The sequence below is a fragment of the Algibacter sp. genome (assembly GCF_029245835.1).
Lineage (GTDB): Bacteria > Bacteroidota > Bacteroidia > Flavobacteriales > Flavobacteriaceae > Algibacter_B.
The window spans coordinates 1-50,104 of record NZ_JAQWOO010000036.1; the positions used below are offsets into that span (position 1 = coordinate 1).

General features: G+C 31.7%; 46 protein-coding genes. 31 read left to right on the forward strand and 15 right to left on the reverse strand.

Going from position 1 to position 50,104, the window contains the following annotated elements:
* Positions 1 to 153 precede the first annotated feature (153 nt).
* Positions 154 to 936, reverse strand: coding sequence for a S1/P1 nuclease (locus tag P8K68_RS06200; RefSeq protein WP_300248821.1), 783 nt, complete (start codon positions 934 to 936; stop codon positions 154 to 156).
* A 246-nt stretch (positions 937 to 1,182) separates the two neighbouring features.
* On the opposite strand from P8K68_RS06200, the gene P8K68_RS06205 reads away from it, so the two are divergent.
* The 4 genes from P8K68_RS06205 to P8K68_RS06220 all read left to right on the forward strand — a co-directional run bounded on the left by P8K68_RS06205 (position 1,183) and on the right by P8K68_RS06220 (position 3,624).
* Entirely contained in the window at positions 1,183 to 1,758 is a 576-nt protein-coding gene (locus P8K68_RS06205) for an RNA polymerase sigma factor (RefSeq protein WP_300248822.1), read from the forward strand.
* The gene (locus P8K68_RS06210) at positions 1,758 to 1,937 is read left to right on the forward strand and encodes a hypothetical protein (RefSeq protein WP_300248823.1); all 180 of its coding nucleotides are present in this window, start codon (positions 1,758 to 1,760) and stop codon (positions 1,935 to 1,937) included. The genes P8K68_RS06205 and P8K68_RS06210 overlap by 1 nt, the downstream gene beginning before the upstream one ends.
* Before the next feature lie 47 nt (positions 1,938 to 1,984).
* Positions 1,985 to 2,812 (forward strand): mechanosensitive ion channel domain-containing protein, encoded by an 828-nt coding sequence (locus tag P8K68_RS06215; RefSeq protein WP_300248824.1) that lies wholly within the window; start codon positions 1,985 to 1,987, stop codon positions 2,810 to 2,812.
* Positions 2,813 to 3,108: 296 nt separating this feature from the next.
* Positions 3,109 to 3,624 (forward strand): hypothetical protein, encoded by a 516-nt coding sequence (locus P8K68_RS06220; protein ID WP_300248825.1) that lies wholly within the window; start codon positions 3,109 to 3,111, stop codon positions 3,622 to 3,624.
* Positions 3,625 to 3,872: 248 nt separating this feature from the next.
* Here the strand turns inward: P8K68_RS06220 and P8K68_RS06225 are convergent, their stop codons facing one another.
* Entirely contained in the window at positions 3,873 to 5,228 is a 1,356-nt protein-coding gene (locus tag P8K68_RS06225; protein WP_300248826.1) for a DEAD/DEAH box helicase, read from the reverse strand.
* A gap of 126 nt (positions 5,229 to 5,354) precedes the next feature.
* Complete coding sequence (locus tag P8K68_RS06230; RefSeq protein ID WP_300248827.1) at positions 5,355 to 6,245, reverse strand: aldose 1-epimerase family protein; 891 nt, start codon at positions 6,243 to 6,245, stop codon at positions 5,355 to 5,357.
* Between the two features lie 79 nt (positions 6,246 to 6,324).
* Here P8K68_RS06230 and pabB point away from each other — a divergent pair, with 79 nt between their 5' ends.
* The gene (gene pabB, locus P8K68_RS06235) at positions 6,325 to 7,629 is read left to right on the forward strand and encodes an aminodeoxychorismate synthase component I (RefSeq protein WP_300248828.1); all 1,305 of its coding nucleotides are present in this window, start codon (positions 6,325 to 6,327) and stop codon (positions 7,627 to 7,629) included.
* On the opposite strand, the gene P8K68_RS06240 is transcribed toward pabB, so the two are convergent.
* On the reverse strand, positions 7,626 to 8,318 hold the full coding sequence (locus tag P8K68_RS06240) for a hypothetical protein (RefSeq protein ID WP_300248829.1): 693 nt from the start codon (positions 8,316 to 8,318) through the stop codon (positions 7,626 to 7,628). The genes pabB and P8K68_RS06240 overlap by 4 nt on opposite strands.
* Before the next feature lie 112 nt (positions 8,319 to 8,430).
* Between P8K68_RS06240 and tilS the strand changes: the two genes are divergently transcribed.
* Genes tilS through P8K68_RS06255 form a run of 3 tightly spaced genes read left to right on the forward strand, consistent with a single transcriptional unit; the run spans position 8,431 to position 12,377 of the window.
* A complete protein-coding gene (gene tilS / locus P8K68_RS06245; protein WP_300248830.1) occupies positions 8,431 to 9,741 on the forward strand; it encodes a tRNA lysidine(34) synthetase TilS in 1,311 nt (436 codons plus the stop codon).
* 1 nt (position 9,742) lies between these two features.
* On the forward strand, positions 9,743 to 11,377 hold the full coding sequence (gene ade, locus P8K68_RS06250) for an adenine deaminase (protein WP_300248831.1): 1,635 nt from the start codon (positions 9,743 to 9,745) through the stop codon (positions 11,375 to 11,377).
* A 40-nt stretch (positions 11,378 to 11,417) separates the two neighbouring features.
* Positions 11,418 to 12,377: an alpha/beta fold hydrolase gene (locus P8K68_RS06255; protein WP_300248832.1), complete on the forward strand. Its 960-nt coding sequence runs from the start codon at positions 11,418 to 11,420 to the stop codon at positions 12,375 to 12,377.
* 197 nt (positions 12,378 to 12,574) lie between these two features.
* Here the strand turns inward: P8K68_RS06255 and P8K68_RS06260 are convergent, their stop codons facing one another.
* On the reverse strand, positions 12,575 to 12,763 hold the full coding sequence (locus tag P8K68_RS06260; protein ID WP_300248833.1) for a hypothetical protein: 189 nt from the start codon (positions 12,761 to 12,763) through the stop codon (positions 12,575 to 12,577).
* A gap of 297 nt (positions 12,764 to 13,060) precedes the next feature.
* Here P8K68_RS06260 and P8K68_RS06265 point away from each other — a divergent pair, with 297 nt between their 5' ends.
* The 23 genes from P8K68_RS06265 to P8K68_RS06375 all read left to right on the forward strand — a co-directional run bounded on the left by P8K68_RS06265 (position 13,061) and on the right by P8K68_RS06375 (position 42,285).
* Entirely contained in the window at positions 13,061 to 15,355 is a 2,295-nt protein-coding gene (locus tag P8K68_RS06265) for an FdhF/YdeP family oxidoreductase (protein ID WP_300248834.1), read from the forward strand.
* A 157-nt stretch (positions 15,356 to 15,512) separates the two neighbouring features.
* Positions 15,513 to 18,026: a nitrite reductase large subunit NirB gene (nirB, locus tag P8K68_RS06270; RefSeq protein WP_300248835.1), complete on the forward strand. Its 2,514-nt coding sequence runs from the start codon at positions 15,513 to 15,515 to the stop codon at positions 18,024 to 18,026.
* 260 nt (positions 18,027 to 18,286) lie between these two features.
* A complete protein-coding gene (gene nirD, locus P8K68_RS06275; RefSeq protein WP_300248836.1) occupies positions 18,287 to 18,664 on the forward strand; it encodes a nitrite reductase small subunit NirD in 378 nt (125 codons plus the stop codon).
* A gap of 18 nt (positions 18,665 to 18,682) precedes the next feature.
* Positions 18,683 to 19,267: a DUF4202 domain-containing protein gene (locus P8K68_RS06280; protein WP_300248837.1), complete on the forward strand. Its 585-nt coding sequence runs from the start codon at positions 18,683 to 18,685 to the stop codon at positions 19,265 to 19,267.
* 10 nt (positions 19,268 to 19,277) lie between these two features.
* On the forward strand, positions 19,278 to 21,092 hold the full coding sequence (locus tag P8K68_RS06285; protein WP_300248838.1) for an ATP-binding protein: 1,815 nt from the start codon (positions 19,278 to 19,280) through the stop codon (positions 21,090 to 21,092).
* Positions 21,093 to 21,176: 84 nt separating this feature from the next.
* Entirely contained in the window at positions 21,177 to 21,392 is a 216-nt protein-coding gene (locus tag P8K68_RS06290) for a zinc-ribbon domain-containing protein (RefSeq protein WP_300248839.1), read from the forward strand.
* Positions 21,393 to 21,399: 7 nt separating this feature from the next.
* Positions 21,400 to 22,248: a putative zinc-binding metallopeptidase gene (locus tag P8K68_RS06295; RefSeq protein ID WP_300248840.1), complete on the forward strand. Its 849-nt coding sequence runs from the start codon at positions 21,400 to 21,402 to the stop codon at positions 22,246 to 22,248.
* Between the two features lie 15 nt (positions 22,249 to 22,263).
* On the forward strand, positions 22,264 to 22,644 hold the full coding sequence (locus P8K68_RS06300; protein ID WP_300248841.1) for a RidA family protein: 381 nt from the start codon (positions 22,264 to 22,266) through the stop codon (positions 22,642 to 22,644).
* Positions 22,645 to 22,779: 135 nt separating this feature from the next.
* On the forward strand, positions 22,780 to 23,445 hold the full coding sequence (locus P8K68_RS06305) for a response regulator transcription factor (RefSeq protein ID WP_300248842.1): 666 nt from the start codon (positions 22,780 to 22,782) through the stop codon (positions 23,443 to 23,445).
* 364 nt (positions 23,446 to 23,809) lie between these two features.
* Positions 23,810 to 27,331 (forward strand): nitrate reductase, encoded by a 3,522-nt coding sequence (locus P8K68_RS06310; RefSeq protein ID WP_300248843.1) that lies wholly within the window; start codon positions 23,810 to 23,812, stop codon positions 27,329 to 27,331.
* A 92-nt stretch (positions 27,332 to 27,423) separates the two neighbouring features.
* Positions 27,424 to 28,857 (forward strand): rubredoxin, encoded by a 1,434-nt coding sequence (locus P8K68_RS06315; RefSeq protein WP_300248844.1) that lies wholly within the window; start codon positions 27,424 to 27,426, stop codon positions 28,855 to 28,857.
* Positions 28,858 to 29,251: 394 nt separating this feature from the next.
* Positions 29,252 to 29,728, forward strand: a complete 477-nt coding sequence (locus P8K68_RS06320) for a glycosyltransferase (RefSeq protein ID WP_300248845.1) — start codon at positions 29,252 to 29,254, stop codon at positions 29,726 to 29,728.
* A gap of 263 nt (positions 29,729 to 29,991) precedes the next feature.
* On the forward strand, positions 29,992 to 33,594 hold the full coding sequence (locus P8K68_RS06325) for a PKD domain-containing protein (RefSeq protein WP_300248846.1): 3,603 nt from the start codon (positions 29,992 to 29,994) through the stop codon (positions 33,592 to 33,594).
* A 263-nt stretch (positions 33,595 to 33,857) separates the two neighbouring features.
* Complete coding sequence (locus P8K68_RS06330) at positions 33,858 to 34,568, forward strand: alpha/beta fold hydrolase (RefSeq protein ID WP_300248847.1); 711 nt, start codon at positions 33,858 to 33,860, stop codon at positions 34,566 to 34,568.
* Between the two features lie 37 nt (positions 34,569 to 34,605).
* Complete coding sequence (locus P8K68_RS06335) at positions 34,606 to 35,289, forward strand: methyltransferase domain-containing protein (RefSeq protein ID WP_300248848.1); 684 nt, start codon at positions 34,606 to 34,608, stop codon at positions 35,287 to 35,289.
* Positions 35,290 to 35,342: 53 nt separating this feature from the next.
* Complete coding sequence (locus tag P8K68_RS06340; RefSeq protein WP_300248849.1) at positions 35,343 to 35,999, forward strand: acetyltransferase; 657 nt, start codon at positions 35,343 to 35,345, stop codon at positions 35,997 to 35,999.
* 234 nt (positions 36,000 to 36,233) lie between these two features.
* Complete coding sequence (locus P8K68_RS06345) at positions 36,234 to 37,019, forward strand: DUF3050 domain-containing protein (RefSeq protein WP_300248850.1); 786 nt, start codon at positions 36,234 to 36,236, stop codon at positions 37,017 to 37,019.
* Between the two features lie 16 nt (positions 37,020 to 37,035).
* Complete coding sequence (locus tag P8K68_RS06350; RefSeq protein ID WP_300248851.1) at positions 37,036 to 37,449, forward strand: response regulator; 414 nt, start codon at positions 37,036 to 37,038, stop codon at positions 37,447 to 37,449.
* Positions 37,449 to 37,988 (forward strand): heme NO-binding domain-containing protein, encoded by a 540-nt coding sequence (locus P8K68_RS06355; RefSeq protein WP_300248852.1) that lies wholly within the window; start codon positions 37,449 to 37,451, stop codon positions 37,986 to 37,988. The genes P8K68_RS06350 and P8K68_RS06355 overlap by 1 nt, the downstream gene beginning before the upstream one ends.
* The gene (locus P8K68_RS06360) at positions 37,988 to 40,474 is read left to right on the forward strand and encodes a PAS domain S-box protein (RefSeq protein WP_300248853.1); all 2,487 of its coding nucleotides are present in this window, start codon (positions 37,988 to 37,990) and stop codon (positions 40,472 to 40,474) included. Before P8K68_RS06355 ends, P8K68_RS06360 begins: the two co-directional genes overlap by 1 nt.
* Positions 40,474 to 40,791, forward strand: coding sequence for an Hpt domain-containing protein (locus tag P8K68_RS06365; protein ID WP_300248854.1), 318 nt, complete (start codon positions 40,474 to 40,476; stop codon positions 40,789 to 40,791). The genes P8K68_RS06360 and P8K68_RS06365 overlap by 1 nt, the downstream gene beginning before the upstream one ends.
* Positions 40,792 to 40,799: 8 nt before the next feature.
* Complete coding sequence (locus P8K68_RS06370; protein WP_300248855.1) at positions 40,800 to 41,537, forward strand: LytTR family DNA-binding domain-containing protein; 738 nt, start codon at positions 40,800 to 40,802, stop codon at positions 41,535 to 41,537.
* Between the two features lie 391 nt (positions 41,538 to 41,928).
* Positions 41,929 to 42,285 (forward strand): hypothetical protein, encoded by a 357-nt coding sequence (locus tag P8K68_RS06375; protein WP_300248856.1) that lies wholly within the window; start codon positions 41,929 to 41,931, stop codon positions 42,283 to 42,285.
* A 175-nt stretch (positions 42,286 to 42,460) separates the two neighbouring features.
* On the opposite strand, the gene moaA is transcribed toward P8K68_RS06375, so the two are convergent.
* The 10 genes from moaA to P8K68_RS06425 form a co-directional block, all read right to left on the reverse strand.
* Positions 42,461 to 43,468, reverse strand: a complete 1,008-nt coding sequence (moaA, locus tag P8K68_RS06380) for a GTP 3',8-cyclase MoaA (RefSeq protein ID WP_300248857.1) — start codon at positions 43,466 to 43,468, stop codon at positions 42,461 to 42,463.
* Positions 43,468 to 44,379 (reverse strand): bifunctional molybdenum cofactor biosynthesis protein MoaC/MoaB, encoded by a 912-nt coding sequence (gene moaCB, locus P8K68_RS06385; protein WP_300248858.1) that lies wholly within the window; start codon positions 44,377 to 44,379, stop codon positions 43,468 to 43,470. Before moaCB ends, moaA begins: the two co-directional genes overlap by 1 nt.
* A gap of 74 nt (positions 44,380 to 44,453) precedes the next feature.
* Positions 44,454 to 44,897, reverse strand: a complete 444-nt coding sequence (locus P8K68_RS06390) for a molybdenum cofactor biosynthesis protein MoaE (protein WP_300248859.1) — start codon at positions 44,895 to 44,897, stop codon at positions 44,454 to 44,456.
* Positions 44,887 to 45,972: a molybdopterin-synthase adenylyltransferase MoeB gene (moeB, locus tag P8K68_RS06395; protein ID WP_300248860.1), complete on the reverse strand. Its 1,086-nt coding sequence runs from the start codon at positions 45,970 to 45,972 to the stop codon at positions 44,887 to 44,889. Before moeB ends, P8K68_RS06390 begins: the two co-directional genes overlap by 11 nt.
* A 120-nt stretch (positions 45,973 to 46,092) precedes the next feature.
* A complete protein-coding gene (locus P8K68_RS06400; protein WP_300248861.1) occupies positions 46,093 to 46,326 on the reverse strand; it encodes a MoaD/ThiS family protein in 234 nt (77 codons plus the stop codon).
* A complete protein-coding gene (locus P8K68_RS06405) occupies positions 46,310 to 46,894 on the reverse strand; it encodes a molybdenum cofactor guanylyltransferase (RefSeq protein WP_300248862.1) in 585 nt (194 codons plus the stop codon). Before P8K68_RS06405 ends, P8K68_RS06400 begins: the two co-directional genes overlap by 17 nt.
* 1 nt (position 46,895) lies before the next feature.
* Positions 46,896 to 47,636, reverse strand: a complete 741-nt coding sequence (locus P8K68_RS06410) for a sulfite exporter TauE/SafE family protein (protein WP_300248863.1) — start codon at positions 47,634 to 47,636, stop codon at positions 46,896 to 46,898.
* Complete coding sequence (locus P8K68_RS06415; protein ID WP_300248864.1) at positions 47,637 to 47,975, reverse strand: LysR family transcriptional regulator; 339 nt, start codon at positions 47,973 to 47,975, stop codon at positions 47,637 to 47,639. It lies immediately after the preceding gene.
* Between the two features lie 9 nt (positions 47,976 to 47,984).
* Positions 47,985 to 49,163: a molybdopterin molybdotransferase MoeA gene (locus P8K68_RS06420; RefSeq protein ID WP_300248865.1), complete on the reverse strand. Its 1,179-nt coding sequence runs from the start codon at positions 49,161 to 49,163 to the stop codon at positions 47,985 to 47,987.
* Between the two features lie 91 nt (positions 49,164 to 49,254).
* Complete coding sequence (locus P8K68_RS06425; RefSeq protein WP_300248866.1) at positions 49,255 to 49,914, reverse strand: Crp/Fnr family transcriptional regulator; 660 nt, start codon at positions 49,912 to 49,914, stop codon at positions 49,255 to 49,257.
* Between the last annotated feature and the right edge of the window lie 190 nt (positions 49,915 to 50,104).

A 50,104-nucleotide genomic window follows, 5' to 3' on the forward strand; every position in this document is an offset into this window, starting at 1 on the left:
TGAGTTTGGCGATATAGAAATCGCTTTGCTCTATTTTAACAACATTATTATTTACTATTAAAACAAAGAGCGTCAAAATAAAACCTAAATGACCAAAAATAAAAAGATCGCCTAAATTGTTTTTAGACGACCTCTTTTTATCCTAAGTTTACCCTACAATAAATCATTTAAAACTTTAGCCAATCGAATTCCGGCAATTTGTAATTGACTTCTAGCTGTTTTTAAATGATTATAAGAATAGCGATACCTTAAGTTCTCATCTACATCAGCAGAACCATATACCTGTTTTGTTAATTCATGTGTCTCATTAACCCAATCAATCACCGACCCTTCTTGAATTAATTTCACTTCTTTTTTAGTCAAAACATCTGCATTTTCAGCTAATTCATTATAACTCATATTAAAGCTTTCAATCATCTCAGTATCCCAAACCCTGTGTAGGTTAGAGTCTTCATAATGCCACTGAACTTTAAAGTCATTTCCACCTCTATCATCCTCTAAGCCAATATGCATAGGTTGGTGTAAATCGCCAATCAAATGAATTAGAAGTTTTAAGTAAAAGGCCTTGTCTTTATCTGAAGCATTTTTATCAACTATAATCTTTTTACAGTAAGCAATTCCTGTAACTAAATCACCATTACTATTCTTTTTAGAATTCTCGTAGTTTTCATTCAATGGCATATTAATGTAGTGCCATGTATAAAACTCATTATAACGTCTATCAGATTTTATCTCATCTGCAAATGTAGAAACAAAGGCTAGCGATTTTCTTTTTAATAAGCGCTTAACTTCTCGCTTAGCTTTACCTTTTAAGTAGTCATCGGCAATTTTTCCAACAACGCGATGTCCTGTTTGTCCCCAAAAAATATCTTCAGCATAACTTTTTAAGGGTAAAATAAAAAAAGCAGTGATAAGACAGATGTATATTGATTTCATAAACTTAATATTTATGCTAATTTATGAATATCACATTTAAAAACCTTATTTAAAAAAAGCGTTAACAAAAATTTAATTTAAATCATTGTGACCTCAAAAAGAACCGTTTGCGTAATAAATGCGTAAGTATTATGTAGACACTTTTAAGTCGCTCCAGATTTTTTTACATTTTTTTGTAGAATTAAGTGACCCATAGAAAAACAATGTGTCTTAAACGTTAAACAAACTAAATAGCGAAAGCTAAATTTGAAAACTCTTAACAACATTAGCAAACAGTCAGACGAAGACCTAGTAGAAGCAATTGTGAAAACAAACAATACATTGCTCTTCGAGACTCTATACGATAGGTATGCAGGACTAGTTTATAATAAATGTTTTGGTTTTGCAAAAGATGGTGACGAAGCAAAAGATTTAACACAAGATGTATTTTTAAAGCTTTTTGTTAAATTGGCTAGTTTTAAAGGGAAATCGAAATTTTCAACATGGTTATATGCATTTACTTATAATCATTGTGTAAATTATGTAACTCGAAATACGGCTAAGAAGTTTGAAAAGCAATCAGTTGATTATAAAGACATAGAAAACCTTTCAGAGGAAGAGGAGGATGATAATAGCTTCTTAAGCATGAAAGTTGATAAATTAAAATTAGCATTAGAGCTTATTTCTCCTGAAGAGAAGATGATTTTATTATTAAAGTACCAAGATTTCTTAACGATAAAAGAAATTGGAAGTGCCTTAGATATTGGAGAAAGCGCAGTTAAAATGAGAATTAAACGTGCTAAAGACAAGCTTGTAATAGTGTATAACGAAAACCAAAATTAGTGGATAATCCATTTAAACATATAAACCAGCCGCTTAAAGAAGTTCCAGAGGAGCTTAAGTCGAAGGTTATGAGTGATATTGCTATGGCAAAACTCATAATGGATTTAGCAGCACTGTTTTCATATAATATTGGTAATGTTATAGAAACCGTTATGAGAAGTAGAAAACCAAATAATTAGTATATTAAAAAACCAACATAACCAACCCTAACAAAAATATATTAACAATGGAAAAAGCAACAGAATGGAAGGATATAGCCATGGAATCTTTAATAAATATGTGGTTAGAAATTTCTAAAATATTTCCTAATATCATAGGAACCATTTTAGTGTTATTTATAGGCTGGCTTTTAACTAAGCTCATAGTCAAAATAATTAAAAAAGCATTAAAACTAGCAAAAGCTAATAAGTTAGATGATGCTATAAATGAAATAGAAATTGTTGAAGGTAAAAACCTGAAATTTGATACTATAAAAGTAGTATCAAATTTTGTAAAATGGGTGATGTATATCATGCTATTAATAATGGCATCAGATATTATGAATTTAACTATGATTTCTGAGCAGATTAGTAACCTTTTAGGTTATTTACCTCAATTATTTGCTGCTTTAGTCATATTTACAATTGGACTAATTTTAGCAAATCTTATTAAAAAAGGTTTAAAATCATTTTTTGAATCTATGGATTTATCTGGAGCCAAAATAATAAGCCAAGTTGTATTTTTTATCATATTGATTTTTGTTTCTATTACAGCATTAAACCAAGCCGGAATTGATACTGAAATTATTACAAGTAATTTAACTATGATTCTAGCAGCATTTTTACTGGCCTTTGCTTTAGCTCTTGGTTTTGGAGCTCAGAAAGTAGTAGGTGATTTGTTAAGAACATTTTATACAAGAAAAACATACGAGATAGGCCAGAAAATAGAATTTAATAACATTAAAGGCGAAGTTGAATCTATAGATGGTATCACAGTAACAATAAAAACAAAAGAAGGAAAATTAATAGTGCCAATTAAAGATATTGTAGAGAGTCAAGTAAGTTTGCAGGATTAACTTTAAGTTAGGGTTAAAATTTGGTTGGTTACTTTTCTGTAAACTAAAAAGCTCTCTGCATACTATAATCCCTTTCATTAATTTGAAAGGGATTTTTTTTAGAATGTATCTAGAATTTATTTTAACCTGCTTTAAGTCAAACTAAATATCTCATTTTCATTTGTTTGAAGAGAGGTTTTTTTTTTTTTTTTGAATTTTTATTGCATGCACATATTAGAAAAAAAGTAATTTTCATGCTTAAACCTTTAACTAAAATTGAAGTCTAAATCGTGTAAACATTAAAAAACCAGTCATAAATGGCAAAACGAAAAACTCCCTTTTCATTCCAAGTTAGAGTAATTCATCGATATTTGGGTTATTTTTTATCGGGCATAATGTTCGTATACGCTTTAAGCGGAATTCTACTTATTTTTAGAGAAACAAACTTCTTAAAAAGTGAAGTTATTGTAGAACAGCAACTGGAACCTAATTTAACAGGAAATCAACTAAGTGAAAAAATATCAAAGGCTGGAAAAATAAATAAAAAGGAGGGGGATATCTTATACTTTAGGCGTGGTAATTATAACCAAAAAACAGGGATTGTAACTATAAAGAAAATGAAGCTCCCAATGGTTTTACAAAAAATGGAACGTTTACATAAAGCAACAACAAATAGGCCATTGTATTTTTTAAATATCTTCTTTGGTGTTTCATTATTGTTTTTTGTGTTGTCGGCATTTTGGATGTACACACCAAAAATGCCAATCTTTAAAAAAGGTTTATATTTTGCAGTTGGAGGAGTCGTTTTAACCTTGGTGCTTTTGTTTCTTTAAAGGATATTTTTTGAGCTAAACTGGCTGTAAAATTGAATTTTAATAAAAAAAAGTTTGACTGTAGGCTTAACGCTGCTTTTAACTTCAAGGGCGATTAATTTTAAAAATTAAAGCAATATTGGAAGTTGTTTTTAGGAAATAGAGTTTATATTTCTTTGATAATAGCGCATCATAAAATAAATAACTCATACTAGTTTTACACTGGAGATATTTTTTGTTTGTAACAAGAATTAGTAAATAAAAACAAACTACTTCCTCTTATTTCGTTTATTATAATTTTTATCGCCCCTAGTTTTAGGTTTTTTATACTTGGCTGCGATTTTAAATTTATAGGAACCGCCTAAATTTTCTTTGGAGTTCTTTTCAGATTTTTCATGAAATGCTGGTCCTGGTGCATCTTCATCCTTACGTTTGTTAGGATTGTTTCGTTCTTTTATTTGCGGACGCTCTTCTTCAATCAACTCGGTAGAAATCTCGACAGCTTCAGGAAGTTCCAAAACTGGTATGGTCATTTTCATTAAAGCTTCGATATTTTCAATAGCTTCTTGATCCTTTTTGGTAGTAAACACAAGAGCTTTGCCTTCGCGTTCTGCACGACCTGTTCTACCAATACGATGCATGTAGTTTTCTGGAAAATCTGGTGTGTCAAAATTGATGACATGAGACACATTGTCGATATCCAATCCACGAGCCATAACATCAGTAGCGATTAAAATTCGGTTTTCACCATTTCTAAATTGCTCGATGCTTCGGAGTCTGTAATTCTGTGTTTTATTGGAGTGAATAACGCATAATTCTTCTTTAAAGAACTCATCTAACTTATCAAACAAACGGTCTGCCATACGTTTGAATGCAACAAAAATTAAAACCTTATTATAACGTTCGGTATCATTTAACAGGTGGACTAATAGATTAACCTTTGTATAAAAGTTAGGCACGTTATAACGTTGTTGCGATATATTTTCAAGCGGCGTTCCAGAAACTGCAATAGAAACACGTTCTGGACTTTTAAAGAAATCGTTAATTAGCACATGGACATCTTGTGTCATAGTTGCTGAAAACATAATGTTTTGTCTACGTCCTGGTAGAATATCAAAAATGTTAATCAGTTGGTGTCTAAATCCTAAATCTAGCATAACATCAACTTCATCAATCACTAATTTTTGTATCGATTTTAGTTGTAAAACACGACTTAAAGCCAAATCATATAAACGCCCCGGTGTAGCTACTAAAATATCTATACCTTCTGCAATGGCTCGCTTTTGTGTATTAATATTTGTACCACCATAAACGCCTAAAACACGGTTGTTAATATATTTTGAAAGCTTTTCAATTTCATCAACAACTTGCACCACCAACTCGCGCGTTGGAACCAAAACTAAAACTCTAGGGTTTTCTTGCTCAGAATACTTTAAGCCTTTAAGAATAGGTAACATGTAGGCAAAGGTTTTTCCAGTACCTGTTTGCGCAATGCCTACCACATCTTTCCCTGAAGCAATTACGTTAAATGCTTGCTCTTGGATAGGTGTAGGTGTTGTAAAGCCTAAATCGTCTAAGGCGTTAAAAAGTGGGGTGTTTATGTTTAGGTCCTTGAAATGAGCCATGCTATTAATATGTATATTCTAATTCTTATAATTATGAATTCAATCTGTGATCTTTAAAAAAAACCAATACAAATGAAACGTCAAAATACTATTATTTTGCTGGCAAAGTTAAGCTTATTCTTGGCTTTAGACTAAATGGTTGTTATGTATTTCAATTTTATAAGCGGCCTCAAACGTTTTGTTGGCATCTAAACTCAAAATGCCTTCTTTTTCTTTTAGGTTTTGGTTTGTAGTTTCGTTATCTGCAATTCCCAGCCAAGGCTCAATACAAACATAATTCCCATTAGGTTTTGCCCAAATACCTAAATACGGAAAACCAGGATAACTAACAGATAAGATTTCTCCGTTTATACTGCTTTTTAAAGTTACTTTTTTAGATTTTAAATCTTTAAAAATTAAAGCGTCTTCATTAAACAAATCATGAGTTAATAAAAGCTTGTTTGTGTTATTAAAAACTGTTTTTGTTTTTGAAGATATTAAGCCATTTTGCATGTTAATAAAATGTCTTTTGGAATGCTCAGGATGTTCAAATTCTAAACAATAATCTTCATAATCCTCGTTCTTATAAACAGGACATTTAAAAGCAGGGTGTCCACCAAGTGAAAAATACATGGTTTTATTATCCTTGTTTTTTATGGTGTGCTTAACTTCTAAAGTATTATCTATAAGTGTATAAGTTATTAAAAACTCAAATTGAAAAGGATAGTTTTTTAATAAACTGTCGTTTGCAATTAGCTTAAAAGTCAAACTGTTTTCAGTTTGCGCATATAAAGTTATAGCTTCATTATGTCTTACAAATCCATGTTTTGGAAGTTCATAATGAGTATTCTCAAAAACATAGGTATTATCTTTTAAGGCTCCAATAATAGGAAATAGATTTGGTGCGTAACTACTCCAAACCTCTGGATCTGCATGCCACATAAAATCTGTTTTATTTTTAATAGAGGCTATTTTACAGAGTTCAGCTCCTATTTTTTTAATAGCTATTTCAAGCTTATCATTTTTTAAAGTGTACATGCTTTTCGTGTTTAAACTATTTTACAAAAGTCTTAATTTTTTAAGTATTCTAAGTAACTTTGCTTCATAATATAATTAATTGAGGACAAAACAGATTTATACTTTCGAGGATATCGAAAATTTTAAAATCCAGTTGTTAAACTGGGCGCAACAGTTTGATGATGTTGTTTGGTTAGATTCTAATCAGAATAGTAATAAAGACACCCAAAAACACTACAGCTATGATGCGGTTTTAGCAGTAGATGCGTTTACAAGTATTAAAACGGATTTTCATCAAGGATTTGAAAAACTTAAAGAGTATCAAAGTTATGCAAAAGATTGGATTTTTGGTTATTTGGCTTACGATTTAAAGAATGATGTTGAAGTTTTAAAGTCTCAAAATTTTGATGACTTAGGCTTTTCTGATTTATGTTTTTTTCAACCAAAAAAGCTGTTTCTAATAAAAGATAATCAAGTTGAAATTCAATATTTAAATTTTGTTGATGATGAAATTGATGATGATTTATTTATTATAAAACGTGGCGTAGAAGTAGCAAGAGGCACAGTATTTTCAGATATAAAAATAAAATTACGCATTCATAAGGATGCCTATTTCGATAAGGTAAATATGATACTAGAGCATATCCATCGAGGTGATATTTATGAAGCTAATTTTTGTCAGGAATTTTATGCTGAAAACACACAAATTAACCCGCTAGAAACGTATTATAAGTTAAATAGAATATCAAAACCCCCATTTGCATCCTTTATTAAATTAGAAGATAAGTATGTACTTAGTGCTTCACCAGAGCGGTATTTAAAAAAGCAAGGCGATACTATAATTTCGCAGCCCATAAAAGGTACAGCAAAGCGTTCTATGAATGTAGATGATGATAAAACGTTGAAACTAAATTTATCAGAAGATAAAAAGGAGCGTAGCGAAAATATTATGATCGTAGATTTAGTGCGCAATGATTTATCTAAAACAGCACTGCAAGGCAGCGTTAAAGTGGAGGAATTATGTAAGATTTATACTTTTGATCAAGTACATCACATGATTTCTACAATCACTTCAAAAATTGATTTAAGTACGCATCCTGTAGACATTATAAAAAGTACGTTTCCAATGGGTAGCATGACCGGAGCTCCTAAAATTTCAGCAATGAAAATTATTGAAGATTTAGAAGAAACCAAGCGCGGCATATATTCTGGAGCCATTGGTTATTTCTCGCCAAACGGAGATTTCGATTTTAATGTAGTTATTCGAAGCATTTTATATAACGCAAGCAAAAAGTACATTTCTTACTCTGTAGGTGGTGCAATTACAGCTAAAAGCGACCCGTTAAAAGAGTATGAAGAATGTTTGATAAAAGCCAAAGCTATGCGAGAGGTTCTGGAGAATTAATCCAGATGTTCTTTAAAATCTTCAATGGCTAATTCTAAAACTCGCTTTACACGTTTAGTTTCAATAGATTTTACTGTGGCTATTTCTTCAAAAGTTAATTTACCAAATACAAATAAATCTACAATATCAGAAACTCTTAAAGGTAGCCAAGTATAAAATTTCCCTAATAAATGCTTATTCCGCTTTAATGATAGGTCAGAGATTTCTAAAGCATTTTTAATCGAAACGTTATTATCATCGTAGAGAAATACATGCTTAGTCTCATTGTCTTGATGATATGAAATATCGTTTAACTCATCATTCATTATAAACTCATAACCTCCATCAACAGTAAATGTTTCCTCCAACCCATCAAGTTCGTCTTCTAAAATTGAATTGGTACTCATTGTGTTTTGATGGAATTTTTCTTTTTTAAACAATTCATCCAAATCAGAATCAACTATTTTAAAAAGTTTAATTTTTATAGTCGCTGCATCGTCATCAATGTTATAACCAGCCTCGTAAAACTTGGCTATACCTTCATCAATAATATCGTTAGATTTATACATGTTTTTTGGTATAATCCGTGTAGATTCCGCAATATACAAACGATGCTTAATGTATGCTTGTAAATGTTGCGTTGCTGAAACTACTTTTTTATTGAATTCCGTTTGGGTAGCTTTATCGTTTAATTTATCTGAAGTGCACATAGTTTAAGGAATTATGTTAGTTTTTTAAAGTTACAAAATTTATAAGGTAATCACATGATATTTGTCATTTGATAATTAGTTAAAGATGATTATATCATTGTATATTTGGCTTATGTTTAATAGGTTTAAGACTCATGTAAATTCAAATTTAGAGCTTCTTAGAAGTGCTAAAATAGTATTGGCTATTTCTGGAGGAATTGATAGCGTAGTTTTATCACATTTATGTAAAGATTTAAAACTAAACATAGCACTGGCACACTGCAATTTTAATCTAAGAGGGATTGAGAGTGATGACGATGAAGACTTTGTTTTGCAATTAGCTGAAGATTTAGATTTTAAAGTTTTTATACAACGTTTTGATACTGAAGTTTACGCTAAAGAAAATAAGCTGTCTATACAAATGGCAGCAAGAGAACTCCGTTATAATTGGTTTGAAGAGTTAGCAGAACAATTAAAATTCGATTATATTTTAACGGCGCATCATGCTGATGATAATCTAGAAACATTTCTAATTAATTTTACTAGAGGTACAGGTTTAGAAGGTTTAACGGGTATTCCAGAAATTAATGGCAAATTTGTGCGACCATTGTTACCATTCTCAAGTAAGGCTATTGAAGCTTATGCTAAAGAAAACAATATTACATGGCGAGATGATAGTAGTAATAAATCTGTAAAATATTTAAGGAATAAATTACGGCACCAAGTTATTCCAATTTTAAAAGAAATTAACCCGAGTTTATTACAGAGTTTTCAAGCTACTTTAAATAATTTAAAGGATACATCTGATATTGTTGAAGAAAGTACAAACGCTGTTTTAAAGAGAGCTATTGAAACTATAGACGGTAATCACATCGCTTTTAAGATTACAGAGTTTAAAAAAGTAAATAATCCAAAAGCTTATTTGTTTGAAGTTTTTAATACTTACGGATTTACAGAATGGAATGATGTTGTTGATTTATTGGATGCTGAAACAGGAAAGCAAGTGTTTTCAAAAACGCACCGCTTAATTAAAAATAGAACACAGTTGCTTTTGAGTGAAATTAATATAGAAGGAAGTGAAATGATTTCTATTTTAGAAAATCAAAACCAAGTACAAACCTCATTTGGAACTTTGTTTTTTGATGAAGCTGATGCTGTTTTTAGTAAAGAACCTAATGTGATTTATGTAGATAGAAAGAAGTTGGAATTTCCTTTAACCATAAGTAAACATAAAGAAGGTGATGTTTTTTATCCTATCGGAATGTCAGGTAAAAAGAAAGTTAGTAAATACTTTAAAGATGAAAAATTATCGCTTTTAGATAAAGAAAACACTTGGATATTATACTCAGGAAATGATGTTGTTTGGGTAATTAATAGGCGAGCAGATAACCGATTTAGAGTTACAGAAAACACAAAACAAATTTTAAAAATTGAATTAGAGTAATTTGAAAATTCAAGGACAAATAGTTGATATACAAACAAAACGCATTTACAAAGGAGAAATCACTATTGTAAATAGAAAAATTACCGCTATTCAAGAGCAAGCTCATAATGTAAATCATTACATTCTTCCTGGTTTTATAGATGCACATATCCACATAGAAAGTTCCATGCTGGTGCCATCTGAGTTTGCTAAATTAGCAGTAAAACATGGTACAGTTTCTACTGTTTCAGATCCACATGAAATAGCTAATGTATTGGGGGTTGAAGGTGTGGAGTTTATGATTGAAAATGGAAAACAGGTGCCTTTTAAGTTCAATTTTGGAGCACCATCTTGTGTGCCAGCTACCAATTTTGAATCGGCAGGAGCGGTCATTGATTCTAATGGTATAAAATCACTTCTCGAAAATCCAGATATCAAGTATTTAGCAGAAATGATGAATTATCCGGGTGTGCTTTTTGATGACGATGAAGTCATGAAAAAAATAGCTTGGGCAAAATATTATAATAAACCAGTTGATGGTCATGCACCAGGGCTTCGAGGAGAAGATATTTCAAAATATATTAATGTAGGAATCTCAACAGATCATGAATGTTTTTCTTATGAAGAAGCTTTAGAAAAACTTCAAAAAGGCATGAAAATTTTAATTCGAGAAGGTAGTGCTGCCAAAAACTTTGAAGCTTTAATCGATTTATTGCCAACGCATTTTAAAAACATGATGTTTTGCAGTGATGATAAACATCCAGACGATTTAATTATCGGACACATCAATACACTTTGTGCAAGAGCTATAGCAAAAGGTATGGATGTTTTTAAAGTGCTTCAAGTAGCGTGTATAAACCCGGTAAAGCATTACAGTTTGGATGTTGGTTTATTACATGTTGGAGATGATGCAGATTTTATTGTAGTTGAAGATTTAAAAGATTTTAAAACGCTTCAAACGTATGTAAATGGTGATTTAGTTTTTAATAAAGACGAATCTTTATTTAAACAGGTAGCCTTCAAAAATTTAAATAACTTCAACTGTAATAAAAAAGAGGTTTTAGATTTTAGAGTGGCATCTTCAACAAAACACATTCGAGTTATAGAGGCCATAGAAGGTCAATTGGTTACCAATGAATTGATTGAAAAGGCAACAATAATAGATGGTAATTTAGTTTCAAATACGGATAAGGATATTTTAAAAATAACGGTTGTAAATCGTTATCATCCCGATAGCTATCTAAATCAAAAACCTGCTATAGCATTTATAAAGAATTTTGGTTTAAAAGAGGGGGCTATTGCATCTTCGGTTGGCCATGATTCACATAATATTATTGCTGTGGGCGTTTCTGATGAAGCGATTTGTAAGGCTGTAAATTTAATTATTGAAAATAAAGGTGGTATTTGTGCGATTTCAAATTCCGAAGAAAAAATTGTACCACTTCCAGTTGCCGGAATTATGAGTGATAAAGATGGAGAAGTGATAGGAAAGCAATACGCAGAACTCGATAAAATGGCTAAAACGCTAGGAAGTAAATTGAATGCGCCTTATATGACGTTATCATTTATGGCTTTATTGGTAATTCCTTCAATTAAACTAAGTGATAAAGGATTATTTAACGGAACCGATTTTAAGTTCACCCCATTAGAATTATAAAGAGACTAATACCCATTAACCAAAAGCGATTAACTAATAAATGCCAATAATAGAAACAAAGTATAAACCACCATTTTATTTTAAAAACGGATTTATTTCAACGGTATATTCAGGTTTATTCAGACGGGTTACTTTAAAACAAGAAAGAGAGCGTATTACATTAAAAGATAACGATTTTCTAGACTTAGATTGGAGTTTTTCTGAAGTAAAAAGTGATAAACTTATCATTTTATTACACGGATTAGAAGGCCATGGTCAACGACCATACATGACGGGAACTGCAAAATATTTCAACACTAACAATATAGATGCCATTTGCGTTAATTTTAGAGGATGTAGTGGTGAGAATAATTTGAATTATCATAGTTATCATTCAGGATTTACAGCTGATTTGCATGCCGTAATTCAACATGCTATTACCTCTAGAAATTATTCGGATATTTATTTAAAAGGCATTAGTTTGGGTGCTAACATTATTTTGAAATACTTAGGAGAAGCTATAAATATCCCCAATCAAGTTAAATCCGCTATTGCTGTTTCTGTTCCTGTTGATTTATATGGCTCTTGTAAGGAACTTCATAAATTAAAGAATAAACCGTTTCATGATCGGTTTTTAAAAGATTTAGTAAAACATTTAAAAGAAAAACAGCAACTTTTTCCAGAACAATTAAATATTGAAGCCATAAAAGATATTCAAACATTATTAGATTTTGATAATGTATATACCTCCAGAGCACACGGTTTTGAGGATGCCTTAGATTATTATGTAAAATGTAGCAGTTTACAATTTCTCCCGAGTATAAAAACACCTACGTTAATTATTAATGCATTGAATGATTCCTTTTTATCATCAGAATGTTATCCTGTAAAAGAAGCTAAAAACAACTCTAACTTGTATTTAGAAATGCCAATTCATGGTGGTCATGCTGGATTTATTGATAAAAATAATGTGTATTATAATGAAAAAAGGGCCTTAAGTTTTGTGAAAGAGACCAACTAGTTTTTATTTTAAAAACACAAACATAAGTAAACTTAGATAGGATAAAAGTTGAAATTGAGATACTTTAAGATATTTTTATTCGAGTTCATCGAGTGTTAAATTAAAGAGTAAGCTTCTTAATCACTTTAATATCTTAATACCATAATTTATATTATGCCAACATTCAACTTAAAAATCAACAACGAAACTTATATTGTTTAAGCAGATATGGATACACCATTATTATGGGTTTTAAGAGGTATATTAAATATGGTAGGTTCAAAATATGCTTGTGGCATTGGGTAGTGTGGAGCATATAATGTTATGCGGGGTTGTTTGCTCCAAGTATCACAAGCAGAAGGCATGAGTATTACAATTATAGAAGGACTTTCCGAGAAAGGAGACAATCTTTACAACAAGCTAAGAAAGAAGTAGATGTGCCATACCTTGTACTCCGATTTTAGTTTTAATAAAGGTGGTTGCAGCTGTTGCATATGCCATTTATAAAGCCACTGGCAAACGTTTGACGAAACAGCCTTATATGATTATTATGAATGTTGAAGAAAAAATTACTGGATAATTAATATTTAGCATTATTTTGCTTTAAAAAAAAGGTGTATTGCCAAAAATGCTATAAACATAATGGCTTTAATCGTGTAATTTTTTTTTACTTCGTACTTTTAAACAAATAACGATCATTTTTGATGAGCAAATCTCCAATAGATAAAGCATTAACTCCAGAAAAATTTGAGAACTTAAAAACTAAAACGCCACCTACAAATACTGCCGGTTTAGGAGGTTTAATAGCTGCAACATCACACGCTATTAAGTATATTAAGCCTAGTAATATTTTAAAAATATCTACTAATATGAATCAAAAGGGTGGTTTTGACTGTCCCGGTTGTGCATGGCCAGATCCAGATGATGAGCGCTCCTCTTTAGGTGAATACTGCGAAAACGGCCTTAAAGCCATGGCAGAGGAAATGCAAAATAAACTCATTAAACGTGATTTTTTTGCATCTAATTCTGTAGATGAATTAGCTAAATTATCCGATTTTGAAATTGGTAAATCAGGACGATTAACAGAGCCTATGTATTTGGCAAAAGGGGCTTCTCATTACGAGTCTATTTCTTGGAATGATGCTTTTAAAAAAGTGGGTAAACATCTAAATGCTTTGGATCATCCAGATGAAGCTGCTTTTTATACTTCAGGAAGAACCACAAACGAAGCCGCTTTTTTATACCAATTATTTGTTAGAGAATTCGGGACATCTAATTTGCCAGATTGTTCAAATATGTGTCATGAAGCAAGTGGAAATGCGCTTTCTGAAACTTTGGGTATTGGGAAAGGGTCGGTTACTTTAGATGATTTATATAAAGCTGAATTGGTTATGGTTATTGGTCAGAATCCAGCAACTAATCACCCAAGAATGCTATCAGCATTAGAGAAAACAAAAAAAAACGGTGGTAAAATAATAGCTGTTAACCCATTGCCAGAAGCAGGATTAATGAAGTTTACAGATCCGCAGAACCCTATAAAAATGTTAACTGGCGGTACAACATTATCTGATGTATTTGTTCCAATTACAATAAATGGTGATGTGGCTTTTTTTAAAGCGATACTGCTAAAGCTTTTAGAAAAAGAAGAACGACTAGGAGGTGTTTTTGATAAAACATTTATTAATGAATATACTGAAGGTTACGAGGCCTTTATTTCCGATTTAAAAACCTATAATTTTGAAACATGTTTGGAAGCTTCAGGTGTATCAAAAAGTATTTTTGATGATGCTTTTGATTTAATTCTAAATAACAACAAAATTATTATTTGTTGGGCCATGGGCTTAACGCAGCATGAAAATGCCGTAGATAATATTCGTGAGCTCGTTAATCTATTATTATTAAAAGGTAGCATTGGAAAGGAGGGAGCAGGCACTTGTCCTGTTCGTGGACATTCAAACGTGCAAGGCGATAGAACTGTTGGTGTTTGGGAAGCCGCCCCTCAAGCTTTTTTAGATAAAATAGAAGCTAAATACGGATTTAAACCTTCAGTAAAACATGGTTATAGTGTTATTGAAACAATAAAAGCCATGTATGAAGGGAAAGTAAAAGTGTTCTTCGGTTTGGGAGGGAATTTTATTTCTGCAGTACCTGATACCGGATATTCTGCTCAAGCGTTAGCAAATTGTAATTTAACGGTTCATGTGAGTACAAAGTTGAATCGTTCGCATTTAGTAACAGGAAAAGAAGCTTTAATATTTCCTTGTTTAGGACGCGCAGAGAAAGACTATCAAAAAACAGGTGTGCAAACACAAAGTGTAGAGAACTCCATGGGGGTTGTATCTTCTACAAAAGGTGTTTTAGAACCTTGCTCTGATAATTTGTTGAGTGAAGTTGCTGTGGTTTGTGGTATTGCAAATGCTACTTTAAAAGGCCGTTCAAAAGTTAATTGGTTGGTCTATAAAGACGATTATAATTTGGTTCGTGAGGATATTGCTGAGGTTGTAGACGGATTTAATGATTATAATACACGATTAAAAAACCCATCAGGTTTTTATTTACCAAATGGAGCACGTGTTAGAAAATTTAAAACTAAAACAGGAAAGGCTATTTTTACCGCTAATAAGCTTCCAGATTGGGAATTGAAAGACGATGAACTCATCATGATGACTATACGTAGCCACGACCAGTTTAACACAACGATTTATGGTTTAGACGACCGATATCGAGGTGTTTTTAATGAAAGGCGTATTATTTTTATGAATAGAGAAGATATGAAACTACGTAATTTAAAAGAACACCAAGTGGTTCATCTAAAATCAGAATTTAATGGTGTTGTTCGTAAGGCTGATAATTTTAAGGTTGTGGGTTATGATATTCCAAAAAGCTGTTGTGCTACATACTTTCCTGAAACTAACGTGCTAGTGCCACTAGATAGTTTTGCGCATACTGCTAAAACACCGGCTTCGAAAAGTGTTAAAATTACTATTACGAATCTTTAAATTTTCGGTAAAATCTAAACCCTTAATTTTGCTAATAATCAATTATTCTTATTGCTATTTGAGAAATTGACAATAATAACTCTTCTACGTAAATTTCTAAGAGAATTATATCTATAAATAAGTATAAATACTTAGTTTTGTGATTAAATACGTAATTATGAAGCATATTATTGTTGTTGGAAACGGCATGGTTGGATACAAGTTTTGTGAAAAATTTGTAGAAAAATCTGAAGCTAAAGACTTTAAAATCACAGTTTTTGGTGAAGAACCAAGACCAGCTTATGATAGAGTTCATTTGAGTGAATTCTTCGAAAATCAAGATGCAAAAGCTTTGGAGATGGCTCCCGAAGCATGGTATGCCGATAATAATATTACATTAATTACAGGCGAAAGAGTTGCAGATATTACAAGATCTGCTAAAACGATTACTACCGCAAAAGACCGTGAGTTTTCATATGATTATTTAGTATTAGCAACAGGATCTGCGCCTTTTGTGCCACCTATTAAAGGGGTTGAAAAGGAAGGTGTTTTTGTATATAGAACTATTGAAGATTTAGAAGGCATGCTAGCGTATGCCGCTAAACTTAAAGCAGAAAAGCCAAATGCAAGAGCTGCGGTTCTTGGTGGTGGTTTGTTAGGTTTAGAGGCAGGAAAGGCTGTTATGGATATGGGTTTAGAGCCTCATATTGTGGAGTTTGCTTCTAAATTAATGCCAAGACAATTAGACTCAAGAAGTAGTCAAGTATTACAATTAAAATTAGAATCTATAGGTTTAAATATTCATTTAAGTAAAGCAACTAACCAAATTTTAGGCGATACCTGTATTACGGGTATGGAGTTTGGAGAAGATGATGTTTTGGATGTAGATATGCTTGTAGTTTCGGCAGGTATAAGACCAAGAGATGAGTTAGGAAAAAATTGCGGACTAGAAGTTGGAGTCCGAGGTGGTATTGTGGTTAATAACAATATGCAAACTTCAGATGAACATATTTATGCAATTGGTGAGATTGCTTTATACAATCAAATGATATATGGCTTGGTTGCTCCTGGTTATGATATGGCAGGTGTTGCTGTCGATCAAATTATTGGCAAAATACAATCGTTAATGCCAGATGATATTGATATGTCTACCAAATTAAAACTCATTGGTGTAGATGTGGCTAGTTTTGGAGAACCTTTTATGCCTGCTTCAAAAGGCCATTCTATTATTTTTGAGAATAAAACACAGCATTTATATAAGCGAATAAACGTGAGTCTTGACGGTAAATCATTACTTGGAGGCATTTTAGTTGGAGATGCTTCAGATTATAATATGTTGCATCAGATGTATTTAAATGGCATGGCAATTCCTGAAGATCCATCACAATTAATTTTACCAGCTAGTGAAGGTGGTTCATCATTTGGGAGTGTTTTAGATTTACCTGACACCGCACAAGTTTGTTCTTGTGAGAGTGTTTCTAAAGGCGATATTTGTTGTTCGATTACAGATGGGGAATTTCAAAATTTAGGAGATGTTATTACAAATACTAAAGCAACAACAGGTTGTGGAGGGTGTAAGCCCATGGTGGTTGATTTAGTAAATGAAACTTTAAAATCCTTAGGTAAAGAAGTTAAAGAAACCATTTGTGAGCACTTTAATTTTAGCAGACAAGAACTATATGATTTAATAAAAATTAATAAAGTGCCAGATTACCAAGAAGCGCTTAACTTATTTGGTGAGGGTCATGGTTGTGAAACTTGTAAGCCTTTGGTTGCTTCTATTTTTGCTACAATTACTATGGAAACAGCCAATAGACAACCTGTTATACAAGATACTAACGATCGTTTTTTAGCAAATATTCAAAGAAACGGAACCTATTCTGTGGTACCAAGAGTTGCTGGAGGAGAGATTACGCCACAGCAATTAATTGTGATTGGTGAAGTAGCTAAAAAATACGATTTATATACTAAGATTACTGGCGGACAACGAATTGATTTATTTGGCGCACAGATTCATGAACTGCCTATGATTTGGAAAGAATTGATTGATGCTGGTTTTGAAAGTGGTCATGCCTACGGAAAATCTTTAAGAACGGTAAAAAGTTGTGTAGGTTCTACATGGTGTCGTTATGGTATGCATGAGAGTGTCACCTTTGCCATTGATATAGAAAATAGATATCGAGGATTACGATCGCCGCATAAATTAAAAGGTGGTGTTTCTGGATGTATTCGAGAATGTGCTGAAGCCCGAGGAAAAGATTTTGGATTGATTGCTGTTGATGGTGGATGGAATTTATACGTCTGCGGAAACGGTGGAGCAACACCTAAACACGCTGTTTTATTAGCTGAACAATTGGATGATGAAACGGTGGTAAAATACTTAGATAGATTCTTAATGTATTATATACGTACTGCAGGACCATTAGTAAGAACTGCACCATGGTTGGATAAACTTGAAGGTGGAATAGATTACTTAAAGCAAGTAGTGATTGAAGATTCTTTAGGAATTGCTGAAGAGTTAGAAACTGAAATGCAAGGGCTTGTAAATAGATATGAGTGTGAATGGAAAGAAGCTATTGAGAATCCAGAAATGATGAAGCGTTTTAAGCATTTTGTAAATTCTGATGATACCGATGATAATTTAGAATTTGTACCAATGCGTGGGCAAAAGATGCCTAAACAATGGGCTTAAATAAAGCTAGAGGCTTGAAGTACGAAGTTTGAAGTGATGGTGTTTGCGGATAAGTTATTGACTGCGGACTGAAGACTGTAGACTGAAGACTGACCCGCGTTAGGGATTGCAGTGGAAAGCCCACAGCGATCCCGATAACTATCGGGAATGCGAGGACTTGTAACGTAAAGCCCGACCTTTTGCGATCCTGCAAGGTTTTGAAAACCTTGTAGGTATGAGAAAAAGTGAACGCCATAAAAAAATAATTAAAATTTAATGATATGCAAGATATATTAGAACAATACCAAACCGTTACTAAGGAAGGTGCAAATGCATGGTTTAAAGTTGGAGTAGTTTCTGATTTTCCGGAGAACAGTGGGGCGTGCATCAAGTATAAAACTAAGCAGATTGCGGTTTATAATTTTGCACGAACAGGAAAGTGGTATGCGACCCAAAATTTATGTCCACATAAAATGGAAATGGTATTGTCGTTAGGGATGATTGGTGATAAAGATGATATACCTAAAGTGGCTTGCCCGATGCATAAAAAGAATTTTTCGTTGGAGGATGGCAGTAATTTGGCTGGTGAAGATTTAAAAATTGCAACCTATCCTGTTAAAATTGAAAACGGAAATGTGTATATTGGCTTTTCGGATTAACGATAAGTAATTTACTATATGAAGCCTACACGATTTGAAACTGCGATTGCATTAATTGATAAAGCTAATTCTGAAGATATTAACACCTATACATTAGCTGGAATAGACTACCCGAAGGAGTTGTTGTACTCTCAACGAATGACCAGAAAGTTGCTGCAATTTAACCCAGATGCTTCTAAGGCATTGCAAATTGCGGCACGTGCGCAACACATTTGCAGATGGAAAATTGCTCGCGGTGAGTACCCTATGGACCGTGTGGGGTATTTAAAATGGCGAGAAACTTTAAAGAAAATGCATGCAGACTTAACTGCTGATATTTTAAAACAAGTTGGCTATGATGATGAGTTTGTCGATAGAATTAGAAAAATCATTCTTAAAAAATTGATTAAAAAAAATGAAGAATCTCAAGCTTTAGAAGATACTATATGTTTAGTGTTTTTAGATTATTATTTTGAGGAGTTTGCTGCTAAACATCCTGATGAAAAAGTAATTGATATTCTTCAAAAAACTTGGATAAAAATGTCTGATGAAGGGCAACAAGAAGCTTTAAAACTCAAGTTCTCTGAGAAATCTTTAGCCTTAGTGAAACAGGCTCTAGCTTAAATTTAAGCAAATGAAGAAACCAAGTAATTCATTAGACCAAAGAACGTTTGATAAATTACGCCGTTTGTACATTATTGGTTTTAGTACGATTGCGGTTTCGGTAATTGTGAGTCAGATTTTAATTAGAACACATCTTAGTGGACAGGAAAGTGATTCTACCTTAATAAATGTTGCGGGTAGGCAACGTATGTTAAGTCAGAAATTAACTAAAGATGTTGTGTCGCTAGCTTCTGAAACAGACCTTGAAAACAGAATTCTTTTAAAAAACAAAATTAAAGAAACCTTACATATTTGGGAGGTCTCTCATAATGCACTTCAGCATGGTAATGATAGCTTGGGGTTACCAAAAAAGAATAGCCGAAAGGTTATTGCTAAATTTAAACGCTTAAATCCTTTTTTTGATACCATACGTGTTGCTTCACAATCTATTATAAATAAAATTGAAAATATTCCGCCTTTGTCATTTGAGGATTATGCTTCAGATATAAAAAAGGTAAAAGGGAATGAAGATGATTTTTTGATGATAATGGATGATATTGTTAATCAATATGATTTGGAGGCTGATGAAAAAGTGTCGTGGCTAGGTAAATTAGAAATTTGGTTAACAGCTTTAACCTTACTTATTTTATTAGGTGAATTCTTATTTATTTTTTGGCCCGCAGCAGTATCTGTAAAATCTACTTTAGCCGATTTATTATCGGCTGAAAAGCGTGCTAAAAAAATGGCTTTTGATGCTGATGCATTAAGTATTTCTAAAGAGAAATCTATTAAAGAATTACGGGCTTTAAGTCGCGCCATGGACGATACGTTGTTGTTTGCACGTATTCTGCCAAATGGACGTGTGGTGCATATGGGGAATAAGTTTTCGCGTTTATTTAAATATTCGAAATTTAATGAAATGGCTCTTTTTTGGGACGTACTTACCGTTGACGAAAATGAAAAAGAGGCTATTGAGGGCCTTATAGAGAAATTTAAAAAAACAGGATGGCAAGGAGAGTTTAAGGCCACAACTAAAGACAATGATGCCATTTGGTTAGAAATGGCAATTATACCCTACAGCCCAACAGATGAAAAGTCTGAGTTACTTATTATTGCTTCTGAAATAACAGAACGAAAAGTTGGGCAATTAGAAATTGAACGCCTTACAGAAATGAGTTTTGAGGAGAAGATAAGTCAGCAGAAAATCATCTCGAGTAAGATTATTGAAAACCAAGAAAAGGAGCAAAACCGAATTGCTAAAGACGTACATGATGGTATAGGACAGATGCTTACAGGTTTAAAATACAATCTAGAAAGTATTGATACCAAAGATGTTGCAAAGGCAACGGTTAAGATAGAGCATCTTAAAGAATTAACCGAAAATATTATTAAAGGCGTAAGAACCGCAACATTTAATTTAACACCACCAGAATTATCAGACCATGGTATTGTTCCTGCTTTAGCTAAATTAACACAAGAATTATCTCGACTTACAAGTAAAGTTATTGTGTTTTTTAATAAAACAGAATTTAATCAACGGTTAGATTCGCTTGTAGAAATTAATATTTATCGTATAACACAGGAGGCTATTAATAATGCTATAAAATATGCAGAATCTTCACATATTTTAGTTTCCATGTCGCATAGTGAAAATATGCTAAGTATAGTTATTGATGATAACGGTAAAGGATTTAATCCAAGTCAAGTAAAGCATGTGAAGACTGCTGATGGTGGCATGGGGATGACCTTTATGAAAGAACGCATTAAGTACATTGAAGGCCGTTTGTTTTTAACCTCTGAGGTAGGTAAAGGAACTCGGGTGACTTTAAATATTCCGTTAAGTTAATTTAAAAATATTTTTTTTAAACACATTACAAATAGAATCGTTTTAAGAATATATTTGTAACCTCCCTTTGATACAAATCTAACGATGAAAATTTTTAAATGTCCCAATTGTAGTTCGACTGTGTTTTTTGAAAATACACAGTGCGTTAATTGTAAAAATACTTTAGGTTATCACTGGTATACAGATAAGTTTGCTATTCCTCAAACCTATAATGCATCGTTTAATAATAACCTTAAATTTTGTTTTAATCATAAGTATTCAGTTTGCAATTGGTTAATCGAACAAAGCTCTCAAAAGTAAGTTCTGTGTGGCTTGTCAGCTTAATAGAAAAATACCAAACGAATCAGATAAAGAAAGTTTTGAAAAATGGCGGAAATTAGAAATAGCCAAACACAGATTGATTTATCAATTAAGTAAATTGAAATTGCCTTTACAATCAAAAATTAAGACTGATGATGGTATTGCTTTCGATTTTATTTCAGCAAATAACAAAGAAAAAAAACTTACTGGGCATGCTAATGGTATAATTACCATATTACTTTCTGAGGCAGACTCTGTCCATCGCGAGCAACTAAAAAAACAAATGGATGAACCTTACAGGACATTATTGGGTCATTTTAGGCACGAAATAGGACATTATTATTGGACACTTCTTTTTAAAAATAATGATTTGCAAAATTTTAGAAACCTCTTTGGTGATGAACAGAGCGACTATGGGGAATCTTTAAAAAGTTATTATAGTTATGGCGCGCCGCTAAATTGGAATGTAAACTATATTAGTAAATACGCCAGTGCACACCCCTGGGAAGATTGGGCTGAAACATGGGCGCACTATTTGCATATTATGGACACTTTGGAAACAGCTAATGCTTTGGGCATGTCTTTTTCGGCTTCAAACACACCTACGCAACAAAATATTACTACTACCATCTGTCCAAATCCTTATAAGATTCATAATTTTAAAATTATTTTTGATGCTAGTATTGCATTAACTTGTGCTGCAAATAGCTTGAATAGGTCTATGGGCTTACCAGATATTTATCCGTTTGTTATTCCAGCACCTGTTTATAAAAAATTGGCATTTATACATGCATTATTGTATAACAATTATTTAAATAATATTGAGTTAAATGGATTTGAAGTAATTACGGCTTAATAAAAAAAGTACAATATGAAAAGAAAACTAATAAGTTCAGGCTCTGTATTTGAAGAAAAAATAGGGTACTCAAGAGCGGTTGTTCAAGGCAGTTGGATATTTGTTTCTGGAACTACAGGTTATAATTATGAAACTATGACTATTAGTGATGATATTGTTGAACAGGTAGAACAGTGTTTTATTAATATAAAGGACACTTTAGAAAAGGTTGATGCTAATCTATCAGATATTGTTCGTGTCACTTATATTTTGACTGATGCCAATGCTTTTAAAAAATGCTGGCCAATACTTCAAAAATACTTAGGTACAATAAAGCCCGCTGCAACCATGTTTTCTGCAGGACTTGCAGACGATAATATGAAAATTGAAATTCAGGTTACAGCACTAAAAAGTTAAATACGTAGTATTACGTAATTTTATTACATTTGTAGTTATTAATCCTGAGAGGTTTTATAAACCTATAGATCTAGAATCAAAATTAAAAATAAACCCAAATCGTTTTAAACGAAATGGGTCAACCTAATAAATGCTATGGAAATAATTAATGTCGTTCTTGCAGATGACCATGTTTTAGTTAGAGATGGAATTAAAGCACTTTTAGAAGACCAACCTGGAATCGTTGTAATTGATGAAGCATCAAATGGAAAAGAAGCTTTAGAGGTTATAAGTAGAAACAAACCGCATGTTTTAATTGTTGATATTAGAATGCCAGAAATGAATGGAATCGAAGTGGTTGGAGAAGTAACGAAGTCACATAAAGATGTTAAAACATTAGTATTATCTATGCACGATTCCGAAGAATATGTTGTTAAAGCTATTCAAGCAGGTGCAGATGGGTATTTATTAAAAGGTGCTAGTAAAGAAGAATTTTTAAAAGCGGTACACAAGGTAGCTTCGGGTGGTAAGTATTTTACGGGCGATGTGTCTGCTATAATCATGAATAATTTTGTAAACGGAAATACGAATACCATAGCTGCTCAAAAAGAAACGCCAAAAGAAAATCCGTTTAAATTGACGAAACGCGAAAAGCAAATACTTAATTTGGTGCTTCAATTAAAAAACAATAAAGATATTGCTGATGAACTTCAAATCAGCAAACGAACCGCCGAAGTTCATCGTTTTAATCTTATGAAAAAACTTGAAGTTAAAAACCTGATGGAATTGAGTAATAAGGCAAAGGTGTTTGGTTTGATTTAATTATTAATTTTTTTCTTTTATCGAATAAGTCCTAGTTTATAAGAATATAAAAAACAGCTTTATTTTAAATCTTATTTTGCTAAATCTGCAAAATTCACTTCTTCAAATTATCAAACTAACATTTTTTATATTTATACTTAATTTTTAACATTGAAATTAAGTATAAATACTTAGATTTGTAAGTAATGGTATTAATTAAGCTTAATGTTTAACTATTAAATGCTTACGATAAAAAAGCAAATTTTTGACTTAGTTTTTATGGAATTAAAGATTAAAGCAGTCTTATTTGAGGTATTCTAAATAATATTAAACAGGCTTGTATTAAGATAAATTATTGTTTTAATTAGTAATAAAGTTGGTCTCAATGATTAAAAACGAAGTAAAAACAACGTGTTCCTATTGTGGTGTTGGCTGTGGGATTATTGTTAAAAAAGATAATAACAATACCGTTTTTGTTGAGGGCGATAAAGATCATCCAGTAAACAAAGGTATGTTGTGCTCTAAGGGCATGAATTTGCATTATGTAGCTAATGATACATCTGATAGGATTCTGTATCCCGAAATGCGGTGGAGTCGATCGCACCCTCTTGAGCGTGTGAGTTGGGATGATGCTTTAGATAGAGCAGCTAGTGTTTTTAAATCGATTATAAAAAAGCATGGGCCAGATAATGTAGGATTCTATGTGTCAGGGCAAAGTTTAACCGAGGAATATTACATCGCTAATAAACTAACCAAAGGATTTATTGGTACAAATAATATAGACACAAACTCTCGTTTATGTATGAGTTCTGCTGTGGTTGGCTATAAGAAAACCTTTGGCGAAGATAGTGTGCCAGTGTCTTATGAAGACATCGAATTAGCAGATACATTTTTAATTACTGGAGCAAATCCTGCCTGGTGTCATCCTATTTTATTCCGTCGTTTAGAAAAACGAAAAGAAGACCATCCAGATGTAAAAATTATAGTTATAGATCCAAGAAAAACAGATACTGCTAATTTTGCAGATTTGCACTTACAATTATTACCAGGAACCGATGTTATTCTATACAATGCTATTGGAAGATGCTTATATAAACGCGGTTTAATTGATGAAGATTTTATAAAAAATCACACAGAAGGATTTCAAGATTATAAGAGTTTAATTTTCAAAACCTCTTTAAAACAAGCTTCAAAATTGTGTGGCGTATCAGAAAAAGAGATTCAAAAAGCAGCAGATATTATAGGACTATCAAAGGGTTTTATTAGTATGTGGGCTATGGGACTTAATCAAAGTGTGATAGGTTCAGATAAAAACGTTTCGCTTTTAAATTTATCATTAATTACTGGTCAAGTTGGAAAACCTGGTGCTGGTCCTTTTTCACTTACAGGTCAGCCAAATGCTATGGGTGGAAGAGAAGTAGGCGGTATGGCTAATTTACTAGCGGTGCATAAAGATTTATCTAATGCGGAACACCGTAGTGAAGTCGCTCAGTTTTGGGGTGTAGATAAAATTAATCCGAAACCAGGATTAACTGCCACCGAAATGTTTGATGCGCTTGAAAGTGGGAAAATGAAAGCCGTTTGGATTGCATGTACAAATCCGTTAGTAAGTTTACCAAATTTAAACCGCATAGAAAAAGCCATGAAAAACGCCAAGTTTGTTGTGGTACAAGATATATCTCATAAATCTGATACCGTCGCTTTCGCGGATTTAGTTTTGCCTGCGGCTGGATGGTTAGAGAAAGAAGGCACTATGACGAATTCTGAAAGAAGAATTTCATACTTACCAAAAGAAATTGAAGCACCAGGAGAAGCAAGACCAGATGTTGAAATATTCTGTGATTTTGCGCAACGAATGGGTTTCCGCGGATTTAGCTTTAATAATGCTAGCGAAATATACGACGAGTATGCATCCATGACCAAAGGAACCAATATTGATGTGTCGTTTTTAAATTATGATAGATTAAAAAGTGAAGGTACATTCCAATGGCCAGTATCAGAATACAGACATCAAGGAACACCAAGGCTTTTTGAAGATAAAAAGTTTTATACACCATCACAAAAAGCACAATTTAATTTACCGAGTGCCATTGAAAACACATCGCTATTACCTAATAACGAGTATCCTTTAATTTTAACAACAGGTAGAGTTAGAGACCAATGGCACACCATGACCAAAACAGGAAAGGTATCCCGTTTAAAAACACATTACCCAACGCCCGTTCTAGAGATTAATCCTGTGGATGCTTTTTTGTATAAGATTAAAAATGGCGATATAACAGAAATTAAAGGCGAAAATGGCATAGTAAGAGTAAGAGCAAAAACGACCGATACCATTAAAAAAGGCGTGGTATTTTTACCAATGCATTGGGGAAAACAATTGCAAAGTAATTTAAATAGAGCTAATAATTTAACCAACACACATGTTGACCCCATATCAAAAGAACCCGATTTTAAGTTTACCCGTGTGGCCGTTTCAAAATATAAAAAAGTAGCTGAAAAAATTATTATTGTAGGTGCTGGAGCTGCGGCATTTAGATTTGTTCAAAATTATAGAGAACAAAATGAAACGGATGAGATTCATGTCTTTTCAAAAGAGCCTAATGTATTTTATAACAGAGTATTACTTCCTGAGTATGTTACCGAAGAATTATCTTGGAAACAACTTTTAAAGATTAAAGAAAAGGAATTAAACAAGCTTAATATTAGCTTACATCCAGAAACATCCATTTCAAAAATTGATAAAGCGACCAAAGTGGTTACAGATAGCCATGGTAAAACTCATAGTTTTGATAAATTGATTTTAGCAACTGGGAGTCGCGCTTTTATTCCAAAAGATGTTCAAATAGATTTACCTGGGCGTTTTACCATGCGTAATAAAAGCGATGCAGATAGTTTTAAGGATTATTTAGATGCTACGGGACTACCTCCAGAAGAGCAACATGTCGTTATTGTTGGTGGTGGTTTATTAGGTTTAGAGTTGGCTGCAGCTATGAAACATAAAAACACTAAAATAACGATTGTGCAACGTGGTTCGCGTTTAATGGAACGTCAGTTAGATAAAGTTTCTAGTAAATTACTAGCATTAGATGTTCAAGAACGTGGCATTCAAATTTATTTTGACAATGAAGTAAGTACGGTATTTGATGATGAAGATACAGGCGATTTAAACATCACTTTAAAAAGTGGCAAATTTATAACAGCAAATGCTATTGTTTATGCTATTGGAACGATTCCAAATATAGAAATAGCTCGAGAAAATGGCATAAGTTGCAGCAGAGGGGTTAAGGTAAATCAGCATCTACAATCTTCTCATCCTGATATTTTTGCTATTGGAGAAATAGCAGAATTTAAAAATCAATTATTCGGCATTACATCTGCGGCAGAAGAGCAAGCCAATATTCTAGCCAATTTTATTGCCGGCGATATTAGCTGCTTTTATAATGGTTCGATACTCATGAATATTTTAAAATTTAACGATTTAAATCTTTGTAGTATCGGGGATATTAGTGTACCCGAAAATGATGATAGTTACGAAGAAATCATATTTACAGACATTAAAAAACGGTATTACAAAAAATGTATTGTAAAAGATGATTTACTGGTTGGGGCTGTTTTAATGGGTGATAAAAATGAATTTGCCGAATTTAAAACCATGATTGAGAGTAAAATTGAAATGGCAGAAAAGCGGGATAAATTACTCCGCGGATCATCGAATGATGTGCCCGTTTTAGGAAAACTCGTGTGTTCTTGTAGTCAGGTAGGTGCAGGAAATATTGAAGAAGCTATTTTAAAAGGCTGTACAGATTTTACAGAATTATGTAATAAAACAGGTGCAGGATTAGGTTGTGGTAGTTGTAAGACTGAAGTTAGAGAGATGCTTCAAAATTCAAAAGTATTAGTATAATGAAACATCTATTGCTAAGTAAACTAATGATTCAAAGCAATGAGTATATAGATGTTACATGTGACTATTAAAAAAATATTATAAATAAACACATGAAAGAACCATATCGATTACTAATTAACGGAGGTGTTCTATCTCCTGGCGAATTAAAATATATTTGTGAAGCAGCAGAATTTTTGGGCTTAGATGCCATTTCTTTTGGTTCTCGTCAGGATATTATTTTTCCTGAAGAAATAGATGAAACTAAATTTAGTCAGTTCGATAAAATTCAATTTGTAAAGCCGAAAAGAGATGGTATTGAAAATATTGCATCTTCGTACGTTTCCACTGAAATTTTACCAAGTACCTCATGGCTTACTAGTGATCGTTATTTATATATTTTAGAACAGTTTAAGCATAAAACCAGATTGCGTATTAATGTCACAGACCCAAAACAAAGATTAGTACCATTATTTACAGGTAACGTAAATTTTATAGCTTCAGAACATGAAGACTATTGGTATTTGTATTTACGACTTCCGGACTGGGAAAAAACAAAAATGTATCCCGCATTAATTTATAGTTGGGATATGGATAAGGTCGAACTAGCTATTGAAAATATTTTGATAGAAGAGCCAGAAACTATTGAAATGGTATTCGATTTAGTAAGTGACGCAATAGACACCAACAACCGCACAGTAGATAAACCTTTGGAAGTCCCTTTTTACCCATTTCCATATTACGAAGGCATGAATAGAATTGGAACAGACCGTTATTGGTTAGGTTTATATTGGAGAAATAATAGATATGATATTCCTTTTCTGAAAGCGATGTGCGAATTGTGTTCAGAAAACAAAATAGGTAAAATTTCCATTACGCCATGGAAATCATTTATTGTAAAGGGCATCCCCCTACATTCAAAATTAAAATGGGAAAAGTTTTTAGGAAAGTTTGGAATTAATGTACGTCATTCTATGTTGGAAATGAATTGGCATTTACCAGTTAATGATCCAGAAGCTTTAAACTTAAAAAAATATTTGGTCACTAATTTCGATCAAAATGATATTAGTACATACGGATTAACTTTTGGTATAACTAGTCATGATAGTGATACTTATAATTTCACTTCTATTGTCATAGAAAAAAACAAAAAACCTGAAATTAAAGGCGGATTCAAAATAAGAGATACTTATAACTTATTGTATGCCAAAAATTTCGATCCAAATACACGAAAATACATCATGCATGTTCAAGATATTGATATGGTAGAATTACCTGGATTATTAATGGAATTAAGTCAGCTCTATTTTGATCAATTAGGAACAGAAAGAGAAGATGAAGATATGCAAACTACTGTAAAAACACCTACAGAAGAAGACGTGTATCAATGCTCAGATTGTATGACTGTTTATAATCAATTATATGGAGATATTACTCAAAATATCTTACCTAATACCACTTTTGAAAGTTTACCAGATACTTATGAATGTTCACTTTGTGAAGCTCCGAAAAGTAGTTTTGAAAAGAAAACTTTGGTAAAATTATAGGTTTTGGTACTTAGTTAATTCTAATCAAAAACAATTCCCCGATGCTTACATTTTAGTTTCCTCTAAAATTATTATTCCTGTTAAAACGGGAATTTAAATAAAGTGTTTCATTTTATATGTATAATGTAAACCTTCAAAATTACTCTTTGGCTTGCACTAGGTGGTGCAGCAGTTATTAATTGAAATTACTGTAAAAGAAAATAGTGATTTTACATTGGTAAATGTTGCTAATAGATTCTGTAATAGTGTTTCTATTCACCGATAGGTATTTGCTATTCATCTGCCGTAAAAGTTGTATGAGCTAAATTTATGTATTAGCCTAACTTATAGTCTTATTTTAGTTGAAAAGAATGGTTATTCAACCTAAAAACCTAAAATCAAATCATATTTAGAAATGAAAATAGGAATCATAATTGTGTTTCATAATAACGAAAAAGACTTTAATGTAAACTTTCTAGCACAACAAATAGAGCGCGCTCAAAATTTAGAAATTTGTTTAGTAAATAATTGTAGTAAGGATAATACTTATCAATTACTATGTGATATAAAGGAAATATGTAATACTAATAATGTTTCAGTTATTGATATGAAAAAATTCAAATCAGATATTTCAGCAATACGAGTGGCTGCTAAGTATATGTTGAATACCTTAAATTTAAGTTGTATAGGGTATATTTCGGCTATTTTATTGAATACTAAATATCATAACCTCAGTAAATTAATAGCGTCTGTTAACAAAAACAAAGAGCAAGTTTTTAGCCAATATATAGAAACAAAAGAAAATCAAAGCGCCAACACTTCCCTTTTTGAAAGCCTATTTTCTGTTATTAAGTACTTAGAGCAAATAAAAGAAAGTCCTGAGATTATTTAGTTTTCAATTTTAATTATAACTAAGCTTTAGTATGGTTTTAGTCCCTTAAAACCTGCTATGGTAGTATTAAAACCTTTTTTCTACTCATCTACAGATAATTGCCTTTCAATTACATTTTAGAGCCACTCATCGAAATATAGTAGACATCCTTAAAATCTAATTTTATATTTGTTAAGGTATTGATTTTTAAGTAGTTGAAAAGCAAAAAAATACCGATTAAATGCAATATACATAAAAAATGTTAATTCCCAAATTACATGATAATGATTTTTAAAACTACACCAAAAAAGCAAATTTTACTTATTTTATTAATAGTATTTAGTATTGTAACCACCACAGCCCAAACTAATTTACCATACTTTACAAACTTTGAAGGTAATAATGGAGGATGGACCGATGGTGGTGATCGATCTAAATATATTGCTAACTATTTTGCAGGTGCTCCCCAAGGAAGAGGTTCTTGGGTGTTATATAATGATGATGGTAATGACTCCTCTTTTTATAAAGATTTTAATTTAAGTGGCTATACAACAGTTACTATTTCTTTTTCATTTAAATCAAATGGTTTTGATAACGATAAAGATTTCTTTGTAGTTAAGCTTGGTGGTACTACAATTTTAACATACAAGCATGATGATGATTGGAATGATAATAATATAAAATATACAGCCAATATTAATTTAAGTTCAAGTAATTATACTTTTACAAATAGTTCTGAAATACGATTTGAATGCGATGCTGGTAAATCGGATTATATTTATTTTGATGAAATTTCAATAACAGGTACAAGTCCATCACCTCCAGTAGCAGATTTTTCAGCAGATAATACAGCGCCATATACCAGTGATGTGGTTGCTTTTACAGACGCATCAACAAATACTCCAACAAGTTGGGTATGGTCTTTTTCAAACCCTGGTAATGTTACATATGTCAACGGTAGCACGGCTACTTCTCAAAACCCTCAAGTATCGTTTAATACAACGGGGCTTTACACAGTTACCCTAACGGCAACCAATGCAGGTGGTAATGACGATGAAATTAAAACAAATTACATTAATGTAATAGAACCTGCCAGTGACAATCCTGCTACTTTTACAGTTAGCCAATCGGCAATTGCCCCATATACATTTTTTGATTACATTGCAACAGCAAATTCTAGTGGCGACCCCATAATTATAGCTTATAATACTGTTAATTCTTTTGGAACGCCTACAACTGATGGTTCTGGTAATGCCCTAATAAACGGTAATGGTACTATTATTTTTGAAGGTAATGTTGCTGACATAAACAGCACAATTAATTCGAATCCACTGAATCAATTAGAGCAAAATACAATTTATTATTTTAAAGCATGGTCGTTAGGTTCAGGTGGTTTTTCTCGAGGTATAGAGGTTAATGCCACAACTGCGGGCGTTGAAGCACCAAACTCTTTCACGGCAACGTCAAGTAACTCTAGTAACAATTCTTCTTTTACAGCTACAGCAAACAGTTTAAATGATAATTTAATGCTTGTTTTTAATACCGAAGATGATTTCGGTGTTCCAGAAGATGGTGTTTTGTACCAAATTGATGATGAAATAGGGAATGCCGTAGTACTTTTAAGTTCAGTAACGGCCGAAACCATAACCAATTATATAGATGATTTTTTGTTGTTTAATACGGTTTATTATTACCGCATATATTCTGTGTCAAGCGGTATATGGTATTATTCTCAAGCTTATCAAGCAGATGATGTAACAACAATAACGGGTGATATTTGGCAAAATGATATTACTACTGATACTCCAAACATTTATAACCCTTATACCATTGGCGATCAGGTAGCTACAAATATTTCAGTGTCTGGTATTTCTAGAGGCTCTGGTTTGATTGGAAATGATGATGATAATGATTACGAAGCAAGGAACTGGAATACTAGTAACAGTTTAAATCTTTCAGATAACGATTATTTTGAGTTTACTTTAACTCCAGATACAGGATACGAAATTAACTTTTTCAAATTTTCGTATGACGCTTCAGATAGTAATGGAGATTTAAATAAAGTGGCATTGAGGTCGAGTGTAGATGGTTTTGCCTTAAATATTGGAGATGAAACAGATGGAAGGGATGGTGCGGATTTTGATTTAACTGATGATGCTTTTCAAAATATTACCGAAGCCATTACTTTTAGAATTTATGGATGGGATGCAGATGATAGCGGTGTGGATTTTAGAATTAGAGATTTTGGATTTAAAGGTGCTATTTCCCAATATGCCATTTGGAATGGCACGAGTTGGTCTAACACAAATGGCCCAGATTTAGGCATGCGAGCTGTTATTGATGGCGATTATAATACTGGTATTGGTGGTACGCAAACAAGCTTTAGGTGTAAAGCGTTAACTGTTAATGCGGGCAACACATTAACAATAGCTAATGATACTTTTGTACAAGTAAACTACAATACATCAGGCGCCGGAAACCTTACTGTAGAAACCAAGGGTGCTTTTGTACAAAGCGATAATGATGGCGTGTTTAACATAACAGGAACATCAAAAGTAAATAAAAGTACACCTTATAAATATGCATGGTATTATTATACCTATTGGAGTTCGCCAGTAAAAAATATGGATATTGAAGTTGCTTTTCCTAATAGTAGAAGAAAATTCTATTGGGATGATACGTCTTCTAAATGGCAATCTGCAACCAATCAAACCATGCAAACAGGAGTAGGGTATACCATTACAGGTTCAGCAGTTGGGGTGCAAACAGTTTCGTTTGAGGGCGAGTTTAATACAGGTACTATTACAACACCTACTATTTCTTATAATCCAGCTAACGATGAAAATTGGAGTTTAATTGGTAATCCATATCCTTCAGCTATTGATTTAGATAAGTTTCTTGGTACTAATGCGGCTGTTCTTGAGGGTGCAGCGTATTTCTGGTCTCAAGAAACGGCGCCAGTTGGAGGTCAATTTAGTGGTACAGATTATATTCCATTTAATGCCACGGGGAGTGTAAGTACAAGTCCAGATCGGGAATTTGATGGTTATGCGCCCTCTGCTCAAAGCTTTTTTATTGCAAGTAAGGCTTCAGGTAACGCTAGGTTTACCAATGCTATGCGTATGGCAGATATTGACAGTAATAGTCAATTCTTTAAAAGTGCAGGGGTTCCGCCAAAAGGATTTGATGTTGTTTACAACAAGTTGTGGCTTAATTTAAGTGCTGATAATGGGATATTCAGTCAAATATTAGTAGCTTATTTAAAAGGCGCTACAAACTTAGATGATGGTTTAGTTTTTGATGCTACTAAATTTGGTGAAGGTTCGGGAACTTTTTTGTATTCAACTATTGAAAACTCAAACCATAAATTTGTAATTCAAGCCAAAGATGTAAATAGTATAAATGAAAACGAAAAAATAGCTATTGGGCTAAAAGCAAGCATAGCAACTACATATTCTATATCTATTGCTAAATTACAAGGTGATTTTTTAAGCAGAAACACCGTTTATTTAAAAGATAATTTACTTGATGTAATGCATAATTTATCTGCTAGTGATTATACCTTTACCTCTCAAATAGGGGAGTTTAATACACGGTTTGAAATTGTATTTAATGGGCAAGCGCTTTCAAATGAAAACTTTACTATGAGCAGTGATACTATAAAAATTATTGAATTAAATAACGACGATATACTGTTTAGCACCAGTAATAGTATCCTAATGAAAAAGATTAGTATTTATAATTTAATGGGGCAACATGTATTTGATATTAAAGCCAATAGTGCTTCAAAAAAATATAACTTTAGAAATCAAAGCAGTTCGGTCTATTTTGCAAAAATAGCATTGGATGATGGTACAATTATAACAAAAAAATTCATTAAAAAATAACACTTGTTTTATTAAGTAGATTTCTAAAAACACAGAGTAAAAATCAAAGAAACTATATTACTACAATATAGTTTCTTTGATTTTATAATATTATGAAAAAGTCTTATAAACGTTGTTATTATGGGTTTTAGAAAGGTCTGTTACATAAAAATAAAAATTTATGTTTACATAATTAATCATAATAAAGCATAATAAAGCATAATAAAATATTCGTTTTAAATCAAAATTTTTTTGTTTTATAAGCAAGAAATAAAAATTAACATATGAACACCTATCTTTTAATTCATGGGTCTTGGCATGGGGCATGGTGCTGGAACAAAATTATTCCGCTTCTTGAAAAACAAGGACACAAAGTTATTGCTCCAGATTTAACAGGACATGGCAAAGATAATACTCAAATTAAAGAGGTGTCGTTAAAATCTTATACAGATCATATTTGTAAAATACTAGACACTTTAAACGAACCAGTAATACTAGTTGGTCATAGTATGGGTGGTTTAATTTTGAGTCAAGTTGCTGAATACCGCCCAGAAAAAATAAAATTATTGATTTACGTTGCTGCTTTTGTCTTAAAAAATGATGAAGCTATATTATCATACATAAGGCAAGATTCAGAATCATTGCTTATTCATAATATTAATTTCAGTAAGGATATGAGTATAATAGGGTTAAAAGAAGATGCTATTAAAAAAGTATTTTATGAAGATTGTTCTGATGAAGATATTTCTCGTGCAAAATCACTAATCGTCCCCCAAGCCGTTAAACCCATTAAGACCAGACTAAATATTAATAACGAAAAATTTGAACTGATACCAAAAATATATATTGAATGCCTACAAGATAAAGCAATCTCTAAAACAATGCAAAAGAGAATGTATTCGAAATTTAGTTGGAAAGAAGTATATTCAATTGATAGTAGTCATTCGCCATTTTTCTCAGTACCAAAAACCCTTGTAGCAAGTTTTAATATCTAAAAAAAAACATGTTTTTCATGTTTTATAGTCCAAATTTATGTCTGTAAAAACACAATTTTCGATAAACGCAATACATTATAATGAATATAACTTAATTCAGAATAATGTTATTAAGCATCTTTTAGATAAAACCGATTCAAAACCAATTTCAATTTTAGATTTAGGGTGTGGTACAGGAAGATTATGCAATTCTATTAGCTGGACCGTTAAGAATTTTTATGCTGTTGATTTTTCAGAAGACATGTTGCTTATACATCCTAAACCGAAAGGAGTTAAATGTATTAAGGGAGATTTTAATGACATTAAGTTATTCCGTAAGCTTAGTCAGTTTAAAGTAGATCGTATTTTTTCTACATCTTCTTTACAATGGGCTACAGACCTCGATGCATCTTTCCGATACATCAAAAATCTTAATGCTCCAATTTCATTTGCTATTTTCACTTCAAATACATTTAAAACTGTTTTTGATACTGCTAATATTCCTCCTCTTTTGCGTAAATCAGAAGAAGTAACATCTCTTGCAAGTAAATATTTTGATGCCAAATACGAAACTATAAAGTATACGCTTTCATTTAATAATCCATACGAAATGTTTCGCTACATTAAGAAAAGCGGCGTAAGTGGTGCGCGTAATATCCTTGATTATAAAAGAATGAAGAATTTAATCAATAATTACCCAATAGATTATTTAGAATTTGAGGTACTATTCATCACTGAATGATGCATTTGTAATTTAAAAAAAATATAGTATTGAGTAATGAAAAGAAAATTTAGATGAAAAAAGAAAAGCCTAAAATTGTAGTTTTTGGCACAGGTGGTCATACAAAATCTGTAATTAGAATTATAGAAGCAGAAGCTAAATGGGATATTTACGGTTTGTTAGATGATTTTGGGTACCAAGACGAAGTTAATGATATTTTGGGTTATAAAATTGTGGGGTATAGAAATGATATATCTCATTTACAAGCGGCAAAAATAGTACATGGTTTTGTTGCCATTGGTGATAACAATATTCGAGCAAAAATCACTAATGACTTAATATCAAAAGGTATTAAAATAACAACTATTATACATCCAGGAGCTACAGTTTTGAATAGTTCGTCTATAGGTTATGGGACTATGATTCATGCACAGTCAGTTATTGGTGCAGATAGTATAATAGGTAAAGGTGTTATAATTAGTGCATTGTCAGGTGTTGGACACGATAGTGTTATTGGGGATTATTCTCATTTAACACCAGGCGTATTAATAGGAGGAGGTGTTACAATAGGAGAGTTTTCTTTTTTGGGGCTAGGTGCAGTAGTTCTTCCTGGTGTAAAAATAGGCAAGAACGTACAAGTTGCGGCTAACTCTGTTGTAAACAAAGACCTAGACGATAATGTTGTTGTGGCTGGAAATCCTGCAAGAGTTATAAAGAGAAATATACCTTAAGAGTAAATAAGTAATAGTATTCCCCTAAACGCAGAAAAAAAAGAACTGGGGTATATAGGAGTAATTTGAAAATTCAACAAAATGACAATAATCAATAAGCAAAATATAAGTTCAATAAGCATTTTGCTTCTGTAATAGTATATCCATCACTTTTAGCTCTATAGTTCTAAAGGATGACTTTATAAGAGATACTAACCGATAATTTTTTTTTAAACACATAAAATAACTTAAACTATGAACAGAATAGAATACATAGAATCTAATATTGCAGAATTACGGTATAAATTAAAAACACATAAACTATATGAAAACCTAAAACATGTTGATGATATAAAAGTGTTTATGGAAAATCATGTTTTTGCTGTATGGGATTTTATGTCGTTATTAAAAGCTATTCAATTAGAACTTACTTGCACTAAGGTGCCTTGGATTCCCAAAAAAAATGGCACACTAGCACGATTTATAAATGAGATTGTACATGGGGAAGAAAGCGATGTTAATGAGCTAGGGGAAGCTAAAAGCCATTTTGAAATGTACTGTGATGCTATGAAGCAAATAGGGGCAGATACCTCGCAAATAGACTTATTTATTAATCTTATTTCATCAGGTAATGATTTGGAATATGTTTTAGATCAATTAGAAATAGAAGACGCCGTTTCAGATTTTATAAAATTTACGTTTCAAGTAATAGCTAGTAAAGAATCTCATATTATAGCTTCAGTATTTACATTTGGACGAGAAGATGTAATTCCTGATATGTTTCTTGAAATATTAAAAAATTCAGATTCTGATAACATATCCAATAGCAAACTTATATATTATTTAGAGCGACATATTGAGTTAGATGGTGATGAACATGGACCATTATCTCTTAAAATGATTTCCGAACTTTGTGGGGATAGTGATGAAAAATGGGAATTCGCTTTAATTTTTGCTAAATTAGCTCTTAAAAAGCGTATTAAATTGTGGGATTCGATAAATCATTTAATTGAAAATAAAAAGACCATTGTTTACTTTTAGTATTTAAATTATATAAATGATGAAATCTTTAAAAATTCTTCTTATAGAAGATGATATTATTGAAGTAATGAAACTTAACCGAGTTGTATCTTCTTTAAAGCTGAAACACAAAATAATTGAAGCCAATAATGGCGAGGAGGCACTCACTATTTTAGAGCAAAATACGATAATACCAGATATTATCTTACTCGACCTGAATATGCCAAAATTAAGTGGTATTGAATTTTTGTCTATTTTAAAAAAAAGTAAAGATTTTAATTGTATTCCAACTATTATTTTAACAACATCCAATAATTCTAGAGATATCTTAAAGTGTTTTGAAATTGGGGTTTCTGGGTATGTTATAAAACCCTTAAAGTATGAGGATTATGTTTATAAAATCGAAAAATTACTAGCCTATTGGAGTATTAATGAAATAGTTGAAAAATAATGAAAGGCATTGTGTTTACTGAGTTTTTAGAAATGGTTGAAGAAAAATATGGACTTGAAATGGTTGACGATATTATTGAAAATACCAATTTGCAGTCTCAAGGTGCCTATACTTCAGTAGGCACTTATGCGTTTTCTGAAATGTTACAGTTACTTCAAAATTTAAGTCTAAAAACTAAAATATTAGTAGATGATTTGTTATTAATTTATGGTGAACATTTTTTTAATTTATTAGAAAAAAATTATCCAAGTTTTTTTTCGGTATACCATGACCCTATTCAGATGTTGGCTTCTATCGAGGATCATATACATGTTGAGGTTTTAAAAATTTACCCAGATGCTGAACTGCCAACTTTTGAGGTCGTTTATAGAAAACAAGATACTTTAATAATGATTTACAAATCCAGTAGAGCCATGCATCATTTTGGTTTGGGATTAATGCATAAAACCTTTGAATATTTTAATTCTAAAGCGACTATAGTTTTAGAAAAAATAAAACAAGATGGTACAGAGGTTAAGTTTGTTATTACTAAAAATTAATGAGTAAAAATAAAATTGACATATTACAACGTGCTCTTAACCGAGAAAAAGCGGCTAGGAAGGAAGCTGAAAAAATACTAGAAGCAAAAGCTACAGAACTTTATAATTCAAACAAAACGTTAGAAAAGTTAAATGCTGGTTTAGAATCGTTGCTTAATAGATCAGACTCCCAATTACAGGGCGTATTTGAAAATATTGTAGATGCTTATATTATAATGGATTTAAATTTTAATATCCTTAAAATGAACAAGTCCGCTATGGCCATGTTAGGGTTTAATACTGATAAAGCAGACTACAATTTGTCAAAAATGGTGCAACCACATGATTATAAAAGGGTTGGAAATTCGTTCCAAGAATTAATGAAAGATGGTATTTTAACTGATTTTGAAATACAAATAAAAAATAATAATAACAAAATCATTATTACCCATATTAATGCCAGTATTATTTATGATAAAGGAATTCCTGTAGCAGCTCAAGGAATTTTAAGAGACATTACAGCTTTAAAGGAAAATGAATTCATTACAGAAGTTATTAATAATATTACACAATCCATTCTTGGCACCATGGATATTTATGAAATAGCTTCAAAAATAACTGAGAAATTAGCAAAGTACCTAAAAACAGATGATTGCGTTATTTATGCTGTAAACCACGAAGAAAATCAGGTAGAACAAATTGCCGCCAGTGGCGAGAAAATTGATATTACTGGCGATATAGTAAACAGATTAAAATTTAATATAGGGAGTGGTATTGTTGGTTCGGTTGCGAAAACAGGTAAATCTGAAATTATACATGACACAAGTAAAGATGCCCGTTATATAACTGATATTTCACGAAACTACTCAGAACTTACCGTGCCAATCATTATTGAAAACGAAGTAATTGCTGTAATTGATTCTGAGCATCCAAATAAAAACCATTTCACTAAAGTTCAGCTTGGTACCATTGAAAATATTGCACGAATTATTGCCTTAAAAATAAAGAATGCCATAAGTTTAAACGAAAAAGAACGCGCTCAAAAAAGACTTTTAAAATCCGAGGAGCGTTTAAGAACCTTAATATCCAGTCTTGAAAGTGGCATCCTTTTAGAAGATGAAAACAGAAAAATTGTTTTAACAAATTCTAAATTTTGTGAGATGTTTAACATTCCTGCATTGCCAGAGCATATGGTTGGTGCAGATTGTACCGATGCAGCAGAACAAAGTAAACACCTTTTTGAAAACCCCAATGGTTTTACTAAGCGCATAAAAAGTATTTTATTAAAAAAAGAAACCGTTTTATCTGATGAACTAGAAATGAGTAATGGAAAAATTCTTGAAAGAGATTATATTCCATTATTTAGCGGAAAGCATTATTCAGGTCATTTATGGAGTTATAGGGATGTTACACTTCAAAAAAAATATAGAAAAAGTTTAGAATCCCAAAGACAAAAATACAGCAGTATTATAGCTAATATGAATTTAGGTCTTTTAGAGGTAGATAATGATGATAGGATACTAATGTGTAATCAAAGTTTTTCTAAAATCTCGGGATATGACGAACAAGCTTTATTGGGCAAACGGGGAGGCGATGTGTTTCTAGATGAAAACGCTTTAAAACTATTACAGAAGCAAAGTGAATTGCGGCTAGAAGGGCAATCAAATTCTTACGAAATTGAAGTAAATAATAAAGCTGGAGAAAAACGTACTTGGTTAATAAGTGGCGCACCAAATTATAATTTAAACGGAAAAATTATTGGCTCCATAGGCATACACTTAGATATTACAGATCAAAAAAAGCTAGAATTAGAAAAGGAAAATTTAGTAGAAATACTAAAAAATAAAAATGCGGAACTTCAAGAATATGCCCAAATTGTTTCTCACGATTTAAAATCACCCTTGCGGAATATAAGTGCCTTAACCACTTGGATTAAGGACGATAATTTTACAAGTTTGAATGAAACTAGCTTAAAGTATTTTGATCACTTAGAACAAACGCTAGAGCGCATGGAAGCCTTAATTACTGGTATTTTAAAATATTCTAGTATTAACTCCGAGTCTGGACAAAACCAAACCATAGATTTAAACCATACTGTTCTTGAGATTATTAAAATGCTTCATGTTCCAGAACATATACATATTTCTATTAAAGGAGAACTTCCAAATATATATGGAGACAAAATAAAATTCCATCAACTGTTTCAAAATTTATTGAATAATGCCGTAAACCACATTGACAAAGAAAAAGGAGAAATAGAATTAGGTTGTGAAATAAAGAGCAAAGAATATTTGTTTTATATAAAAGATAATGGTGTTGGAATTGATAAAAAATACCATCAACAAATTTTTAAAATATTTTATTACATAACTAAAAATAAACATTCAACAGGTATAGGATTATCTATTGTGAAAAAAATAATAGAAATTTATGGAGGTGAAATTTGGGTTGATTCTGTGCCAAAAGTTGGGACTACATTCTATTTTACCATAAAAAAGACACATTAATGGATGCGCCAAGTTTAATATATATAAATAAATTATCAAACGGAGATGCCGTTTTTTCAAAAAAGTTGATTACTGTTATGAAAGCAGAATTTCCTATAGAAAAGAGACTATATAACAAAAATATAAGTTTAAAAAGATTTAAATTAGCCGCAGAAAATGTACATAAAATAAAGCATAAAATAAGTATTTTAAGTTTTGAAAAAGGATACATGTTAGCAACTCAACATGAGGAAAACTTAACTGATAACAATAATAGTTTAGAACAGAAATTTGAGGAGGTTTTAAACACAATTACGAAATATTTAAATTTAATATAAGATATTATATGAATTGTATAATAGTAGATGATGAAGCTACGGCAAGAGCAATTTTAAATCAATTGTGTTCAGCGATTACAGGTTTAAATGTTATTGCAGAATTTGAAAATGTAGATCAAGTAATAGATTTTTTAAAACATAAAAAAGTAGATCTTATTTTATTAGATATTCATATGCCAGATTTTTCAGGCTTTGACTTTATTAATGCATTAGAAAATGGAGAATTAAAACAAGCTCTTACAATAGTCCCTAAAATTATATTTACAACCTCTGATAAGAACTTTGCTATTGAATCTTACGAATATGATTTTGTTATGGATTATTTACTAAAGCCTATTTTGCCAAACCGTTTTAATAAAGCAATTAAGAAAGTAAAAAAAACAGTTTCTCAAAAATCAAAAATTAGTTTAGCAAGCAATTCTGAAAAAGTTTCAGATAATCAACTGTTTATAAATATCGATAAGCGCTTAATAAAAATAGATGTCTCAAGTATATGTTTAGTAGAAGCTAAAGGAGATTATATTAATTTAAAAACCGATAAAACAAATTACATAGTTCATTCCTCTTTAAAAAAAATTAAAGATAAATTACCTACTTCTCTATTTTTTAGAGTACATAGATCTTATATCATTAATGTTCATAAAATTACAGGAATTGAAGATAATACAGTGCTAATTAATAAAGATTTAATCCCTATTAGTAGGTCTAGTAAGACTGAACTAATGAAGCGGATTAATTTATTATAATATTCTTATTCTAAATAAAATTTCTTACCAATTACCATTCAACTTGTATATATGTATATTCATGTGCAAAAAAGGTTCAACCATCGAATATAAAAACGTGTTAGATCAAAAATATAATATATTTGGGTTATAAATGTTTCTTATAGTATTAGAATAAAAGTATTTCAATCAGTTTTTTATTTCAGAGTTTGGGACCAATATTTATAGTAGATTGAGATTTTTTATTAAGTTTTAATACATGGTTTTATTTTTTGGAAATATTTATTTGAATTTTATTGATTAATAGCTAATTAAAACAAATTCAGTGTTAATAAAAACCTCAATTGCTATTGAGGTTTTTTTATTTATTGTAAATGCTTTTCTAATTTTCAAGAATTGATTTTAATTTAATATGGGAGGAAAAATTATACACCTAAAAGATTACAGGTTATCAAACAAATCATTAAACAAAAAGGTGGTGAATTCTGCTGGTTATAATTACAATTCGAATTCGAATTCGAATCAAAACACCTCTAATAAAAAAACCGAAAATAACATAAGTTATGAAGCATTAATTTCCTTCATAATTAAATATGGTATTAAAGTTCAAGAAAATGATTCAAAAATGTATACCGCATTAATGAATAAATATCATAAATCTATTATGTTTTATGGTGTAAAATATTATTTGCCACTTTATAAATTTTATAAAGAAAAAAAAACATTATTTGATTATTTGATTGAAAATTATAATACCCATGAAAATTAATATTAAATACAATTAGTCGACAAAAGACTGTTTACTATCTATAGTTAATCGTCATATATCGAAAATTATAATCTAACTGATACGTTTTTTATATATTTAAACTCTATTTCGTCTGAGAAGCGTTTTAGTTAATAGCAATTTACAAAACCAGCACTTTTTTAAGTGCTGGTTTCTTTTAGCCTCCAATAGTAATCATACTTCGGTTATTATTACGCAATTTAGGTTCTTCTAGTTTCTCTAAAGTATCCATACCACCTCTAATTTTAAACTTAGCTTTTACCGCTTTTTCAATGATTGGTTCAATCGATTTCCCTGCGCGTAGCACCGTTAATAAATCGGATTCGCCAGAGGAGAACAAACAGTTTTTTAATTGTCCGTTAGCTGTTAGACGCAATCTGTTACACGAATCGCAAAACGGATTGGTTACAGAACTAATAATGGCAAAACTGCCTTTATATCCTTTTATCTTATAGTTTTTAGAAGTATCGTTTGGCGCATCCTGCAAGCGCTCAATACGTTGCTCAGGAAAAGCATCATTAACAAAACTCATAACTTCAGCATAAGAAACCATTTTGGCCATATTCCATTTATTCCCATCAAAAGGCATAAATTCTATAAAGCGCACTGAGATTGGTAAATCTTTTGTAAAATTGATAAAATCAATAATTTCATTATCATTAAACCCTTTCATTAAAACGGCATTTACTTTTACAGTGAAGCCTTCTTTAACGAGTAATAATATATTGTTGTAAACTTTTTTAAATTCTGCTCTTCGAGTGATGTGTTTAAATTTTCCTTCGTCTAAAGAGTCTAAACTCACATTAATCTTTTTGACTCCATTGGCTTTTAAAACGTCTATAAACTTGTCAATAATAACAGCGTTTGAAGTTATGGAAAGTTCAACAGGAAGTGTTGCTAGTTTTTCTAAAATAACTGGAATATCCTTTCTAATTAAAGGTTCGCCACCTGTCAATCGAATTTTAGTAACGCCGTTATTAACAAAAGTTTTAGCAATTTCATAAATTTCTTCATAAGTCATTAAACGACTTTTTGGAGATAATTTCACACCTTCTTCGGGCATACAATACGTACAACGTAAATTACATCGTTCAATTAAAGAAATACGCAGGTAAGCGTGGTCTCTACCGTGTGCATCTTGTAATATGTTTTTATCGTTTTTCATTAATCGTGTCTCGCACCTTTTAAAATTCTGAAAATATGTAGTACTGATGGAAAAATGGCTTCCATAGATTCTTTTGCACCGTTTGTTGAACCCGGTAAAGCCAAAACCAATGTGCTATTTATTGTTCCTGCTACACTTCTTGAAAGCATGGCATAAGGCATTCGGTCTTGTCCGTAATTCCGGATGGCTTCTTCAATACCAAGGATGCGTCTATCCAGAATCGGTATTAAAGCTTCTGGTGTAACGTCGCGTCCTGAAAGTCCTGTTCCGCCTGTGTAAACAATTAAATCAATACCTTGTCCTTGGAAAGCTTTAGCTTTTTCTTGAATCACATCTTTTTCATCTGGAATTATAATGTATTCTGATATTTTAACATCACAAGATTCTAACTTCTCAATAATCGCTTTTCCTGCTTTATCTTCTTTTTGTCCTCCAGAAATAGTATCAGAACAAACCACAACCGCAGCAGTTAAATCCTTTCTAAATTTATCTTTAAAATCAGATTTTCCACCTTTTTTATTCAAGAGTTTAATGGCATGAATCTCAATACCTTTGTCTATAGGTTTTAGCATGTCGTACATATTCAAAGCTACAACACTAGCGCCATGCATAGCTTCAACTTCAACACCAGTTTTGTAGATAGTTTTCACTGTAAATAAAACTGTAATTTCTAGGCCATCAATTTTGTATTCAATACCTGTAAACTCGATAGGCAAGGGGTGGCAGTCGGGTAAAATATCTGGTGTACGTTTTACACCAAGTAAACCAGCGGCTTTACTCATGGCAAAAACATTGCCTTTTGGAACGGTATCGTTTTCTATGGCTTGAATGGTTTCTAGTTTGCTAACCTTAACTATAGCTTGAGCTACTGCGGTTCTTAATGTGGTTACTTTATGAGTGATATCGACCATTTTTCGATTGTTATTTAGTTGTTTGTTGTTTAGTTGTTAGCGACTTAACGACTAACAACTAAACTAAATACATTTTACGAGTTTACTTTCCATTGATGTGATTCGTCTTCAAAAATCTCTTTTCCAAAAACGGGGACATCTGCTTTTATCGCTTCAACAATATATTCTAAAGCTTCAAAAACCACTTTTCGTCTTGGTGATGATACAAATACAAACAAGCATATTTCTCCTGCTTTTACAGTTCCTAAACTATGATAAATATGCATACAAGTGAGGTTGAATTTTTCAAAAGCCGATTCTCTAATCTCATGAAATTTCTGATTTGCCATGTCTTCATAAGCGGTATATTCAATCGCTGAAACTTTTTTGCCATCAATCTCATCTGCTCTTACTTGTCCAAGGAAAATGTTATGTGCACCAATACTGGTTTTGGTTTGGTGCTTATAAATGGAATTCCCTATAAATTCTGAAGTTATTGCACCTTCTTTAAATACGCTTTTTGGTTTTTTATCTTTCATTTGATAATACTTTTATGTAATTATTTATTTCTGTTGCGCCTTGCTTTAAGCTGAAACAGTCTTTGATGTTAAGTTTAGTTAACAATTCAACTGCTTGTTTGCTTCTAACTCCTGTTTGACAAAAAAGGATTTTCTTTGTATCTGAATCAATCTTGTTTAAATTCTGTTCTAGTTGACTAAGAGGAATATTTATGACATCTATACTTTTGACTTTTGGTAATTCTTGAGATTCTCTAACATCAATAAATATAATAAGTTCTTCTGATAGGATGTCTTCTATTGAAACTTCTAGTGTGTCAGCATTACAATCGATATTTAAGTGATTCTTTTGAAAGTGATTTTTTTCTTTTAAGATAGATTGAAAAACGGCTTCATTTTTATTCACCTTTAATGTTGATGTTTGAGAGGTCAAAGCATTATAACATAACAGCTTTCCTGAAAGCACATTACCAATGCCTAAAACAATCTTTAAAACTTCATTGGCTTGCATACTTCCAATGATTCCAGGTAACACACCTAAAACACCTATTTCTGAACAATTTGGTACCGCATCTTTTTTTGGAGGCGTTGGGAATAAACACCGGTAACTTGGTCCGTTTTGAAAATTAAAAACTGAAACCTGCCCTTCAAATTTATAAATGGCTCCAAAGACTAAAGGTTTGTTTGTAATGATGCAAGCATCATTAACCAAATAACGTGTTTCAAAGTTATCAGAACCATCTACAATAATATCATATTGATTAAATAGTTCTAAAGCATTTTGATATGTTAACTGCATCGGATAAGCAATTATCGAGATATCATCATTTAAATCTTCCAAACGTGCTTTTGCAGCAATAGCTTTGTTTTTTACTAATGAAGCTGTTCCAAATAAAATTTGGCGTTGTAAATTGGATAGTTCAACATCATCAAAATCAATAACACCAATAGTTCCAATACCCGAGGCAGTTAGGTATTGCAGTATAGGGCAGCCTAAACCACCAGCACCAATAACCAATACTTTGGCATTAGATATCTTGTCTTGACCTGCTTGACCAATTTCTGATAAAATGATATGTCTGTTGTACCTACTCATAAATTCCTGTGAAGGCAGGAATCTCTTCCTACCATTTTAATGCTATAAGTTTTCATAAACCTTTTGATTTATTTTTTATGCTTCAAACCTACAAGGTTTTTAAAACCTCTCAGGTAGGTTTTACCCACCAGCAAAAGGCGGTAATAATGCAATGTCTGCTCCAGTTAATTTAGTTTCAAATGAAACTAATTCTTGATTCTGTGCGACTTGAAAATCTTTAGTTTTTAAGGTGTTATATTTTCTATAAAGCGTTTCTAAAAGTTCTTTTATATAAGTTCCAGAAAACGCTATAGATTCTTCCTCTATATGTGTTATTTCTGTTAATTGTCCAAAATATTTAATAGTAATTTGCATTTTCAATGGCTTTTAATTCGGTTTGAGTATTCACATTCATTGTTGAGAACTCCTGTTTTTTTTCTAATACTATATTTTTCGATATACAATTCATAATAGCAACGCGTAATCGTCTTTCATCTTCTTGTAACAGCGTTTTGAACGTGTTTATAATTTGTTTTTTATATAGGGCTATTAATGGCATGGTTTTGCCTTTGCTTTCCACTTGAATAATTTCTGAAGTATCGTCTATAGCATCAATTAATTTTTGAAGTATTTTAGAAGTAATTAAAGGAACATCACAGCTTAATATTATATTGTATTCAGAAAAAGATGCTTCTAATCCAGAGCATATTCCAGCTACAGGGCCAGCATTTTTTGTTATGTCATCTACTCGTTTTAATCCAAAAATATCATATTTAGAATCATCTGAAACAATAATTATTTCCGAAACTAATGGTTGTAATGCATCAATGCTGTATTGAACAAATGGTTTGTCATTCAACAATAAAAACCCTTTATCAGTACCCATTCGAGAACTTTTTCCACCTGCTAAAATTATTCCTGTTATGTTTTTTTTATCAACCATTTTAAGTGAATATTAATTTGAAACAAGCGATAATTAAAACGAAGGCTAATATGTGTCGTAAACGTTGATTTTTAATTATTTTACTACCATAATAGCCTCCAAATACACCTCCAATTAATGCGATTGCGACTAAAAGAAGAGATCCTTTTTCAATGGATACGCCACTATTCAATTGACCAATTAAAGCCGCTGCAGAATTCACCCAGATAAAGAGTGCTGAAACTGCTGCAGCTTCCTTCATTTTACCCCAATGTAATAATAGAATTAGAGGGGTTAGTATTATACCACCACCAATACCAATAAGCCCTGAAAAAAATCCAATAATACCACCAACTAAAAGACCTTGCCAAAGTTTTACTTTTTTGATATTATCACTTTCCTTTCCAAAAATATTTAGCATTTTTAGAATAGCGAAGATGAGTAAAACAGCTAATATCTTTTTGTAAATAGAAGCATCTACCTCTAAAGTTCCGCCGAAATAAGCCAATGGAATTGAAGCAATAGCAAATGAAAAGAACAATTTTTTATTAAAAAACCCGGCTTTATAATAGTAGTAAAATGAAATTCCAGCTACAAATATATTGAGTAATAGAGCAGTGGGTTTCATAGATTCTGGAGCGAAGGAAAAAAGCGCCATTAACGCTAAATAGCCACTAGCTCCGCCGTGGCCAACACTAGAGTATAGAAAGGATACTACAGGTAGGATTAATAGAAATAGATATATGTTATCGTTTTGAAGCATTTAAATACGTTCTATTTTTTCCAGTTGTTCATCTAAAAATGCCCAACAATTTTTATTAATTTCATCAAAAGCAGAAACTAAAGTTTTTCCATATTCAGTTAATTCTGCACCACCACCGCCTTTACCGCCAACACTATTTATGGTTACGGGTTTTTTTGCTGATTTGTTTACTGAGTCTAACAATTGCCATGCTTTTTTGTAGGATAAGTTTAAGGATTTTGCAGCTTTAGAAAGCGATCCGGTGTCTTGAATGGCTTTTAATAAATGCACCCGACCTTCTCCCAAAAGCACTTTATCTTCAGACTCAATCCAGATTCTACTTTTTATTTTATAGCCCATAATAATTTTTTAAACAGGTAATTGTATAACTTCAATAGTATCTCCTTTTTCAATTTTTGTAATGGCTTCTGGCGCATAAACTAGCGCATTGGATAGCGCAAACGTTTGTAACATAGATGAGTTTTGTCCTTCTAAAATTTTAACTTCACCTTCTTTATAAATAGCTTTTAAAAATTGTGGACGGTCTCCTTTCTTTTCAAAATATGACGCTGATTTTGCTTCAATTCTAGGTAATTCTTCAGCATCACGATTCATCATTTTTTGCAGAGCGATATACACATAAACGTAAAAACAAGATAGGGCAGCAGCTGGGTTTCCTGGTAAAGCAAAAACTTGAGTATCACCTTTTTTTCCATAGAATAAAGGTTTTCCGGGTTTCTGTTTTACTTTATAAAATAGTGCTTCAACGTCTAATTCTTTAAGGGCTTTTCCAACAAAATCGTAGTCGCCTACAGAAATACCTCCAGTGATGATTACTAAATCATTTTCATTAATTACGGTATTTAGTTTTTCAACAGTTTTGCTGTAATCATCTTCAACTTTGTGTAATGTGACATCATAAAATTTTAAACTATAAAGCGTGCTCAATAGCATTTTTGAATTGCTTTCGTAAATCTTTCCGTAGCTTAAATCTTGACCTGCTTCAATTAATTCATTACCAGTGGTGACTATCGCAATGTTTGGTTTTTTAAAAACCGATACTTCGGTAATACCTAAGGAAATCAAATAACCAATAGCTGCAGGAGTGAGTTTAGTCCCTTTTTTTAAAGCTATATCTCCAGATATTACTTGCTCACCTAAAGGACGAATATTAAGTTCTGGTTGAATTTGATGTGCAATAGCAATAGTGTCTCCTTGTACTTCCACTTTTTCTTGCATCATGACTGCATTTGCTGAGTTGGGAACAGCTGCACCTGTAAAGATTCTTATGGCTTCTCCTTTTTTTAAAACCGGTTGATGCCCATCACCAGCTTTTACTTCTCCAATGAGATTATAAGATAAATTATCATGCAAATTCAGCGCATAGCCATCCATAGCAGATTGCCTAAATGGTGGCATACTAATAGGGGATTGGATATCTTTATATAACACATAACCACCAGCTTTTTCAACCGATTTGGTAGTTTTTTTTAAAAGTGGTTTAGTGCTTGTTTTAACTAAATTTATAGCTTCTTTTATACTAATCATTTACTCATCGTTATGTCTAAGCAAATATAACGATTTTGATTTGTTTTAAATGAAACTGTTGGAAAGTATTTTGGGAGAAAAGGGACAAGATTTATTCGAAATACTCTAATACTCTAATTTTATTTCTTGTTGAATAAATTTTGTTTTCATCGTGTAATTGTTTTAGTATTCTTGTAATTACAACTCTAGATGTATTTAAATCATCAGCAATTTCTTGATGGGTTATATTTAAATCAGTATTGTTGCTAATTTTGACTTTATCGGTTAAGAATTTTAATGTTCTTTCATCCATTTTCATAAATGCTAGTCCATCGATGGATTCTACCATTTCTAATAGTCTAAAATGGTAACTATCAATAATAAAATGACGCCAAGATTTATAATTAGCTAACCATTCATCAATATATTCAACTGGTAAAAAAACAGCTTCTATAGTAGATTCAACAACACCTTTAAAAATGCTTTTTTTATTGTTAATACAGTTTACAAATGATATCGCACAAGTGCTCCCTCGTTCTAAAAAATAAAGTACTATTTCCTCTCCATTTTTTTCTTTGCGAATAATTTTCACAACGCCATCTAGAATTAAAGGAATATGGGTCATATCACTCCCTATGTCAATTAAAAGCTCACCATCTTTAATGGTATCAAAATGACCTACTTTAACAATTTTATCTATTAATTCTTTTTCAAAAATTTCAGAATAACAATCATGAATTTTTTGCCTTAATAATAATTCTGGACTATGCATTTTTAAAAAGTGAACGGTTGGTTACTAACAAATATAGTCAATTATAAAGAAGAGGTCGTCTAAAAACAATTTAGGCGATCTTTTTATTTTTGGTCATTTAGGTTTTATTTTGACGCTCTTTGTTTTAATAGTAAATAATAATGTTGTTAAAATAGAGCAAAGCGATTTCTATATCGCCAAACTCACTTTT

What these genes read in the sequence shown, in the direction of transcription:
- P8K68_RS06200 (WP_300248821.1), bottom strand. Translation starts at nt 936, where the DNA reads ATGAAATCAATATACATCTGTCTTATCACTGCTTTTTTTATTTTACCC.
- P8K68_RS06215 (WP_300248824.1), top strand. Translation starts at nt 1,985, where the DNA reads ATGGAAAAAGCAACAGAATGGAAGGATATAGCCATGGAATCTTTAATA.
- P8K68_RS06220 (WP_300248825.1), top strand. Translation starts at nt 3,109, where the DNA reads ATGGCAAAACGAAAAACTCCCTTTTCATTCCAAGTTAGAGTAATTCAT.
- P8K68_RS06225 (WP_300248826.1), bottom strand. Translation starts at nt 5,228, where the DNA reads ATGGCTCATTTCAAGGACCTAAACATAAACACCCCACTTTTTAACGCC.
- P8K68_RS06230 (WP_300248827.1), bottom strand. Translation starts at nt 6,245, where the DNA reads ATGTACACTTTAAAAAATGATAAGCTTGAAATAGCTATTAAAAAAATA.
- P8K68_RS06240 (WP_300248829.1), bottom strand. Translation starts at nt 8,318, where the DNA reads ATGTGCACTTCAGATAAATTAAACGATAAAGCTACCCAAACGGAATTC.
- tilS (WP_300248830.1), top strand. Translation starts at nt 8,431, where the DNA reads ATGTTTAATAGGTTTAAGACTCATGTAAATTCAAATTTAGAGCTTCTT.
- P8K68_RS06255 (WP_300248832.1), top strand. Translation starts at nt 11,418, where the DNA reads ATGCCAATAATAGAAACAAAGTATAAACCACCATTTTATTTTAAAAAC.
- P8K68_RS06265 (WP_300248834.1), top strand. Translation starts at nt 13,061, where the DNA reads ATGAGCAAATCTCCAATAGATAAAGCATTAACTCCAGAAAAATTTGAG.
- nirB (WP_300248835.1), top strand. Translation starts at nt 15,513, where the DNA reads ATGAAGCATATTATTGTTGTTGGAAACGGCATGGTTGGATACAAGTTT.
- nirD (WP_300248836.1), top strand. Translation starts at nt 18,287, where the DNA reads ATGCAAGATATATTAGAACAATACCAAACCGTTACTAAGGAAGGTGCA.
- P8K68_RS06280 (WP_300248837.1), top strand. Translation starts at nt 18,683, where the DNA reads ATGAAGCCTACACGATTTGAAACTGCGATTGCATTAATTGATAAAGCT.
- P8K68_RS06285 (WP_300248838.1), top strand. Translation starts at nt 19,278, where the DNA reads ATGAAGAAACCAAGTAATTCATTAGACCAAAGAACGTTTGATAAATTA.
- P8K68_RS06290 (WP_300248839.1), top strand. Translation starts at nt 21,177, where the DNA reads ATGAAAATTTTTAAATGTCCCAATTGTAGTTCGACTGTGTTTTTTGAA.
- P8K68_RS06300 (WP_300248841.1), top strand. Translation starts at nt 22,264, where the DNA reads ATGAAAAGAAAACTAATAAGTTCAGGCTCTGTATTTGAAGAAAAAATA.
- P8K68_RS06305 (WP_300248842.1), top strand. Translation starts at nt 22,780, where the DNA reads ATGGAAATAATTAATGTCGTTCTTGCAGATGACCATGTTTTAGTTAGA.
- P8K68_RS06310 (WP_300248843.1), top strand. Translation starts at nt 23,810, where the DNA reads ATGATTAAAAACGAAGTAAAAACAACGTGTTCCTATTGTGGTGTTGGC.
- P8K68_RS06315 (WP_300248844.1), top strand. Translation starts at nt 27,424, where the DNA reads ATGAAAGAACCATATCGATTACTAATTAACGGAGGTGTTCTATCTCCT.
- P8K68_RS06320 (WP_300248845.1), top strand. Translation starts at nt 29,252, where the DNA reads ATGAAAATAGGAATCATAATTGTGTTTCATAATAACGAAAAAGACTTT.
- P8K68_RS06325 (WP_300248846.1), top strand. Translation starts at nt 29,992, where the DNA reads ATGATTTTTAAAACTACACCAAAAAAGCAAATTTTACTTATTTTATTA.
- P8K68_RS06330 (WP_300248847.1), top strand. Translation starts at nt 33,858, where the DNA reads ATGAACACCTATCTTTTAATTCATGGGTCTTGGCATGGGGCATGGTGC.
- P8K68_RS06335 (WP_300248848.1), top strand. Translation starts at nt 34,606, where the DNA reads ATGTCTGTAAAAACACAATTTTCGATAAACGCAATACATTATAATGAA.
- P8K68_RS06340 (WP_300248849.1), top strand. Translation starts at nt 35,343, where the DNA reads ATGAAAAAAGAAAAGCCTAAAATTGTAGTTTTTGGCACAGGTGGTCAT.
- P8K68_RS06345 (WP_300248850.1), top strand. Translation starts at nt 36,234, where the DNA reads ATGAACAGAATAGAATACATAGAATCTAATATTGCAGAATTACGGTAT.
- P8K68_RS06350 (WP_300248851.1), top strand. Translation starts at nt 37,036, where the DNA reads ATGATGAAATCTTTAAAAATTCTTCTTATAGAAGATGATATTATTGAA.
- P8K68_RS06355 (WP_300248852.1), top strand. Translation starts at nt 37,449, where the DNA reads ATGAAAGGCATTGTGTTTACTGAGTTTTTAGAAATGGTTGAAGAAAAA.
- P8K68_RS06360 (WP_300248853.1), top strand. Translation starts at nt 37,988, where the DNA reads ATGAGTAAAAATAAAATTGACATATTACAACGTGCTCTTAACCGAGAA.
- P8K68_RS06365 (WP_300248854.1), top strand. Translation starts at nt 40,474, where the DNA reads ATGGATGCGCCAAGTTTAATATATATAAATAAATTATCAAACGGAGAT.
- P8K68_RS06370 (WP_300248855.1), top strand. Translation starts at nt 40,800, where the DNA reads ATGAATTGTATAATAGTAGATGATGAAGCTACGGCAAGAGCAATTTTA.
- P8K68_RS06375 (WP_300248856.1), top strand. Translation starts at nt 41,929, where the DNA reads ATGGGAGGAAAAATTATACACCTAAAAGATTACAGGTTATCAAACAAA.
- moaA (WP_300248857.1), bottom strand. Translation starts at nt 43,468, where the DNA reads ATGAAAAACGATAAAAACATATTACAAGATGCACACGGTAGAGACCAC.
- moaCB (WP_300248858.1), bottom strand. Translation starts at nt 44,379, where the DNA reads ATGGTCGATATCACTCATAAAGTAACCACATTAAGAACCGCAGTAGCT.
- P8K68_RS06390 (WP_300248859.1), bottom strand. Translation starts at nt 44,897, where the DNA reads ATGAAAGATAAAAAACCAAAAAGCGTATTTAAAGAAGGTGCAATAACT.
- moeB (WP_300248860.1), bottom strand. Translation starts at nt 45,972, where the DNA reads ATGAGTAGGTACAACAGACATATCATTTTATCAGAAATTGGTCAAGCA.
- P8K68_RS06400 (WP_300248861.1), bottom strand. Translation starts at nt 46,326, where the DNA reads ATGCAAATTACTATTAAATATTTTGGACAATTAACAGAAATAACACAT.
- P8K68_RS06405 (WP_300248862.1), bottom strand. Translation starts at nt 46,894, where the DNA reads ATGGTTGATAAAAAAAACATAACAGGAATAATTTTAGCAGGTGGAAAA.
- P8K68_RS06410 (WP_300248863.1), bottom strand. Translation starts at nt 47,636, where the DNA reads ATGCTTCAAAACGATAACATATATCTATTTCTATTAATCCTACCTGTA.
- P8K68_RS06415 (WP_300248864.1), bottom strand. Translation starts at nt 47,975, where the DNA reads ATGGGCTATAAAATAAAAAGTAGAATCTGGATTGAGTCTGAAGATAAA.
- P8K68_RS06420 (WP_300248865.1), bottom strand. Translation starts at nt 49,163, where the DNA reads ATGATTAGTATAAAAGAAGCTATAAATTTAGTTAAAACAAGCACTAAA.
- P8K68_RS06425 (WP_300248866.1), bottom strand. Translation starts at nt 49,914, where the DNA reads ATGCATAGTCCAGAATTATTATTAAGGCAAAAAATTCATGATTGTTAT.